The 55,354-nt window shown below is 66.0% G+C and carries 57 protein-coding genes and 1 tRNA gene (2 of these 58 cut by a window edge); 30 read left to right on the forward strand and 28 right to left on the reverse strand.

What is annotated here, in order from left to right; translation table 11 throughout:
- Positions 1-45: the start of a TetR/AcrR family transcriptional regulator gene (locus IEX24_RS06980; RefSeq protein ID WP_188675706.1), read on the reverse strand. 561 nt of this gene lie to the left of the window's left edge; 45 of the gene's 606 nt are visible here — the first part of the coding sequence; it begins with the start codon at positions 43-45; its stop codon lies off the left edge, out of view.
- 88 nt (positions 46-133) lie between these two features.
- On the opposite strand from IEX24_RS06980, the gene IEX24_RS06985 reads away from it, so the two are divergent.
- The 6 genes from IEX24_RS06985 (at position 134) to IEX24_RS07015 (ending at position 7,903) form a co-directional block, all read left to right on the forward strand.
- Positions 134-1,303 carry an ABC transporter permease gene (locus tag IEX24_RS06985; protein ID WP_188675709.1) on the forward strand — a complete coding sequence of 390 codons (1,170 nt, stop codon included), beginning with the start codon at positions 134-136 and terminating at the stop codon, positions 1,301-1,303.
- A 68-nt stretch (positions 1,304-1,371) separates the two neighbouring features.
- Positions 1,372-3,201 carry an L-serine ammonia-lyase, iron-sulfur-dependent, subunit alpha gene (locus tag IEX24_RS19530; RefSeq protein WP_229715147.1) on the forward strand — a complete coding sequence of 610 codons (1,830 nt, stop codon included), beginning with the start codon at positions 1,372-1,374 and terminating at the stop codon, positions 3,199-3,201.
- Between the two features lie 273 nt (positions 3,202-3,474).
- Complete coding sequence (locus IEX24_RS07000) at positions 3,475-4,662, forward strand: low temperature requirement protein A (protein ID WP_188675712.1); 1,188 nt, start codon at positions 3,475-3,477, stop codon at positions 4,660-4,662.
- 227 nt (positions 4,663-4,889) lie between these two features.
- Positions 4,890-5,756, forward strand: a complete 867-nt coding sequence (locus IEX24_RS07005) for an SDR family NAD(P)-dependent oxidoreductase (RefSeq protein WP_188675715.1) — start codon at positions 4,890-4,892, stop codon at positions 5,754-5,756.
- A 187-nt stretch (positions 5,757-5,943) separates the two neighbouring features.
- A complete protein-coding gene (locus tag IEX24_RS07010; protein ID WP_203585873.1) occupies positions 5,944-6,795 on the forward strand; it encodes a helix-turn-helix transcriptional regulator in 852 nt (283 codons plus the stop codon).
- A gap of 154 nt (positions 6,796-6,949) precedes the next feature.
- Entirely contained in the window at positions 6,950-7,903 is a 954-nt protein-coding gene (locus IEX24_RS07015; protein WP_188675718.1) for a 2-deoxy-5-keto-D-gluconate 6-phosphate aldolase domain-containing protein, read from the forward strand.
- 137 nt (positions 7,904-8,040) lie between these two features.
- Here the strand turns inward: IEX24_RS07015 and IEX24_RS07020 are convergent, their stop codons facing one another.
- Together IEX24_RS07020 and IEX24_RS07025 are read right to left on the reverse strand one after the other, a co-directional pair.
- Positions 8,041-8,454: a hypothetical protein gene (locus IEX24_RS07020; RefSeq protein WP_188675720.1), complete on the reverse strand. Its 414-nt coding sequence runs from the start codon at positions 8,452-8,454 to the stop codon at positions 8,041-8,043.
- 17 nt (positions 8,455-8,471) lie between these two features.
- Positions 8,472-9,113 carry a nucleotidyltransferase family protein gene (locus IEX24_RS07025; protein WP_188675721.1) on the reverse strand — a complete coding sequence of 214 codons (642 nt, stop codon included), beginning with the start codon at positions 9,111-9,113 and terminating at the stop codon, positions 8,472-8,474.
- A gap of 159 nt (positions 9,114-9,272) precedes the next feature.
- Here IEX24_RS07025 and IEX24_RS07030 point away from each other — a divergent pair, with 159 nt between their 5' ends.
- On the forward strand, positions 9,273-10,274 hold the full coding sequence (locus tag IEX24_RS07030; RefSeq protein ID WP_188675739.1) for a Gfo/Idh/MocA family protein: 1,002 nt from the start codon (positions 9,273-9,275) through the stop codon (positions 10,272-10,274).
- A 97-nt stretch (positions 10,275-10,371) separates the two neighbouring features.
- Here the strand turns inward: IEX24_RS07030 and IEX24_RS07035 are convergent, their stop codons facing one another.
- From IEX24_RS07035 to IEX24_RS07055, 5 genes are all read right to left on the reverse strand, one after another.
- Entirely contained in the window at positions 10,372-11,385 is a 1,014-nt protein-coding gene (locus IEX24_RS07035) for an NAD(P)-dependent oxidoreductase (RefSeq protein ID WP_188675742.1), read from the reverse strand.
- 4 nt (positions 11,386-11,389) lie between these two features.
- On the reverse strand, positions 11,390-12,640 hold the full coding sequence (locus IEX24_RS07040; RefSeq protein ID WP_188675744.1) for a beta-ketoacyl-[acyl-carrier-protein] synthase family protein: 1,251 nt from the start codon (positions 12,638-12,640) through the stop codon (positions 11,390-11,392).
- 194 nt (positions 12,641-12,834) lie between these two features.
- Positions 12,835-13,473 carry a hypothetical protein gene (locus tag IEX24_RS07045; protein ID WP_188675747.1) on the reverse strand — a complete coding sequence of 213 codons (639 nt, stop codon included), beginning with the start codon at positions 13,471-13,473 and terminating at the stop codon, positions 12,835-12,837.
- A 149-nt stretch (positions 13,474-13,622) separates the two neighbouring features.
- Positions 13,623-13,775 carry a hypothetical protein gene (locus IEX24_RS07050; RefSeq protein ID WP_188675751.1) on the reverse strand — a complete coding sequence of 51 codons (153 nt, stop codon included), beginning with the start codon at positions 13,773-13,775 and terminating at the stop codon, positions 13,623-13,625.
- Between the two features lie 126 nt (positions 13,776-13,901).
- Complete coding sequence (locus tag IEX24_RS07055; protein ID WP_188675761.1) at positions 13,902-14,345, reverse strand: MarR family winged helix-turn-helix transcriptional regulator; 444 nt, start codon at positions 14,343-14,345, stop codon at positions 13,902-13,904.
- A 22-nt stretch (positions 14,346-14,367) separates the two neighbouring features.
- On the opposite strand from IEX24_RS07055, the gene IEX24_RS19535 reads away from it, so the two are divergent.
- The 4 genes from IEX24_RS19535 to IEX24_RS07075 all read left to right on the forward strand — a co-directional run bounded on the left by IEX24_RS19535 (position 14,368) and on the right by IEX24_RS07075 (position 19,507).
- Positions 14,368-14,727, forward strand: coding sequence for a hypothetical protein (locus tag IEX24_RS19535; RefSeq protein ID WP_229715148.1), 360 nt, complete (start codon positions 14,368-14,370; stop codon positions 14,725-14,727).
- A gap of 193 nt (positions 14,728-14,920) precedes the next feature.
- On the forward strand, positions 14,921-15,652 hold the full coding sequence (locus IEX24_RS07065) for a TetR/AcrR family transcriptional regulator (RefSeq protein WP_188675762.1): 732 nt from the start codon (positions 14,921-14,923) through the stop codon (positions 15,650-15,652).
- Between the two features lie 238 nt (positions 15,653-15,890).
- On the forward strand, positions 15,891-18,224 hold the full coding sequence (locus IEX24_RS07070; RefSeq protein ID WP_188675763.1) for a 3-hydroxyacyl-CoA dehydrogenase NAD-binding domain-containing protein: 2,334 nt from the start codon (positions 15,891-15,893) through the stop codon (positions 18,222-18,224).
- 65 nt (positions 18,225-18,289) lie between these two features.
- On the forward strand, positions 18,290-19,507 hold the full coding sequence (locus IEX24_RS07075; RefSeq protein WP_188675765.1) for an acyl-CoA dehydrogenase family protein: 1,218 nt from the start codon (positions 18,290-18,292) through the stop codon (positions 19,505-19,507).
- Positions 19,508-19,741: 234 nt separating this feature from the next.
- Here IEX24_RS07075 and kce read toward each other — a convergent pair whose 3' ends face one another.
- From kce to IEX24_RS07090, 3 genes are all read right to left on the reverse strand, one after another.
- Positions 19,742-20,677 carry a 3,5-dioxohexanoate:acetyl-CoA acetone transferase gene (gene kce / locus IEX24_RS07080; protein ID WP_188675766.1) on the reverse strand — a complete coding sequence of 312 codons (936 nt, stop codon included), beginning with the start codon at positions 20,675-20,677 and terminating at the stop codon, positions 19,742-19,744.
- A gap of 62 nt (positions 20,678-20,739) precedes the next feature.
- Positions 20,740-21,594: a fumarylacetoacetate hydrolase family protein gene (locus IEX24_RS07085; protein ID WP_188675767.1), complete on the reverse strand. Its 855-nt coding sequence runs from the start codon at positions 21,592-21,594 to the stop codon at positions 20,740-20,742.
- Positions 21,594-22,289, reverse strand: coding sequence for a VOC family protein (locus IEX24_RS07090; RefSeq protein WP_188675768.1), 696 nt, complete (start codon positions 22,287-22,289; stop codon positions 21,594-21,596). Before IEX24_RS07090 ends, IEX24_RS07085 begins: the two co-directional genes overlap by 1 nt.
- Before the next feature lie 144 nt (positions 22,290-22,433).
- On the opposite strand from IEX24_RS07090, the gene IEX24_RS07095 reads away from it, so the two are divergent.
- From IEX24_RS07095 to IEX24_RS07125, 7 genes are all read left to right on the forward strand, one after another.
- The gene (locus IEX24_RS07095; protein WP_188675769.1) at positions 22,434-24,269 is read left to right on the forward strand and encodes an FAD-dependent monooxygenase; all 1,836 of its coding nucleotides are present in this window, start codon (positions 22,434-22,436) and stop codon (positions 24,267-24,269) included.
- Positions 24,266-24,949, forward strand: a complete 684-nt coding sequence (locus tag IEX24_RS07100; RefSeq protein WP_188675770.1) for a GntR family transcriptional regulator — start codon at positions 24,266-24,268, stop codon at positions 24,947-24,949. Before IEX24_RS07095 ends, IEX24_RS07100 begins: the two co-directional genes overlap by 4 nt.
- Positions 24,950-25,178: 229 nt before the next feature.
- Positions 25,179-26,240, forward strand: a complete 1,062-nt coding sequence (locus IEX24_RS07105) for an NYN domain-containing protein (RefSeq protein WP_188675771.1) — start codon at positions 25,179-25,181, stop codon at positions 26,238-26,240.
- Between the two features lie 132 nt (positions 26,241-26,372).
- The gene (gene msrB, locus IEX24_RS07110) at positions 26,373-26,828 is read left to right on the forward strand and encodes a peptide-methionine (R)-S-oxide reductase MsrB (protein WP_188675777.1); all 456 of its coding nucleotides are present in this window, start codon (positions 26,373-26,375) and stop codon (positions 26,826-26,828) included.
- Positions 26,829-26,830: 2 nt separating this feature from the next.
- Positions 26,831-27,349, forward strand: coding sequence for a peptide-methionine (S)-S-oxide reductase MsrA (msrA, locus tag IEX24_RS07115; protein ID WP_188675780.1), 519 nt, complete (start codon positions 26,831-26,833; stop codon positions 27,347-27,349).
- Positions 27,350-28,018, forward strand: coding sequence for an LOG family protein (locus tag IEX24_RS07120; RefSeq protein ID WP_188675783.1), 669 nt, complete (start codon positions 27,350-27,352; stop codon positions 28,016-28,018).
- Entirely contained in the window at positions 28,015-28,242 is a 228-nt protein-coding gene (locus IEX24_RS07125; protein ID WP_188675787.1) for a hypothetical protein, read from the forward strand. Before IEX24_RS07120 ends, IEX24_RS07125 begins: the two co-directional genes overlap by 4 nt.
- A 90-nt stretch (positions 28,243-28,332) precedes the next feature.
- Here IEX24_RS07125 and IEX24_RS07130 read toward each other — a convergent pair whose 3' ends face one another.
- The 5 genes from IEX24_RS07130 to IEX24_RS07150 form a co-directional block, all read right to left on the reverse strand.
- On the reverse strand, positions 28,333-29,529 hold the full coding sequence (locus IEX24_RS07130) for an acetyl-CoA C-acyltransferase (protein WP_188675790.1): 1,197 nt from the start codon (positions 29,527-29,529) through the stop codon (positions 28,333-28,335).
- An 86-nt stretch (positions 29,530-29,615) separates the two neighbouring features.
- Positions 29,616-30,239 (reverse strand): TetR/AcrR family transcriptional regulator, encoded by a 624-nt coding sequence (locus IEX24_RS07135; RefSeq protein WP_188675793.1) that lies wholly within the window; start codon positions 30,237-30,239, stop codon positions 29,616-29,618.
- Positions 30,240-30,241: 2 nt separating this feature from the next.
- On the reverse strand, positions 30,242-31,087 hold the full coding sequence (locus tag IEX24_RS07140) for an IclR family transcriptional regulator (protein WP_188675796.1): 846 nt from the start codon (positions 31,085-31,087) through the stop codon (positions 30,242-30,244).
- Between the two features lie 86 nt (positions 31,088-31,173).
- Positions 31,174-32,499: an MFS transporter gene (locus IEX24_RS07145; protein ID WP_188675799.1), complete on the reverse strand. Its 1,326-nt coding sequence runs from the start codon at positions 32,497-32,499 to the stop codon at positions 31,174-31,176.
- Positions 32,500-32,507: 8 nt separating this feature from the next.
- Positions 32,508-34,208, reverse strand: coding sequence for a bifunctional 3-(3-hydroxy-phenyl)propionate/3-hydroxycinnamic acid hydroxylase (locus IEX24_RS07150; RefSeq protein WP_188675802.1), 1,701 nt, complete (start codon positions 34,206-34,208; stop codon positions 32,508-32,510).
- A 99-nt stretch (positions 34,209-34,307) separates the two neighbouring features.
- Between IEX24_RS07150 and IEX24_RS07155 the strand changes: the two genes are divergently transcribed.
- Positions 34,308-35,270, forward strand: coding sequence for an amidohydrolase family protein (locus IEX24_RS07155; protein ID WP_188675805.1), 963 nt, complete (start codon positions 34,308-34,310; stop codon positions 35,268-35,270).
- 67 nt (positions 35,271-35,337) lie between these two features.
- Here IEX24_RS07155 and IEX24_RS07160 read toward each other — a convergent pair whose 3' ends face one another.
- Complete coding sequence (locus IEX24_RS07160) at positions 35,338-36,798, reverse strand: aldehyde dehydrogenase family protein (protein ID WP_188675808.1); 1,461 nt, start codon at positions 36,796-36,798, stop codon at positions 35,338-35,340.
- A 182-nt stretch (positions 36,799-36,980) separates the two neighbouring features.
- Here IEX24_RS07160 and IEX24_RS07165 point away from each other — a divergent pair, with 182 nt between their 5' ends.
- From IEX24_RS07165 to IEX24_RS07175, 3 genes are all read left to right on the forward strand, one after another.
- Positions 36,981-37,301: a hypothetical protein gene (locus IEX24_RS07165; protein ID WP_188675810.1), complete on the forward strand. Its 321-nt coding sequence runs from the start codon at positions 36,981-36,983 to the stop codon at positions 37,299-37,301.
- Between the two features lie 25 nt (positions 37,302-37,326).
- Positions 37,327-37,995 (forward strand): enoyl-CoA hydratase/isomerase family protein, encoded by a 669-nt coding sequence (locus tag IEX24_RS07170; RefSeq protein ID WP_229715149.1) that lies wholly within the window; start codon positions 37,327-37,329, stop codon positions 37,993-37,995.
- A gap of 81 nt (positions 37,996-38,076) precedes the next feature.
- The gene (locus IEX24_RS07175) at positions 38,077-39,033 is read left to right on the forward strand and encodes a DMT family transporter (protein ID WP_188675815.1); all 957 of its coding nucleotides are present in this window, start codon (positions 38,077-38,079) and stop codon (positions 39,031-39,033) included.
- Here IEX24_RS07175 and IEX24_RS07180 read toward each other — a convergent pair.
- From IEX24_RS07180 to IEX24_RS07195, 4 genes are all read right to left on the reverse strand, one after another.
- Complete coding sequence (locus tag IEX24_RS07180; protein ID WP_188675818.1) at positions 39,030-39,488, reverse strand: MaoC family dehydratase; 459 nt, start codon at positions 39,486-39,488, stop codon at positions 39,030-39,032. The genes IEX24_RS07175 and IEX24_RS07180 overlap by 4 nt on opposite strands.
- Positions 39,485-40,249: an SDR family oxidoreductase gene (locus tag IEX24_RS07185; RefSeq protein ID WP_188675822.1), complete on the reverse strand. Its 765-nt coding sequence runs from the start codon at positions 40,247-40,249 to the stop codon at positions 39,485-39,487. The genes IEX24_RS07180 and IEX24_RS07185 overlap by 4 nt, the downstream gene beginning before the upstream one ends.
- Before the next feature lie 10 nt (positions 40,250-40,259).
- Positions 40,260-41,384: a zinc-binding dehydrogenase gene (locus IEX24_RS07190; protein WP_188676570.1), complete on the reverse strand. Its 1,125-nt coding sequence runs from the start codon at positions 41,382-41,384 to the stop codon at positions 40,260-40,262.
- A gap of 115 nt (positions 41,385-41,499) precedes the next feature.
- Entirely contained in the window at positions 41,500-42,675 is a 1,176-nt protein-coding gene (locus IEX24_RS07195) for an acyl-CoA dehydrogenase family protein (protein ID WP_188675825.1), read from the reverse strand.
- A gap of 108 nt (positions 42,676-42,783) precedes the next feature.
- Here IEX24_RS07195 and IEX24_RS07200 point away from each other — a divergent pair, with 108 nt between their 5' ends.
- The 3 genes from IEX24_RS07200 to IEX24_RS07210 all read left to right on the forward strand — a co-directional run bounded on the left by IEX24_RS07200 (position 42,784) and on the right by IEX24_RS07210 (position 44,333).
- Entirely contained in the window at positions 42,784-43,440 is a 657-nt protein-coding gene (locus IEX24_RS07200) for a QsdR family transcriptional regulator (protein WP_188675828.1), read from the forward strand.
- Between the two features lies 1 nt (position 43,441).
- Positions 43,442-43,846 carry an acyl-CoA thioesterase gene (locus IEX24_RS07205; protein WP_188675831.1) on the forward strand — a complete coding sequence of 135 codons (405 nt, stop codon included), beginning with the start codon at positions 43,442-43,444 and terminating at the stop codon, positions 43,844-43,846.
- Positions 43,847-43,937: 91 nt separating this feature from the next.
- Positions 43,938-44,333 carry a hypothetical protein gene (locus IEX24_RS07210; RefSeq protein ID WP_188675836.1) on the forward strand — a complete coding sequence of 132 codons (396 nt, stop codon included), beginning with the start codon at positions 43,938-43,940 and terminating at the stop codon, positions 44,331-44,333.
- A gap of 59 nt (positions 44,334-44,392) precedes the next feature.
- On the opposite strand, the gene mqo is transcribed toward IEX24_RS07210, so the two are convergent.
- On the reverse strand, positions 44,393-45,913 hold the full coding sequence (mqo, locus tag IEX24_RS07215) for a malate dehydrogenase (quinone) (RefSeq protein WP_188675839.1): 1,521 nt from the start codon (positions 45,911-45,913) through the stop codon (positions 44,393-44,395).
- Between the two features lie 90 nt (positions 45,914-46,003).
- Between mqo and IEX24_RS07220 the strand changes: the two genes are divergently transcribed.
- Together IEX24_RS07220 and IEX24_RS07225 are read left to right on the forward strand one after the other, a co-directional pair.
- Complete coding sequence (locus IEX24_RS07220) at positions 46,004-46,924, forward strand: LysR family transcriptional regulator (RefSeq protein WP_203585872.1); 921 nt, start codon at positions 46,004-46,006, stop codon at positions 46,922-46,924.
- Positions 46,925-47,280: 356 nt separating this feature from the next.
- Entirely contained in the window at positions 47,281-47,772 is a 492-nt protein-coding gene (locus IEX24_RS07225; RefSeq protein WP_188675842.1) for a beta-class carbonic anhydrase, read from the forward strand.
- 190 nt (positions 47,773-47,962) lie between these two features.
- Here IEX24_RS07225 and IEX24_RS07230 read toward each other — a convergent pair whose 3' ends face one another.
- Both IEX24_RS07230 and IEX24_RS07235 read right to left on the reverse strand, forming a co-directional pair.
- Complete coding sequence (locus IEX24_RS07230) at positions 47,963-49,381, reverse strand: O-acetylhomoserine aminocarboxypropyltransferase/cysteine synthase family protein (RefSeq protein WP_188675844.1); 1,419 nt, start codon at positions 49,379-49,381, stop codon at positions 47,963-47,965.
- A complete protein-coding gene (locus tag IEX24_RS07235; RefSeq protein WP_188675852.1) occupies positions 49,378-50,874 on the reverse strand; it encodes an NtaA/DmoA family FMN-dependent monooxygenase in 1,497 nt (498 codons plus the stop codon). Before IEX24_RS07235 ends, IEX24_RS07230 begins: the two co-directional genes overlap by 4 nt.
- Positions 50,875-51,100: 226 nt before the next feature.
- Here IEX24_RS07235 and IEX24_RS07240 point away from each other — a divergent pair.
- Both IEX24_RS07240 and IEX24_RS07245 read left to right on the forward strand, forming a co-directional pair.
- A tRNA-Cys gene (locus IEX24_RS07240) sits at positions 51,101-51,171 on the forward strand.
- Positions 51,172-51,207: 36 nt separating this feature from the next.
- Positions 51,208-51,834, forward strand: coding sequence for a winged helix-turn-helix domain-containing protein (locus tag IEX24_RS07245; RefSeq protein ID WP_188675855.1), 627 nt, complete (start codon positions 51,208-51,210; stop codon positions 51,832-51,834).
- A gap of 158 nt (positions 51,835-51,992) precedes the next feature.
- Here IEX24_RS07245 and IEX24_RS07250 read toward each other — a convergent pair whose 3' ends face one another.
- Entirely contained in the window at positions 51,993-52,205 is a 213-nt protein-coding gene (locus IEX24_RS07250) for a hypothetical protein (RefSeq protein WP_188675858.1), read from the reverse strand.
- Positions 52,195-53,112 (reverse strand): LLM class flavin-dependent oxidoreductase, encoded by a 918-nt coding sequence (locus tag IEX24_RS07255; RefSeq protein ID WP_188675863.1) that lies wholly within the window; start codon positions 53,110-53,112, stop codon positions 52,195-52,197. The genes IEX24_RS07250 and IEX24_RS07255 overlap by 11 nt, the downstream gene beginning before the upstream one ends.
- A 170-nt stretch (positions 53,113-53,282) precedes the next feature.
- On the opposite strand from IEX24_RS07255, the gene IEX24_RS07260 reads away from it, so the two are divergent.
- Positions 53,283-54,296 carry an Abi family protein gene (locus IEX24_RS07260; RefSeq protein WP_188675866.1) on the forward strand — a complete coding sequence of 338 codons (1,014 nt, stop codon included), beginning with the start codon at positions 53,283-53,285 and terminating at the stop codon, positions 54,294-54,296.
- A gap of 29 nt (positions 54,297-54,325) precedes the next feature.
- Here the strand turns inward: IEX24_RS07260 and IEX24_RS07265 are convergent, their stop codons facing one another.
- Positions 54,326-54,676 (reverse strand): carboxymuconolactone decarboxylase family protein, encoded by a 351-nt coding sequence (locus tag IEX24_RS07265; RefSeq protein ID WP_188675869.1) that lies wholly within the window; start codon positions 54,674-54,676, stop codon positions 54,326-54,328.
- Positions 54,676-55,354, reverse strand: partial view of an ATP-grasp domain-containing protein gene (locus tag IEX24_RS07270; RefSeq protein WP_229715150.1) — the 3' portion only. 302 nt of this gene lie beyond the right edge of the window; the window shows 679 of its 981 coding nt (coding positions 303-981); its start codon lies beyond the right edge, outside the window; it ends in the stop codon at positions 54,676-54,678. Before IEX24_RS07270 ends, IEX24_RS07265 begins: the two co-directional genes overlap by 1 nt.

Raw genomic sequence — 55,354 nt, forward strand, 5'->3', positions numbered from 1 at the left:
TTCGTGCTTTCGCGACTCACGGTGTTCGGCGGTGACTTTGGGCATGTACTCACTCTAAAAAGAACGATCGTTCTTGACAAGCGCTCCAGGTGAGTTCACAATAAAAAACGAACATTCTTTTTAGGAGCGAATTATGACGTCGACCATCGACCTGCCCGACACCGCGGCGCACGGCGAGGCGGCACGCGCCCACCCGGCGCACGCGGCCAACACCCACACCCCCAGGCCCACAAAGCCAGCACCCACCCTCAAGCCGCACACCCGCTGGGGCCGCGCCATCGGCATCGCCCTGGGCGCAGCTGTCGTGGTCGCCCTGATCGTTGTGGCCTTCGTCTGGCCCACCATCACGTCGAGTGTCAAAGACATTCCGATTGCGATCGTCGGCACCTCTGAGCAAGTCACTGCCGTCACCGATTCGCTCAACAAGCAGGCCGAGGGAGCGTTCGCCGTGACGGCTGTCGGCGACCGGCAAGACGCCGTCGACCTCATCAACACCCGCACCGTCTACGGAGCGATCGTGCTGGGCCAGAGCCCAGAGATTCTCACCGCCTCGGCGAATGGAGCGGCTGTCAGCCAGATTCTCGACCAGCTGGCCGCGCCCATCCAGGCCCAGGCGAACGCGGCAGCACAGGCCGCCGTGACTCAGGCCATCGCCGCAGGTCAGGCCCCGGCGGGCACAACCGCACCGGCCATCACGGTCGCCGTCACCGATGTGGTGCCGCTGGCCTCGACAGACGCGCGTGGGGTCGGGCTCACAGCAGCGGCATTTCCCCTGGTGCTCGGCGGAATTCTCGGCGGCGTACTTGTCTCGCTGCTGATCACCGGCGTCTGGCGCCGTCTGACGAGCGTCATCGTCTACGCCGTGGTCACCGGTGTCGGCGTCACGCTCATCATGCAACCGTGGTTCGGCATTTTGCAGGGTTCGTTCGCGCTCAACGCGGCCGCCATCACGCTCGCCATGGCGGCCACCGCCTCGTTCGTGGTCGGCGCCAACGCGTTGCTCGGCCGGGGCGGAATCGCCGTTGGCTCCGTTCTGACCATGCTCATCGGCAACCCGCTCTCGTCAGCTACTCAGCCGCTGCAATTCGACGTCGCCCCATGGGGCGCGGTGGGCCAGTGGTTCGTTCCGGGCGCGTCTTCGACCCTCATTCGCGATCTGTCGTACTTTCCTGACGCGAGCACCATCTTCCCGTGGCTGGTGCTCGCCGGCTGGACTGCCCTCGGCATCGTGGCCATGTTCGTGGGCCACTTCAGAAACCAGCAGGTCATCTCGAGCCTTGCTGTGAGCGAAGACCCTGCCTAGAGTGTTCAGGTAGGTCGGGGGGCCGGCCGCGGCAGATCGTCGCGGTTTCACCCGATCGGAGCACCCACGTGACCCAGCCGCTCAGCGTTTTCGATCTCTTCAGCATCGGAATCGGGCCGTCGAGCTCACACACGGTAGGCCCCATGCGGGCTGCGGCGTCGTTCGCCAGGTCTCTGCAGGCTCCGGATGCCCGCTCCCCCGTTCTCGAGTCGGTCGCCGCTCTGCGCGTCGAACTCTTCGGCTCGCTCGCGGCCACCGGTGTGGGGCACGGCACCCTTCGTGCGGTGCTGCTGGGGCTCGGATGCGCCGACCCCGCGTCGGTGCTGCCGGAGTTCGTCGCCGAACGCGCAGCCGACATCGATGCGAGCGGCGTGCTGCTGCTCGGCGGCAGCCACGCGGTGCCTTTTGCCAGCAACGAGATCGTACTGAAGCCGCTCACCACGTTGCCGCGGCACCCCAATGCGCTGCGGTTCACGGCGTTCGACGCCGCGCGGGCGGTGCTGGCCGAGGAGACGTATTACTCGGTGGGCGGTGGGTTCGTGGTGCACGAGGGTGACGCGTTAGGCAGCGACGAATCGCTCGGCGGCGAGGGGTCGCGCGGCCCGAGTGCAGACGAACGCGGCACCGAGGGCGACGTGGCAGCGACAGCGGCAGGTACCGCGGGCGGCGGCGAGGGGCGGGTCGCGCCTCGAGTCGAGCCCGAGCATCCATTCGCCTTCGACACGTCAGCACGCCTGGTGGAGCTCTGCGACGAGAACGGCTGGGCCTTCAGCGACGTGATGCTGGCGAACGAGAAGCTGCCGGCCGAGGAGGTGCGGCGCGGTCTGCTGCGCATTAGAGATGTGATGAACGAGTGTGTGGAGTCGAGCATCCACCGCGCCGGAGTCTTGCCGGGCGGGCTCGACGTGCGACGGCGCGCGCCCGCGTGGTTTCGGCAGCTTTCGGAGGCGGGGCCGGAGCGTGGCAAAGAGTTCTGGCAAGAATGGGTGGGTTTGATCGCACTCGCTGTGAACGAAGAGAACGCCTCGGGCGGGCGGGTCGTGACGGCGCCGACGAACGGGGCCGCGGGCATCATTCCGGCGGTGCTGTACTACGCCACGCACTTCGCCGATCGGTCGGCGCCCGGCACCCCCACACGCGGTGCCACCTCCGCCGCCGACGATGGCGGCACCGCGCACCACGACCCCGGAGACCGGGGCGACACCGCCATCGCACCCACGTCAGCCATCACCGGCACCGCCAGCGCACCCCCGTCAGCCATCACCGGCACCGCCAGCGCACCCCCGTCAGCCATCACCGGCACCGCCATCGCACCCCCGTCAGCCATCACCGGCACCGCCATCGCACCCCCTTCAGCCATCACCGGCACCGCCATCGCACCCACGTCAGCCATCACCGGCACCGCCATCGCACCCCCGTCAGCCATCACCGACTCACCCGACGACATCGCCGTGCGCTTTCTGCTCACTGCGGGCGCCATCGGCACCCTCTACAAGAACAACGCCTCTATCTCGGGCGCGGAGGTGGGCTGCCAGGGCGAGGTGGGCTCCGCGTGCTCGATGGCGGCCGGCGCTCTCGCCGAAATTCTCGGCGCAACGCCCGCGCAGGTCGAGAACGCCGCCGAAATCGCCATGGAACACAACCTCGGCCTCACGTGCGACCCCATCGGCGGGCTGGTGCAGATTCCGTGCATCGAACGCAACGCCATGGGCGCCACGAAGGCCATCACTGCGGCGAAAATGGCCATGCTGGGCGACGGGATGCACCACGTCTCGCTCGACGAAGTCATCACCACGATGCGCCTGACGGGCCTCGACATGCAGAGCAAGTACAAAGAAACCGCCCTCGGCGGCCTCGCCACGAGTACCCGCATCTCGGTGAACCTCACCGAGTGCTGACGCGCGGTCTGGCGGGCTCCTTCCGAACCAATCCGCGCTCCGCCCGTACGCCCCCGCGCACGCCGTCGTGAGTCCGTTAGGTGTTTTGAGCCCACTACACCGGCCTCAAAACGACCTAACGGGCTCACCAGCGGAGGCGGAGGCCGAAATGGGTGCGGCGGCGGGCCGAACGGGGGCCAGACCGCGACGGCCGCCCGCCAGAACGGCGTGGGCCAGAACAAGACGACCCGCTAGTAGCGCGTGGGCCGGAGCGGCGTGGGCCAGAATGTACCTATGCCGAGCATCCTGGATCGACTCGACCTGCGGCCCATTCGCCCGCGCGACAAGCACGAACCCGGCCGCGTCGCCTCGAGCCTCGAGTTGTTCTTCGACCTCGTGTTCGTCATCGCCGTGGGTCTCGCCGCCACCAACCTGCACGAGCTCGAGAGCGAACAGCACCTCTGGGCCGGCGTGGGCGCCTACCTCATGGTGTTCTTCGCCATCTGGTGGGCCTGGATGAACTTCACCTGGTTCGCGACCGCCTTCGACAACGACGACTGGCTGTACCGGGTCACCACCATCGTGCAGATGGGCGGCGTGCTCGTCTTGGCCGCGGGGGTTCCGGGTGCCATGCAGCACGGCAACTTCACCGCTGTCACGTTCGGATACGTCATCATGCGCCTGGCAATGGTGAGCCAATGGGTGCGTGTCGCCGTGAATTCGCCCGAATACCGAGCTACCGCCCTCCGCTATGCCGGCGGAATCACCGTGGTGCAGCTCGCCTGGGTGTTACGCCTGCTGCTGCCCGACTCGCTCGGGGTGATGAGCTTCATCGTGCTCGCCCTCGCCGAAATCACGGTTCCCATCTGGGCCGAACAGAAGAACGTCACCCCGTGGCACGACCACCACATCGCCGAACGCTACGGCCTCTTCACCCTCGTGGTGCTCGGCGAGGGCCTGCTCGGCTCAGCGAACGCCATCATCGACGGGCTGCAGGATGCCGACCACGTCTTCACGCTGACCTTACTGGCGGCGTGCGGCCTGATCATCACCGCGGCCATGTGGTGGATCTACTTCGCCGTCTCGCAGCACGACAACTTCGCCAATCTGCGGCAGTCACTGACCACCGGATACACCCACTACATCATCTTCGCGGCAGCCGGAGCGGTATCGGCGGGAATCGAGGTCGCCGTGGCGGTGCATTCGGGCGCCACCCAACTGCCGACGGTCGAGGCCGGGGCGACGCTCACCATTCCGGTGGCGGTGTTCGTGCTCGCGGTGTGGGCGCTGGCGATCAGGCCCGGGGTCGGCCGGGTGGCGAACACGGTCATTCCGATCGCCGGTGTGCTCATCGGGCTCTGCGCGCTCGCGCCCTGGCCCGAGGTGGTTACCTCGGTGCTGCTCATCGCTGTCGTGGTGACGCTGGTGGTGACGAAACGGCCCTCGCCGATCAATCGGCTGACCCAAGCGGCGGGGCGCTGAGCAGGCTGGGCGCTGACCTGACGGGGTGCTGACGCTGACCCGACAGGGCGCTGGCCCGACAGGGCGCTGACCGAGTCGGCGCCCCGCCGACCTCGCGGGGCGAGCGCGCGCACCCCGGGCATCCACTGACCGATGAACAGTGGATAACCGCGCCCTGTTTGCTGGGCGCCATTCGCGATCAACTGATTTCAGCAGCCTTCGGGGCTGCGAGAAACCGGAGCTGAGCGATGACCAAGTGGACTGCCGCCGACCTACCCGACCTGACCGGCAGAACGATTGTGGTCACGGGCGCCACCAGCGGAATCGGCCTCATCACCGCGCGAGAGCTGGCGAGAGTCGGCGCCCACGTGGTGCTCGCGGTGCGAGACATCGCCAAGGGTGCGGCCGCCAAAGCGGGCATGACGGGTGTGACGGGCGACGTCGAGGTGCGCGAACTCGACGTGTCGAGTCTGGCGAGCGTGCGCGCCTTCGCCGCCGACTGGAGGGGGCCGCTCGACGTTCTGGTGAACAACGCGGGGGTGATGGATGTTCCGCTGACGCGAACGGCCGAGGGCCTCGACACGCAGACCGCCACGAACTCGCTCGGCCCGTTTCTGCTGACCAACCTGCTGTTGCCGCACATCACCGATCGCGTGGTGTGGGTCACCAGTCAGCTGCACCGCATGGGGCACCTGAACGTCGACGACCTGAATTGGAAGGCGCGGCCCTACAAGCCGATGGATGCCTACAACGACTCGAAGCTGCAGGTCATACTCTTCTCGCTCGAGCTGCAGCGGCGGCTCGACTCCGCGCATTCACCGATTCGCTCGCTGATAGCGCACCCGGGCATCGCCACCACACCGCTGGCGGCGCACTCGTCATCCAACGCGATCAACCGCTTCTCGGTGTTCTTGAACGACGCCGAACACGGCGCGCTGCCCACGCTCTTCGCCGCAACTCAAGACCTGCCGGGAAACGCGTACGTCGGACCGAACGGTCTCGGCAGCATCAAGGGCTACCCCACCGTGCGAAAGCCGGGCAAAGCCGGTCTCGACGCTGCGGCGGCGAGCCGTCTGTGGGCAGCGGCAAGCACCACGGTCGCTTTCGCCGTCTGAGCCCGAAAGCGCGAACGCGCGAACACCCGATGGTGCGGCACAAGCAGGCGCGGGCATCCACTGACCGGCGGTGCCTGGATATGAGGTTCAGGAGGGTGCAGAGTTGAGGTGTAGGCAGACAGGCCGCGAGCCGCCAGTCCGGCCGCGAACAGCCAGACAGGCCGCGAACAGATGGAGGAGGGCGAAGGTGGTGAACCAGCCCGAACTCGCCGACTTCTTGCGAAAGCGGCGGGAGGCGCTGCAACCCGAAGACGTGGGGCTGACCCGCGGCCCCAGGCGCCGTACCAGTGGGTTGCGGCGCGAAGAAGTGGCCGAACTCGCCGGAATGTCGACCGACTACTACGCCCGGCTCGAGCGCGGCAATGGGCCGCAGCCGTCTGAACAGATGGCGGCGGCAATCGCTCGCGGGCTACGGCTGAGCTTGGCCGAGCGCGATCACCTTTTCATGTTGACCGGGCACGGGGCCCCGCAGCGGGTTCGGCGCACCGATCACATCAGCCCCGGGCTCATGCGGGTGCTCGACAGGCTCGACGACACTCCGGCCCAGATCATGTCGAACCTCGGCGAGACGCTGGTGCAGACGCCGCTGGCGGTCGCCCTGCTCGGTGAGCAGACGCACTTCGCGGGCGCATCCCGAATCAACGTGTACCGCTGGTTCACCGACCCATCGTCGCGCGAAATGTACGAGCCTGACGACTTCGAACTGCATGGGCGCGTCTTCGCGGCACAGTTTCGGCAGGTCGTGGCCCAGCAGGGGCCCGGTTCGCAGGCGGCCGCCCTCGCCGAGAGCCTGCTGCAGCAGAGCGACGAATTCGCGGCCGTCTGGCATGACCACGAGATCGGGCTCGTCTACACCGAGCAGAAACGCTTCGTGAACCCGGAGGTGGGGCCGATGCTGCTGCACTGCCAGTTGCTGCTCGACCCCGACCAGCAGCAGTCGTTGCTCGTCATCACGGCGACTCCGGGCACCGAGAGTTACGAGCGGTTGCAGCTGCTCTCAGTCATCGGCAGCCAGAAGCTCGGGCTCCCCGCGCGGTAGGCGGGGCGTCTGCCGCTGGCCGCTCCCCGCACGTCGTCGGGGTACGGATGCCCGTAGCCGCCCACCAGCGCACGAGTTGTTCACCCGCTCTCGTTAGGTATTTCGCCGCCCACCGTCGTACGGTCGAAGCAGACCTATTCGGCGGGAGAAAACCATGAGCGAAACCACCACCCCGACACCCGGCCCGGCCGCTGCCGCCCCGCCCCTTTTCTTGCTCGCGATGGATCACCGCGCTTCACTGCAGAAGCAGGTCTACGGCATCGAGGGCGAGCCCACACCCGCGCAGATCGAGCAGATCTCGGCCGGCAAGACGCTCATCTTCGAAGGCCTGCTCGAGGCCGTGAACCGCGGGGTCGACCCGGCGACCGTGGGCGTTCTGGTCGACGAACGCTACGGAACAGCTGTGGCCGAGAAGGCACTGGCGGTGGGCATCGACCTCGCCATGCCCATCGAGGCGAGCGGCCACGACTTCTTCGTGCTCGAGTACGGCGACTTCACCAGCACCGATTGGTTCAGTCACGTCGAGACCTTCAACCCCGCCCAGGTGAAAGTGCTCGTGCGCGACAACCCGGCGTTCGACGAAGCCGACCGCGAGGCGCAGTTCAGACATCTCGCCGCGGTAGGTCAGGTGTTGCGTGAGTCGGGTCGAGTCTTTCTGATCGAACTGCTGATTCCGGCCACCGAATCCCAGCTGGCGTCGGTCGATCAGGATGCCCTGCGGTACGACCGCGACGTGCGCCCCGACCTCACCACCCAGGTCATCTCTGAACTGCAGCACGCCCACGTCGAACCTGACATCTGGAAGATCGAGGGCCTCGAAACCCGTGAAGCTGCCGAGTCGATCGTGGCTGCGGCGAGACAGGATGCCCGGGCATCCGTCACCTGCATCGTGCTCGGTCGCGATGCACCCGAAGAGCGGCTCGACCACTGGCTGAGCGTCGCAGCACCCGTCGACGGCTTTCGCGGCTTCGCCATCGGCCGAAGCATCTGGGAGCAGCCGCTCACCGACCACCTCACCGGACTCAACGGCCCGCACGACCTCGTCGACCGCGTGGCCACCAACTTCACCCACTTCGCCGCCGCCTACCAGGCCGCCGCCTCGGCCTGAACCCGCCCCATCCCCACCCGACCCCGACCCAACTCGCTGCTGCCCGTAGCTGCCACCACCTACAGCAGCCACCGCTTAAAGTAGCCACGACGTGAACCCGACCTCAACTCACCACGAACTCGCGGGCAGCCAGGGTCTCACAATCCGTGCGTCGACGCGAGCGCTACGACGAGTTCGTACGCCTGTCTCGTCATTTCGGCTGCCTTCGTGCTCGTGCAATAGCCGCCGTAGTGAAGTAGTGATTTGTCTTTCACGAGCCTCATCAGCCGCTTGCTGAGGGCCACCCCGTCTGGCTCGACCGTCGCGAGCTGCGCGGCCGCCGCACGATGGTCGGCGTCGTTCGCGCGAACGCCGAGTTCTTTGCCACAGATGGCGTCTGCCGTGGCAATGCCTGCCATGATGGCATTCGAAGCCGCTACTTGCGCGCCAGCCGATAGACCAGCCGCGCCATCAATCAGGGCAAGCTGATCTTCGGCCACCCGAAGAAATTCGCGTGCGGTTGTGGCGCGTTCTTTCGCATCGGCGCGCGTCATCAGGGCTTGGCGACTCATCCAACCAGTCTACGGCTTTAACGAGCTTTACTCATTCTCTGTCGCAGATCTGGGCCGTGAATCGTTCGAGCGTCTTCGCGCCATGACGCGATGAGAGGGTCTTGCGCCGCGACCATGCTGGTCAGCCGCGAATCGGAGACAGCGTAGACGTTGCATGCGTTGCCCGTGCATGCGGCGATTTCGGAGACCAGGGCATCGACCAGTGTTTCTCGAACGTGTTCGTCGAACCCATCAGAGAAAACCACGGCGACGTCGATATCGCTCGCCTTCGTACTTTCACCGCGCACGACTGAGCCGAAAAGCGCGAGTGTTACGTCAGAAACGTGAGGTCGATCGATGCATTCTTCGACAAGGTCGATCATTCGCCGTTCGACGTCGGCAAGAGCCCGATCGGCCACGCTGATGAGGGCTTGCACTGCCGGCCAAAGCACGTGACGCTGGTTAACCGCGTAAAGAATTGAACCTCCGGCCGGCGTGGCGGTGACCAAACCCTGCACGACCAGTCGCTCGAGCGACTTGCGCATTCCAGCCTCCGAGCCGACGCCGGCGAGTCGGGCGACACTCGCCCCAGTGAGGCTCCCGCTCGTTCGGGAAAGCGTGCGAAGCGAAACACCCTCGAGAGAAGGGATGATCGAGAGCATCGGATTACTGAGATCCATCAGACTCCCACATCTCGAAAAGCAACTATTGTACGCATATCCCTACTTTAGTAGGCACTGCCCTACAATTGTGCTGTGCGGCACCGATGATGTCGGGTCACCACCGCCGCCTCGACGTGTGAGCATAGCCACCGCCGACTGATCTGCAACGATGGGGAGATGCTCAGCATCGGAATACTCGGCGCGGCCGGCATTGCGCCCGCCGCGATTGTGCGCCCGGCGCGACGGCGGAACGATGTGGTGGTCGTGGCGGTGGCGTCACGACGGGCATCCGCTGCCGCCGACTACGCCGACACCCACGGCATCGACCGCGGGTACGGCAGCTACCGCGAGCTGCTCGACGACCCCGAGATCGACCTGATATACAACGCGCTGCCGCCGTCGGAGCACATGCGGTGGTCGATTGCCGCGCTCGAAGCCGGCAAGCACGTTCTCTGCGAGAAGCCGTTCGCCATGAACGCAGCCGAAGCCGAACGTATGACCGATGCGTCGGCGGCGTCGGGCAAGCGCATCGTCGAGGCGTTTCACGACCGCTATCACCCGTTGAGCGCCGAAATCGATCACATCGTCGGCAGCGGGCGGCTCGGTGGCATCGTCGACATACACGCCGACTTTTCGGGCTCGAACCCGTTCGACCCGCGCTCGATTCGGCACGATCCGGCGGTGGGCGGCGGTTCGCTGATGGATCTCGGCTGCTACCCGGTGCACTGGGTTCGCGCGTTGATGGGCTCCGAGCCGACCGTCGTTTCTGCGACGGCCACGCTGAATCCCCTCGGAGCCGATCTGAGCATGGATGCCGCACTCACCTTCGACTCGGGCGTCACCGCTCGCGTAACGTGCTCAATGGTCGAGGGCACGGCGCTGAACTCTTCGCTCGACGTGATCGGCACACACGGGCGCCTTCACGTGAACAACCTCGTCTTCCCGTCGGCCGGCCACAGCATCACAGTCACGACCGACGGGCACTACGGCGACGTCGACTACGTCTCCACCGTGGCCGGACTCACCACCTACGACCATCAACTCACTGGCGTCATCACCGGGCTAGCGACAGGCGAACGGATACTCACCGAGGGTCACGACGCGGTGGCGAACATGCGCGTGATCGACGCCATCTACGCCTCGGCCGGTTTCGACCGTCTCGGCCGAGACGACCAGTGACTTCATCGAAGACACCGAACTTCTCGGCCGCCTGTCAAAGCGGGTGCGTCGTGGCCTGCCGGTCATTCGCGCCGACCCGTTGACACGGCGATGCGAGTCATCTCTCGTCGGCAATGCGCAAGGTCGTAGCGGCGCGCTGCTCGAGAAGCTTCGCCGCCAGTAATTCGCCACCGACCGCGCCGAAACGCGCAAGGGCCTCGCGGTGCATCCGCAACACCTGAGCCGACAGCTCGAACGGCGTGCCGGTCTCGCCGGCGAGCGCCACGACGGTTTGCAGCTCTTCGACGACGCGGCCGATGCCGAAGTCTTCGAGATAGTCGCCCCGCAGCAGGTAGCCGAGATGCCGGTCGATGAACTGGCTGCCACCCGCGCTCACCGCCAGCGTGTCGCGCAGCGTCGCGAGATCAAGGCCCAGCGCCTGGCCGAGCAGCAGGGCCTCGGTGACCGCGATGCTCTGCCCGAACCACAGTAGGTTCGCGAGCAGTTTTGCCGTCTGGCCCGCTCCCGGCTGTTCGCCCAGGTACCGGATGCTCGCCGGCTCGCTCGCGCCGACGTTCGCCCCGAGCGCGGCCAACACCGGCCGCACCCGCGCGACAGCGGCCTCGGCGCCCGCCACGCAGAACGACAGCGCGGCATCTCGGGCCGCGGTCACACCCCCACCCATCGGCGCTTCGACGTAGCCGATGCCGCGCGCCGCAGCGACCGTGGCGAGCTCTGCGGCCATCCGCGGGTCACCACTGGTCAAGTCGAGCCATATCGCGCCCGGTCTCATGGCCGCGAGCGCTCCACCGCCGCGCGAAGGGGGTGCCCCTGCGTCGTACGAGAGCAGAGCATCCGGTGCCATCGCCTGACCGAGTTCTGGCGCGCCAGGCAGCACGGTGATCAGCAGATCGCTGTCGCGGCAGAGTGCACGGATGCCCGGTGAACGGCGTATTGCGGCAGCGTCGAGTGCGGCATCCCGAGCCGAATTGACGTCGAACGCCGTCACCTCGTAGCCGGCCGCGGCGAGGTTCACCGCAATCGGCAGCCCCATGCGCCCGGCGCCGAGCACCCCGATGCTACCGATGGAGGCAGCGTCGGGTGCGCCGCCAGGCCGGCCGACGGCTGCCACCGCGTCAGGAAGCCGAGGCCGAGGCAGGCACGAACACGATGCTGCCGTTGTGCCCGCCGAAGCCGAAGCTGTTCGAGAGCACCGGCCCCGGAACCCACGGCCGCGGCTCGCGAGCAATGTCGAGCGTGATCGCCTCGTCTTGGTTCACCAGCCCCGCGGTCGGCGGCACCGTCTCATTCGCGATGGTCAACGCCACGGCCACGGCCTCAATCGCCCCAGCAGCCCCGAACGAATGCCCGGTCACACCCTTGATGCTGGTGAGCACGGGCGCGTCGGCGCCGAACAACCGCGACACGGCTTCGCTTTCGGCAGCGTCGTTCAGGCCGGTCGAGGTTCCGTGCGCGTTGATGTGCGTGATGTCTTCGGGGCGTAAGCCGGCGTCTTCTAGGGCCAACCGCATGGTGCGCTCGGCGCCCCTGCCATTGGGCGCCGGCGCGGTGACGTGGTAGGCATCCGCCGTCGACGCTGCACCCTCGATGGTCATGTACACGTGCGCGCCCCGTGCCACGGCGCGCTCGAGCGGCTCGAGAACCAGCATTCCGCATCCTTCAGACGCAGCGAGGCCGTCGCGGTCGCGGTCGAAGGGGCGCGAGATGCCGCTCTTCGAGAGTGCGCGCATGTTGCCGAAGCCCGCGATGCACACCGGAGTGAGGCTCGAATCGGTGCCGCCCGCCAGCACGACGTCGGCGAAGCCCTGCGCAATGAGCCGGGCGCCGGCTGCGATGGCGTCTGTTCCTGCGGCGCAGGCGGTGGTGACAGTGGATGCCGTACCCCTCATGCCGAACCGAATACTCAGAGCGCCCGCCGCAGCGTTCGGCATCACCATGGGCACCGTGTGGGGTGAGACGAGGCGTTCCCCACGGTCACGCAGCACGTCGGCCTGGGCCGCGAACGTCTGGATTCCGCCGATTCCGGTGCCCATCGACACCGCCGCGCGATCGAGGTCGACCGTGTCGACAAGCGCCTGAGTGTCGCTTTCTGCGGGGGCGTCGGAACGGGCATCCGCCAGCAGGCCCGCATCACGCAGTGCCTCGTCGGCCGCCACCACCGCGAAGTGCACATTGATGTCAGAGTTCTTCGCGGTTTTGTGCGTCATCACCCGGCGCGCATTGAGCTTTTCTTCGTCGACCCGTCGAACGTTGCCGTCGACGGCGGGGGCCAGCAGGCTCTGCCAGAACGCGTCGACCCCGACTCCTGCCGGCGTCACAACGCCGATTCCGGTGACGGCGACGGTACGGTTCTGCAGCGGCTTCATGCGTGGTTCTCCTAGTGAGGTCGATACTCGTTCAACTGAAACATTCGAACGGGCTTCGCGTCGGGCGAGATGGGTCTAAACATCGTGCTGAGGATTTGTAGCAATCCCACCAACGATTGCGACGGTGAGGGTCGCGAGCTACCAGGCTCGGGTTACCACGTGGCGGCTACCAGACTCGGGTCACCACGTGCCTGCTACCAGGTACCGGCCGGCGACGAGTATTCGGGTACAGGCGTGTACGACCAGTGTGCTCCGTTCGCGTAATGGCTGGTGGCCCATGGCGAGGCCCAAATGGCCTGCTCGATCTGGGCAGTGGGCGCACTGGCCGCGAATCCGGCGACGATTCCCGAATAGCCGCTGTTGCTGTGCAATGCCTCTGCCGCGTTCTCGGCCGCCGTCACGAGGTTGTCGTAGCTGCCGAACCCGCTGCCCCCGCCCGAACCCCAGCCGTTGTTCAGCGGATTGTTGCGATTCCACCAATCGTTCGGCCCGTTCTCTTGCCGCATCCAGCGCATCATGACGGTGACGTTCGAATCGCTCACCGGAAATCCGGCCAGAAACATCACCAGTTTCGCCCAGTCGCGGTTGGTGGTGCCGGCTTCGAAAGTCTGGAGGCCTGAAGTTGCCGAGTAGTCGTCGCGGGTCACTCTGATGCCGGTCGCCGTGCCCGGCACACTGATCACCTGCAATGTGCCCTGCACGCTCGACCCCGCATACGCCTGGTGCACAGGCAGCGCGGGCGGCGCCAGCGCTGTGATCGCCAGCAGGGCGAATGCGGCGACACCGGCCGCTATGGCGACGACGCGGCTCACTTGTCGGCGGCGTGGTTGCACGCTTCCACGGTATCAGCCCCGCCCTAGGCGCCCTCGGGGCGAGCCGCCCGCGGGGGTTCCGGTCAGCGGGTCGCGCGTTCGCCGCTCGGTGCAGCGTGCGGGTGAGTGCGGCCGGGCATCCAGGCCGTCAGAATCTGGGCGCGACCGGGTCAGCGCGACATCGCCGACGCAATCACCGGCACAGCCCACTCGGCGGCAACCGACACGTCGCGACGAGTAAGCCCGCGTCTGGCCTGAGCATTCTCTTCGTGTTTCGGCGCGGAGTCGGCGGGATGTTCGGCAGCAGATTCGGGTGAACTCATAGAAGCGAAAGCCTTGTCTCGTATCGAGAGCGATCGCAACGATCGCCGCAATTGCTAGCGTACGAGTGCCGATTCGCCCGTTTCGCGCCCCAGTGCGAGGGCCCCTCGTTGGTGGGGGGGGTGGCTCTATTTGGCGGCGGCGATGAGGCCGTTCTGCGTCGCCACGCGTTCGAGGGTGCGCTGGAGGGCGGCGCGGGCATCCATATCGAGGCTGCCGAGTAGTTCTGCATCGACTTCGTCGCCCAGGCGCGCCGCGTCATTCAGCAGTTCGCGCCCCACAGCGGTGAGTTCGATGACGAAACTGCGACGACTTGTAGGGTCGGCGACGCGCGCCACTGCGTTTCGCTCTTCGAGGTCGTCGAGCATGGTCACTATGGCGCTCGGCACGACACCGAGCGCCTGGCCGAGCGCGGTTTGCGGGCCGGGCGGCATCGAGTTCACCGCCAGGAGCAGGCCGAAGTGCTTCGGCCTGATGCCGAGCGTTTCGAGGCGCTCGGCGAAGCGGGCGGAGGTGAGCTGGCCGATCTTCGTCAGCAGGTAACCCGAGGCGTAGTGGGTTGACGGATCCATCGGGCAATTCTACAGTGAGAGTATGATTCATATAGAGAACAGTTCTTTTACAGAACTGAATGTCTGGTTCTGGCTGTGTTTCGCCCTGACTGCCGCGAGTGCACTGACGAGTCTGGGTTTCTCGCTGGCGGCACTGCGCGGGCCGAACCGAGATGTGTACGCAAAATACTCGCTCAGTCGAAGCATCGCTCTCGTGGGAGGGGTAATCGTGGTGCTCGCCGTGCACACAGTGAGTGCCTTGTTCGTGATGGCGCTGGCGATGACCGTGGTTCAGGCCCTCGATGCGGTTGTCGGCATCACCATCTCCGACCGCATGAAGACGTTCGGGCCCGCGGCTCTCGCGGTACTCACGCTCGCTGCCGCGCTGCTGCTCGGCCCCTGACCGCCTCAGCGCGCGCCCTCGTTATCGATCGGGCGATCCGCGACTCCTGCGCGACCCGCATCCGCCTCGGCGCGCGCACTCGCTGTCGATCGGGCGATCCGCGACTCCAGCCCGACCCGCCTCCGCCTCCGCCTGAGCCCGCAAACCCCTACGCGCACACCCGCGCACCGCTACGCCGTGTAAGTTGACCGTCATGCCTGATGCAGCTGCCACCCCGAGCTCCGCAAGCACGCCGCCCACGAGGCCAGCCGCCAGCGCCTCCAGTGCCGCCGCCGCTGACCCATCCGGCGCCGCCATCGCCCTGCTGGCGCGAAACGGCTACGACAACACCACGGTCGAAGAGATCGCCGCCGCCGCCGGAATGAGTCGCACCACCTTCTTTCGCCGCTTCAAATCGAAAGACGACATCGTCTTCGCCGACCACGAAACCCTGCTCAGCCGCGTGAACCTGAGCCTCGCCGAGGCCACCGGAAACCCGCTCATAGCCGTTGCCGAAGCCGGACAACTCGTGTTCGATCACCACGTCAGACGCCGCGAAACGTCGCTCGCCCGATTCTCCCTGCTGCATAACGTCGCCTCGCTGCGCGACCGCGAATTCATCACCACCCGACGCTACGAACGCGAGTTCGCCCGATACCTGCTGACCGCCCTGCCCGACTCACCTCGCCGCGAATACGGCGCCGTAGCGTTTGCTTCGAGCATCGTGGCCGTGCACAATCAGGTGTTACGTCAGTGGCTGAGCGACCCCGACACCGAACGCACCGCCCTTCTGCGGCGCGAGCTGCGCAGCATCGTCGCTGTCTTCACCCCGATGCTGCTGCCGGATGCCCGGCCCTCCGCCCCCGCCGTGCTGGTCTCCGTCTTCGATCCCACCACCGACCCTGCCGCCATTCTCGAGGCCATCACGAACGCCCTCGACGCGTAGCTCGTCGCGCGTGCCCCGCGACCAGTGGCATGCGCAAGTGGCGCCCTGCACGCGAGGCGCGGCCATCTCAGCACGCGGCACGCGGCACGCGGCACGCGGCACGCGGCACGCGGCACGCGGCACGCGGCACGCGGCACGCGGCACGCGGCACGCGGCACGCGGCACGCGGCACGCGGCACGCGGCTGATGGTACCGCGTACCTTGACAAGGCACTGAGTACCAGGCTTTACTGAGAGCCATGCCCGAATTGCGCCCCACCACGCTCACTGTCACCACACGAACCGAGGTGCTGCCCGGCCGGCAGCTGCCCTCCTACCTGATCGACCTGCAACCGGCCAGCCCCTCCCGCCCCGTCATCTGGGGCGAGTCTGAGCTCGCCGCCCTCATTGCTGCCGTGCCTACGACGGGCGAGTTCGACGCCGTCGTTCTCATCGGTTCGCCCGGCACGTTCGCCGCCGGCGCCGATCTGAGCTCCATGTCGGGCATTGGTGACCACGCCGAGGCGGTTCGGGTTGCCGGGCGCGGGTTCGATGCCATCGAGGCGATCACGGGCATCCCGAGCCCGACCTTCACCGTGCTGACCGGCGCGGCGCGCGGCGGCGGGCTCGAGCTCGCCCTGAGCGCAGCGACCGTCTTCGCGCGACCAGACGCCGGCCCGTTCGCGCTGCCCGAAGTCGGGCTCGGGCTGCTGCCCGGCTGGGGCGGATCAGCAGCCGTCGCTCGCCGCGCGGGCCAGGCCGCCGCGCTCGACATCGCCGTGCGCCAGCCCCTTCGTGGCGGCGCGGGCACTCCGATTGCTCGGGCCGTTGAGCTCGGGCTGATCGACGCCGTGATTCCTGCCCCTGCCGACGACCCGGCCGGGTGGGATGCGGCCTGGCGCCAGTGGGTGGGCGCCGCCCTGGCCGCCGCAGACGATTCCGACACAACCACCGGCACCGGCACCGGCACCGGCACCGGCACAGCAGCATCCACTTCTGACAACACCCCCGAAACCTCGCGAGCCGCAGCGGCCACGACCACCGCACCCACCACCGGCACAGCCACCACACCGTCTGCAACCGACCCGGCCTTCGCGACCGCACTCGCCGACCCGCGGCCTGCCGTGCGCCTCGCCGCGCAACTCGTACTCGACGTCCCCACCTCCACGCCCGCCGAGGTTCGCGCGGCCACCACCGCTGCCTTCGCCGACGCGCTGATGACGAACGAAGCCCGCGCGAGCATGTACTCCCGCGAGCTCGTTCGCAGCCGGTCGAAGAAGCCGAAAGCCGGAGCTGAGGCAACCGCGGCCGGCGGCACCGCAGTACGCACCGCAGGCGTCGTAGGCGCAGGCCTTATGGCATCGCAGCTCGCGACCCTGCTCATTCAGTTCGGGCGCATTCCGGTCACCATCACCGACCTCGACGACGCCCGCGTCGAAAAGGGCATCGCAGCGGTGCGCGACCGCCTCGACCGTCTCTCCTCGCGCGGCAAGATCGCCGCCGACGATCTGCCCGAGCTGAAAGCCCTGATCAGCGGCACCACCGACGTCTCCGCCCTCGCCGACGCCGACTTCGTCATCGAAGCCGTCTTCGAGAATCTCCAGGTCAAGCGCGGCGTGTTCGCCAACCTCGAGAAGCACCTGTCGCCCACGGCACTGCTCGCCACTAACACCAGCTCGCTTTCGATCGACCAACTCGCCGAAGGGCTCGCGCACCCCGAGCGCGTTGTCGGTTTTCACGTGTTCAACCCCGTGGGCACCGTTCCGCTGCTCGAGGTGGTGCGCGGCACGCGTACCTCTGACGAGACCGTCGAGACCGCGACATCCCTCGCCCGACGCCTCGACCGCGTGCCGGTGCTCGTGGCCGACAAACCCGGATTCGTCGTGAACCGCCTGCTCACCCGCATGTACAGCGTGGTGCTCGGCGCGGTAGATGACGGCCTGCCCATCGAGGCCGCCGACGCCGCCCTTGCCCCGCTCGCGCTGCCGATGACGCCCATCGCGCTGCTGCAGTTCGTCGGCCCGGCGGTGCAACTGCACGTCTGCGAGACCATGGCCGAGGCCTACCCCGACCGCTTCCGCGTTCCCCAGTGCCTCGCGAACCTGGTCGAGCACGACGTGCGCGAGCTGCTGACTCGGGATGCCCGGCTCACCGACTCCGCCCGCGAGTACTTCGTGGCTGCCACGGCACCAGCGGTCACCTCGACCTCGGCCTCGGCCTCGGCCGCCGCCGCATCGACCGCCACGCCTGCCGCCACCACCTCCACCCTTACCGAGGGCGCGCCCGCCGCAGCCGTGACTCCGAGCGCTGCGTCGGCCACCGTCAGCACTCCCGAGTTCGCACCCGAGAATTCGCCCGAACCTCCGGCCGACCTGCTCACCGCCGTGCTCGACGCGTGGGCCGAAGAGGCCGCCATCATGCTCGACGAGGGCGCCGCGCACTCGGCCGAAGACATCGACCTCTGCATGATTCTCGGCGCCAATTACCCGCCACACCTCGGCGGCCTCACTCCCCTGCTCGACCGCACGGGTGCCGCCGAACGCATGACGGGCCTGCGCTTTCACCCGGCAGGAGTAGCCAGCCTGCCGGCCTGACCCGCTGCGCCCCTCGCCACACCGGCATCAATAGCCCCCACACGACCCAGAACAGGACACACCTCATGGCCCCCGCCCCCACCCCCGTCGGCACCGACGAACCCACCTACGAACTCGTCGAGCCGCTGAACCCCGACCCCGCCGGCCTCTTCGAGTCGATCAACGACGACGACCGCGCCCACTGGAACCGCGCCCGAGGCTTCGTTCAAGACGAGGTACTGCCCGTCATCGCCGACTACTGGGACCGCTCGGAGTACCCCCTGCACCTCGTGCGCCGCCTGGGCGAACTCGACCTGCTGCGCGACGGCATCAACATCGACGGCTTCTCAGCGCAGAGCAAGCTCGCCGCCGGCCTCGTCATGATGGAGGTCAGCCGCGGCGACGGCTCGATGGCCACCGTCATCGCCGTTCAGGGTGGCCTCGCCCTGCGCAGCATCGACCTGCTGGGCTCTGACGAGCAGAAGGCCCGCTGGATGGCGAGCCTCGCACGCGCCGACGAGTACGGCGCCTTCGGTCTCACCGAGCCCACCCACGGTTCCGACTCGGTGAGCCTCGAGACCACCGCCCGCACCGAGGGCGACACCTTCGTGCTGAACGGCCACAAGAAGTGGATCGGCAACGGCTCCATCGGCGGCGTCACCGTCATCTGGGCACGCGGCGACGACGGCCAGGTGCACGGCTACCTCGTCGAGCAGAACACCCCCGGCTACACGGGCCGCGTCATCGAGCGCAAGTCGGCCCTGCGGGCCATCTGGCAGGCGCACATCGAGCTGATCGACGCCGTGATTCCGGCCGAGAACAAGCTGCCGGGCGGCAACTCGTTCAAAGACACCTCACGCGTGCTGCTCGCCACCCGCCTCGGCGTCGCCTGGTCCGCGCTCGGTCACGCCATCGCCTGTTATGAGACGGCTGTGCACTACGCGAAGCAGCGCATCCAATTCGGCCGCCCGCTCGCCGCCTCGCAGATCGTGCAGGAGCGTCTGGCCCGCATGCTGAGCGAACTGACGTCAATGCAGCTCATCTGCTTTCAAATGACAGCTCGGGATGAAGCGGGCACCCTCACCTCAGAACAAGCCAGCCTGGCGAAGTACACCTGCACCCGCACGGCTCGCGTCATCGCGGCGAACGCCCGCGACCTCATGGGCGGCAACGGCATCCTGCTCGACAACCGCGTTGCGCGGCACATGGCCGACATCGAGGCGATCCACACCTACGAGGGCACCGAGACCATGCAGGCGCTCATCATCGGCCGCTCCATCACGGGCGTCTCCGCCTTCGTCTAACCCCGGCTTTCGTCTAACCCCGGGCCTTCGCCTAGCTCCGGGCCTTCGTAACCCGGGCCCGACTCACCTCTGGCCTCGCGACGCTTTCGATTTGACGCAAAAGCACGCTAAACCGCGCTGTGGGGTGCTTGTGCGTCAAGTCGATCGCGTTGCGGCGCGGGCACGCGCGCGAAAGGGGCCTGTGCCGAGTGGATGCTCGGCACAGACCCCTGACGCACGTCATCTGTTCGGGTGTCAGATGTTGGTGGCGGCTTTGCCTTTCAAGCCAAGCATGTCGCGGGCCTCGTCAGGGGTCGCGATGTCACGGCCGAGGTCTTCGAGCACCCCGACCATCTTCGTGACCTGCTCCGCATTCGACGACGACTTCACACCCTTGCGAATGTACAAATTGTCTTCGAGCCCGACCCGCACATGCCCACCCAACCACGCACTGTGCGTGGCGAACTGAAACTGGGTGCGCCCAGCAGCGAACGCCGAGAAATGATAATCGTTGCCGAACAGCTTGTCGGCGATGGTCACCATGTGACTGAGGTTCGCGTGATCAGCGCCGATACCGCCCAGCACCCCGAACACACCCTGAATCAGAAACGGCGCCTTCACCAACCCGCGGTCGACGAAATGCGCCAACGAGTACAAGTGACCGATGTCGTAACACTCGAACTCGAACCGGGTACCCTGACCCTCGCCCAACTCTTTGAGCGTGTACTCGATCTGATCGAACGTGTTCTTGAACGGGTTCTTATACGTGTTCTCGAGAAACTGCTTCTCCCACTCGAACCGCCAATCCGTGATGCGTGCTGCAGCACCCGCGGCCACGAAGTTCATCGTGCCCATGTTCAACGACGCCAACTCCGGGCTGAACGTCGTCGCCGCAGCGAGCCGCTCCTGCACCGTCATCGACGACGCACCACCAGTAGAGATGTTCACCACCGCATCAGTCTCGGCCGCGATCCGCGGCAAGAACTCACCGAACACCTCCGGCTCGAACGCCGGGCTACCATCCACCGCATGCCGGGCATGCAAATGAATGATCGCAGCCCCAGCCTGAGCCGACTCCACCGCCGCCTGACCAATCTGATCAGGCGTGATAGGCAAAAACTCACTCATCGACGGAACATGAACCGACCCCGTCACGGCAGTCGAAATAATCACTTTCTTAGCGGAGATCATCAGCGATCCCCCCTTTCATTCGTGTCGCGCGTGGCGGCAGGTGGGCCATACATAACGTTGGATCAGACGAAGCGGTTTGTGATCGATCCCAGGCCAGAGATCGTGCTGGTCAGCGTGTCTCCGGCTTTCAGAAAGATGCCGCGGCCCATTCCGACGCCGGCGGGTGTGCCGGTGAAGATCAGGTCGCCCGGGCGCAGTGTGACGACCTGTGAGAGGTCGGCGATGATCTGCGCTACGGGAAAGATCAGATCGGCGGTGGTGCCGTTCTGCACCTGCCACGAGCCGCCGTGGTCTTCTGCCGTGGGGCCCTCGAGCACGGCTTCGACCCGCAGAGCATCCGGATCGTCGAGTTCGTCGAGGGTCACGATGGCGGGGCCGAACGGCGCGAAGTTGGGGTACGACTTGCCCAGGCTGAACTGCGGGGCTGGGCCTCGCCGTTGAACCATACGCTCGCTGTAATCTTGCCCGATCGCATAGCCGGCAATGGATGCTCGTGCCTCATCGACGTCGACCTTGTAGGTCTCGGCACCGATGACCACCACAAGCTCGGTCTCGTAGTCGACGAACTCGCTCGGCAGCTCGACGGTCACGTTCGGCCCAGCGAGAGATGAAGCGAACTTCGTGAAAACCACGAGGTCGTCTGGGTAGGCGAGCTTCGACTCGTCGGCGTGGTCTTTGTAGTTCAGACCGATAGCGAACACCTGCGACGGGTTCGGCACGGGGGCAAGCAGGTCGCTCTCGTCGAACGGGGCGCCTGCGGGCAGCTGCGCATCCTGAGCCCACGTCGTAAAGTCAGCCCACTGCTCGAACACGGCGAGCGGTGCGGGGCCGAACTGGCCGTCTGACGCCTCGGCAATGTCGACCGCCGTGCCGTCAGTGACGAGCACTGCGCGGCCGGCGAGGTTGGCGACGCGCATCAGTTGCCTTCCTGGGGAGGGAACGGAACGCCGTCGGCCAGGGCGGGGTCTTCGGCGATTCGTGCGGGCCACGGGTCGTCGAACACCATCTGCTGGCGGGGTTCGGCGGGCGTGTACTCGCCACGGCGGGCGGCGGCGTGAATCTCGTCGCCGCTCAGGCCGGATTCACGTGCGGCGACGAGCTGCTCGGGGTCGAACTGCGCGCCGATCTGGTCTTCGGAGAATTCGACAGACGCCCACATCCACTCTTTCGACAGCTCCCAGTCGTGGAAGGCGTCGACCTGAATCTCGACACCGTTGCCGTCGGGGTCTGCGTAGTACATCGACATGGTCATGCCGTGGTCGAGACAGATGGTGGGCAGAATGCCCAGGTCACGCAGGCGAATGAAGTTGTCGAGCCACTGGTCGAAGGTGCCGTACTCGAAGGCGGTGTGGTGCAGGCCCGCGCTGTGCGGCTTATCGACGGGCGGGTGCACGCCGGGCAGGCGCAGCAGCGCGATGCGGTGGTTGGCATCATCGTTGCTCAGCCAGGCCGCGTGAGCCGCGTAGTAGACCGGCTGCAAACCGCAGACCAGCTCGTAGAAGTGCACCATCGCGTCGACATCCATCGTCATGAAAGTTGCGTGGTGCAGCTTCGGAACAATGATGGGGCGTGGCTTGGGCGTGCGGAAATACGCACTGTGGTCGATAGCCATGGGGCTGTCCTCTCCGTCGAGTAGTGACTCCATCACACCGAAAAATTCACGACATGTCAAATGATTTTCGATAATCCTTGAATTGACAAGTTATTTTTAGTTAGGGTCAGACAATCGACCGCGAAGAAGCGAGTGAGGATTTTCATGTCAGACACCCCCCAGACAACACCCGTCGTGATCGTCGGCGGCGGCCCCGTCGGCCTCACCCTCGGTCTTGAGCTCGCCTGGCACGGCATCGCGTCGACCATCATCGAGCCGCGCACCGAGGTCGATCACACCAGGCCCCGCGCCAAAACCGTGAACGTTCGCAGCATGGAGCACTTTCGCCGGCTCGGCATTGCCGAGATCATCCGCGATCGGGCACCCGTCTCACGCTTCTGGAGTCGACGCGCCATCTTCTGCACGGCCGTGAATGGCACCGAACTCGCGACGTTCGAGGGCATCTTCAACATTTCGCCCGACCGCGAAGACCTGTTCTCTGAAGGCGGTCAGGCACTCGCCCAGCCGCTGCTCGAGCAGATCTTGCGCGAGCAGGTGGAGGCCGCGCCACTCATCACGTTCATCGTGGGCGCAGCGGTTACCTCGGTAGACGAGGGGCCAGACAGCGTTCTCGTGACGTACACGCTCGACGGTCACGAAGAACAGGTTTCGGGCGCGTACGCGGTCGGGGCCGACGGAGCCAGCGGCGTCACCCGCAGAAGCGCCGGCATCGCGCTCGAGCGTGGCGTCGACCTGCCGCCTAACGTGAGCGTCACCTTTCGGGTGAAAGAAGATCTGCCGACGCCCCTCGAGTTCGCGCTGCACTACTGGGTCGTCAACGCCCAGACGCAAGGCGTTCTGATGCGCCTCGACGAGCACGGCACCTGGTCGGCGACCGTCGGCAATGTGCCAGACGCCGAAACCGCAGACCCTCTCGAGCTCGTTTCTCGGCTCACTGGGTACCCGGTCGACGTCGAGATCGTGGCCAAAGACAGCTGGGCGGCGCGGATGGCCGTGGCCGAGTCGTACGCCACGATCCGCATCTTCTTGGTGGGCGATGCAGCTCACCTCAACCCGCCGTGGGGCGGCCACGGCTTCAACACCGGCCTCGGCGATGCAGTCAACCTGGGCTGGAAGCTCGCGGCAACCATCAACGGCTGGGGCGGCGCAGAGCTGCTGGCGAGCTACGAGCCCGAGCGCCGGCCGGTGGCTGAGCACACCGTCGCCGTCGCCACCGCGAACATGCGGGCGATTCCGCTCTCGGTCATTGAGACTCTGCGCGACGATCCGCTTCTCGAGGGGCCGCGCGCCGCCGAGACCCGCGCCGTGGTGCAGCAGGCCAAAGACAGCGAGTTTCACAGCCTCGGGCTGGTTCTGGGCTTCGCCTACACCGACTCGCCGATCATCTGGGCCGACTCGGCCGAGAACGCCGAAGCCGGCCCCGAATTCGATGCCGTCGTCTACACACCCACAACCCAGCCGGGTGCCCGGCTGCCGCACCGCTGGCTCGCCGACGGCCGCTCGGTCTACGACCTGATCGGTGACGGGTTCACCCTCTTCGCCGACCCCGACAGCGAGCTAGCTCGTGCGTTCGTTGCGGCCGCGGCCGAGCGGAGCGTGCCCCTCGCGGTCTTCGACGCGCTCAGCGAGGCCACTCCGGCCACCACGGCCACCCCGGCGAACGCGGCCACCCCGGCTAGCGCGGCCACCCCGGCCACCCCGGCCAGCGCGGCCACCCCGGCCAGCGCGGCCACTCCGGCCACCGCGGCCGACGGGATCGGGCATCGCGGTGCCGAAGCTCTGCTTGTGCGCTCTGACGGCCACATCGCGTGGCGCGGCGGCGCAGCTGACGCAGCTGTCGCTGGGGCCGTGCTCGACCGCGCCCGCGGGGTCGCCACCTCCGCCGCCGGTCGACTCGAGCACGACGCCGCCGGCCGACTCGAGCACGACGATACCGAGCGCCTCGATCGTGCGCCCGGTGCTCCAGGGCTCGTTCGGTGAGCAGCGTGCCGGCCACTCAGAGCCGCGCGGCACTGGTGCACGACAGCATCAGGGCCGACATCGTTTCGGGCGCCTTGATGCCCGGCACCCCGCTGCGTCTGGCTCCGCTCGCCGCGAAGCACGACGTCAGCATGTCGGTGCTGCGTGAGGCGCTCACCCGCCTGGCCGAGCACAATCTCGCCACACTCTCCCCCAACCAGGGTTTTCGCGTCGTCGAGATCTCACGCAGCGATCTGATCGAGCTGACCGAACTGCGCACGAACCTCGAGGGGCTTGCGCTCACCCAGTCCATAACGGCAGGAGACGTGGCGTGGGAGGCCCGAGTCGTCTCTGCCCACCACGTGCTCGCCAAGGTCACCATTCCGCGCCAAGACGGCTTCGGCAGCACCGACGAGTGGAGCGAGGCGCACACCGCGTTTCACGAAGCCCTCGTCTCGGCCTGCGAGAACCGCCGCCTGCTCGCCATCACTGCGTCACTTCGCAACAGCTCTGAGCTCTACCGCCAGCTCTCCGCCCTGCCGGCCGACGAAGAACAACGCGACCTGGTCACCGAGCACGAGCAGCTCATGGTGCTCGCCACCTCCCGCCGGGTAGCGGATGCCCATGCCGCCCTCGTGCAGCACATCACCCGCACCACCGAGGTCGTTCTCGCCACCACCCTGCGCACCACCCCGCTCTAGCCCCCTCCACCCCACACGACCCCCGCAGCGACGAGAGAACCCGTTTGCGACGAGAGCACCCGTCGCGCACCCTTCTCTCGTCGCAAACTGCTTCTCTCGCCGAGGCATGACGGTCGTGTGACGCGTGCCGGGAGTTGCTCTGCCGCATCCGGCGCAGCAGACTGAAACAAGCGCACCAGGAGCGACCTCGCCACGGGGCGTTCGCCCGGCGCTGCTAAGGAGTTCAGCTATGACCGAACCGAACGATTCGCGCGTCGGCCTCTACATCGACTTCGACAACATCGTCATCTCGCGGTACCAGCAGTTGCACGGCCGCAACGCGTTTCAGCGCGACGGCATTCGCAACTTCAACAAGTCGAACGAAGACGCCGACCCTGAGGTCGCAGCGCGGCTCGCAGCGGCCACGGTCGACTTCGACGCCATCATCGACTTCGCCGCCTCATTCGGCACGCTCGTGGTGAACCGCGCTTACGCCGACTGGTCGGTTCCGGTGAACGCGAGCTACCAGCGGCAGCTGATGTCGCGCGCCGTCGACCTCACCCAGCTCTTCACCACCACCACACGGGGAACGAAGAACGGCGCCGACATCAGGCTCGCCGTCGACGTGGTCGAAGACCTCTTTCGGTTGCCCGACCTCACCCACGTCATCATCATCGCCGGCGACTCCGACTACATCGCCCTCGCCCAGAAGTCGAAACGGCTCGGGCGGTTCGTCGTGGGCATCGGTGTGGCAGGTTCGACGAGCACCTCCCTGGCCGCCGCGTGCGACGAGTTCGAAGACTACGACTCGCTGCCGGGCGTCGAGAAGGTCGCGGCCGGCTCAGCAGAGGCCGAATCGGCTGCTGCGCCCGCAACGACAAGGCGCGCTCCGGCCCGTAAAGGGGCGGCCGCCGACAGCCCCGCGACGGCAATCGAACCCACGCCCACTGAGGCCCCCAAGAAGGCTGGCAGCCGCGCGCGTCGGGCATCGACCATCCCGACGTTCTCGCACATCGACGACACCCAGTTCGACGAACCAGAACCCGCAGACGACATCGACCCGCAGCAAGTCGCCACCGAGCTTCTGGTGCGGGCCTTGCAGATCGGCCACGCCAAGGGCGACGCCGACGAATGGCTCAACACCGGCACGGTAAAGAACCAGATGCGCCGAATGGACCCGTCATTCAACGAAAAGCCCCTCGGTTTTCGCTCGTTCACCGACTTTCTGGCCTCCCGGAGCGATGTTGCCGAGCTGAACGATGAGGGTTCGCAACGGGTCATTAGGTTGCGGCCAGAGGCCGAGCTTCGGTAGCGAAGCGGATGCCCGTGGAGAGCTCACAGCGAATGCACAGCCGGGGCGCCCCAACTCGGGAACTAATCACGCCGAACCACTGTTTCACCCAGTGATGCCGCAGCCAGCGGCACAACTCAAGGAGCACTACTCATGACAATCGAGTACCGCAAAGACCCCACCGCCGTCTCGCAGCTGACGCCTGAACAATTCGCCGTCACCCAGCAGAGCGCCACCGAACCGGCCTTCACCGGTGAGTTCTGGGACAACCACGACGACGGCATCTACGTCGACATCGTTTCGGGCGAGCCGCTCTTCGCCTCTACAGACAAGTACGACAGCCGATCTGGCTGGCCGAGCTTCACCCGGCCCATCGACCCCGCGAACGTCGTGCGTCACGACGACAAGAGCTACGGCATGGTTCGCACCGAGGTTCGCTCGGCGAATGGCGACAGCCACCTCGGCCACCTGTTCGACGACGGCCCCATCGAAGACGGTGGTCTGCGTTACTGCATCAACTCGGCTGCGCTGCGGTTCATCCCGCTGGCCGATCTCGAAACTCAGGGCTACGGTGACTATCGCAGCCTGTTCACAACCAAGGAGGCCTAATCATGGCAACGACTGAGACCGCAATTCTGGCCGGCGGATGTTTCTGGGGTGCGCAGCAGCTGCTGCGCCGTCGCCCCGGAGTGATTTCGTCGCGCGTGGGCTACTCGGGCGGCGACACGCCCAACGCCACGTACCGCAACCACGGTGACCACGCCGAGGCCGTCGAGATCGTCTTCGACCCTTCGGTGATCTCGTACCGCGACCTGCTCGAGTTCTTCTTTCAGATTCACGACCCGTCGACCAAGAACCGTCAGGGCAACGACGTAGGCCGCAGCTACCGCTCGGCCATCTACTACACGAACGATGAGCAAAAGCGTGTTGCGCTCGACACCATCGCCGACGTCGACGCGTCAGGCCTCTGGCCCGGCAAGGTCGTCACCGAGGTCGAGCCCGCGGGTGCGTTCTGGGAGGCCGAAGACGAGCACCAGGATTACCTGGAGAAGCTGCCCAATGGCTACACCTGCCACTACGTGCGCCCGGGCTGGAAGCTCCCACGCCGCGAGGAGCAGCTCACCAGCTAGATGAGCGCCAACGAACGCAACACAGCTGATGGTCGCCCGTACACGATTGCCGTCTTCTGCGGGTCGAGTACGGGCAACGACCCGGTGTACCTCGAGGCCGCACGGCAGGTAGGGGCTACGCTTGCCCGCGCGGGCATCGGGGTCGTGTACGGCGGAGGGCACGTGGGACTGATGGGCGCGGTCGCTGACTCGGCACTCGCGGCTGGCGGCCACGTCATCGGGGTGATTCCGAGAGCGCTCCACGGCCGGGAGGTCATGCACGACACCGTCACCGAACTCATCGTGGTCGAAACCATGCACGAGCGAAAGATGCTGATGGCGGAGAAGTCAGATGCGTTTCTAGCGCTGCCGGGAGGCCCGGGCACGTTAGAAGAAATCACTGAGCAGTGGACATGGGCGCAGCTGGGCATCCACGAGAAACCATGTGGTTTCTTGAACGTCGCCGGCTACTACGACCCGCTCATCACGCTCGTCGAGACGATGCGCGAGCGCGGCTTCACCCACCCGCGGTACACCGAGATGCTGCGCTTCTCCGACTCGATCGACGAGCTCATCGAGGCGTTCAGAACGTACCAGGCGCCGGCCCGCGTCGCGGCCTCGCCGGGCCTCGAGATGAGCACCGTGCTCGGCACGTCTGATGCCGACGAACCCGTGAGCGTGCAGCCGTGAGCGACGGCAGAACCCCGGCCCCGCCCGCCCGCGGCAGCGAATCGTTCTGGCGAAACCTGCTGCTCGGCGAGGGCGTGGCCGTCATCGTGATTCTCGCCATCTTCAGCACCGACTACTCCCCCGTGGTCTGGCTGGCGGTGGCCATCGTCGTCATCACGACGCCCCTCGTCATCCGCGGCTTCCTGCGAGCTCGCGACCGCGACCGCGACCGCTCCGGCCGGTGAGAGAAGCCGTTTCAGACGAGAGAACCTGGCGTGCCGGCGTCTCTCGTCTGAAACGGCTTCTCTCGCGGGCGGCGTAACTGCGAGAGCTGGTCAGCAGACCTCGAAGAGGCCCGCCGCGCCCATGCCGCCGCCGATGCACATGGTGACGACGACGTATTTGGCGCCGCGGCGCTTGCCCTCGATGAGAGAGTGGCCCACGAGGCGCGCGCCCGTCATGCCGTAGGGATGCCCGACCGAGATGCCACCGCCGTTGACGTTGTAGATCGCGGGGTCGATGCCCAGGGCATCCCGGCAGTACAGAGCTTGTGACGCGAAGGCCTCGTTGAGTTCCCAGAGCCCGATGTCGTCGATGGTCAGCCCGTGCTGCTTCAGCAGCTTCGGCACTGCGTAGATGGGGCCGATGCCCATTTCGTCGGGCGCGACGCCGGCCACGGCCATACCGCGGTAGACACCGAGAGGTGCGAGGCCACGGGCATCCGCTTCGCCCCGCTCCATCAGCACAGAGGCAGAACCGCCGTCAGAGAGCTGCGACGAGTTGCCCGCAGTGACACTCGAGACGGTGCTCGCAGTGCCGTCGGCAAGCACGGTACGAAGCGACGAGAGGCCTTCGAGCGTGGTCGACGGCCGGTTGCCTTCGTCTTTGGCGAGCGTGACCGTTTCGAAGCCGATGGTTCCGTCGGCCGCAGCCACGCCCATCTCGGTGGTGAACGCCACGATCTCGTCGTCGAACAGCCCGGCAGCCTGTGCTGCAGCGGTGCGCTGCTGCGAGAGCAGGGCGAACTCGTCTTGCGCGTCACGGCTCACGCCGTATCGCTCTGCCACGATCTCGGCCGTGTAGAGCATCGGCAGGTAGATGTCGGCGTGTTCTGCCTCGAGTCGCGGGTCACGAGCCCGGTAGGTGTTCATGTGCTCGTTCTGCACGAGCGAAATAGATTCGACGCCGCCGCCCACCACGATCTGCATGCCGTCGACCATGATCTGCTTCGCGGCCGTGGCGATAGCCATCAGCCCTGATGAACACTGGCGATCGATGGTCATTCCAGGCACGGTGACGGGCAAACCGGCGCGCAAAGCGGCCTGACGGGCGATGTTTTGGCCCGAGGAGCCCTCTTGCATCGCGGTGCCGAGAACCACGTCATCGATCGAGGCGGGGTCTACTCCCGCGCGCGCAACCGCATTCTCAATGGCGTGAGAGGCGAGCGCCTGAGCCTGCGTGTTGTTGAACGCACCTCGGTACGCCCGACCGATCGGTGTGCGTGCGGTCGAAACGATTACTGCTTCTCTCACGATGCTCCCTAACTAGCTGTCAGCTGTGACAGACAATAGTGCCAGTGCGACAGTAGCAGAGGTCAATAGGCCCACCAAACTCAGCCTCAGACTCGTACCTTTTGCACCATCATCACGGCGTTTTCGGCGATCTCGTCGGCGATATCGTCAATCGAGACGGGAATGCCGGTCTCGTACCACCAGGCCACCGAATCGCACATACCGGCCAGCGACTGAGCAGCGACCTCGGGATGCACGGGGCGAAACTCTCCGGCCGCAATACCGCTCTCGAGAATCTCTGTGATCATCGCGAGCGCCTCTAACCGGGCATTGGTATAGACGACAGTGAGCGCCTCGGGCAGCTCTGACTCCGAGCGCAACATCATCTGAAACCGGGCCCTGTTGTTGGCGCGGTCGGTGACGAGAAGGCGCACCAGATTGCGCAGCTTCTGGCCGTTATTCGGGTTGTCATGGATGACCGCACGAATGCGGCCCTCTGTTTTCATGGTCAGGTCACTGACAACGGTGAGCAGAATCTCTTCTTTACTGTGCACGTAGTAGTACAGCGCCTGGCGCGTGATGCCGGCCGCATCGGCTATGTCTTGCGGCGAGGTTGCGGCATAGCCCTTCTCGGCGAACAACCCGAAGGCCGTGTCGAAAATGCGCATCTTGATCTCGTCGCGCCGGGTCGCGCGAGGCGTTTTCGTTTCGGGGCTGACGACTGGCGACATGCCTAGACCTTAGCCGACCTGCCAGATACGCCAGGTTCGCCCGGCTCGCGCCGTTTGCCAGACTCGCCCGGTTCGCCGAGGTCGGCCGACACCAGCCGCGCCATTTCGATGAGTTTCGCCCGGTTGTGGGCCCGCTCGGCCGGCTTCACGTTTTCGTGCGGCAGCACAAGCGTCGCCACCACGGGCATCGGGTCGCCGGCCGAGAAGATGGGTACCGAAATCGACGAGATGCCGCGGATGACCGCACCCGACGTTTCGGCGTACCCCAACGACCGAACGCTCTGTCGAATCTCTTGCAGATCTTTGCGCGACCCGGGCAGGCTCGGTGCCGACTCCCGATTGATCCCGACAGCCTTCTCGGTCATTTTCTCGGGCAGGTAGGCCAGATAGACGTGACCGGCTGACGACGCCAGAATCGGCAGAATCGCTCCGAGCCGAGCAGTCAATGGCAAAGCGTGGGTGCCGTAATCCCACCGCACGATCACCGGGCCCTCGTCGCTCCACACCGCGAGGTTGATGGAGTGACCGGTCTCATCGCGAAGTTTCGGCGTGTGCTCTGAAATGAGCGCGACGTCGTTCGTGCGCCGCAGCGATTCGCCGCCCAGCCGCCGCATGGCGGGGCCCAAGTCGTACAGATTCGTGGTGGGCGACTGCGCCGTCAAGCCGACGCGGCCGAGCGACACGAGGTACCGGTGAATCTTGCTGGGCTGAGAATCGCAGGCACGAGCGATGTCATTGAGCGACATCGGGGCGCCACCCGTCTCGAGCGCGAACAACACTCGAGCCGCGATTTCAACCGACTGGATGCCCTGCCTGGGCTCCCCCGCGCCTCGTTGTTGCTCTGACATCGCACCCTTGTTCATCGCGCTCTGCGGGCAGCTGCCCACTCACGATGCTACTCATGCCCGGTGCTTCTGATGCGCTGCGACGCCGTTCACGCAAGGTTCTGTTCACGCGCGACCGCCTGCTCGGTGCTGAGCGGCGCGATGCGCGGAACGAGCAGCGCCACTAGAGCGCCGAACACCCCGATGATGGCGAACACGTAGAAATTCCACTGCGTAGCAAGCCCCGACGTGAGCACCCAGGCACCGAGAAGGGGGCCGACCATGGCTCCCGGGCGACCCGCGGCGAGTGCCCACGACAGCCCGCTGCCTCGCAGCGCATCCGGATACCGGCTGACGATGAGCCCGTTGACGAGCGACTGCGAACCGATCAGCCCGAATCCGCTGACGAACATGAGCACGATGAGCACCCCGAGGTTGGGGCGCATGGCGAGCAGCGTCAGGCTGAGGGCACCGATAGCGAACGCAATGACGACCATGCGTTTGGCGCCGAACCGGTCGGCCAGACGGCCGCCCAGAACCATGCCCACGCCGGCGCCGACCCACAGCACGGCGGTCTGCAGTAGTGCCGAGCCGAGCGAGAAGCCCGCCGCCTGCATGATGGAGGGCAACCAGGTACTGATGCCGAAGACCAGCAGAAGCCCAGCGAACGACATGAGCCAGAACAAGATGGTGCTGGTTCGCACTGAATGCGCGAAGAGCGGGCCGAGGCCGAGCTTCGAACCACGAGCCTGCGCAGCCGGAAGCACGGGCATCGGCAGGTTCATGGTGCGAGAGAGCGCCTGGGCCTCAGCCGTGCGACCTGTGCGCAGCAGAAACACCGGGCTGTCGGGAAAGAGGCGCAGGGCGAACGGAAAGATGATGATGGCCGGTATGAGGCCGGCCACGTAGATCCACCGAAACGATTGGGCCGGCAGAAGGGCCGCGCCGAGCAACGGCGCCGCGAGGCCGCCGAGCGCGTAGCCCGCCATCGTCAGGCCGATGTTGCGGTTGCGTCGCCCGGGGGCAGAGAGGTCGGCGACGTAGGCGAGCAGCGTCGGCAGCACGATGCCCAACCCGATACCTACCAAGAATCGCCCGATGCCGAACACGGCGCTCGACGGAGCCACCGCGGTCAGAGCCATGCCCAGCGAGAACACGACAATGCTGACCAGAATGAGTCGCCGCGCGCCCAGTCGGTTGACGGCGGCTCCCGAGGCGGCCGCGCCGAGCAGCATGCCGAACGCCGTAACCGATCCGAGCAGCCCCGCCAGCCCGGCGTTGATGCCGAGCGACTGGTCGTGCAGCAGCGAGGGAACTGTGGTGCCGAAACACGCGAGGTCGAATCCCTCGAGCAGCGAGATGACGGCGGCGATGGTGATGAGGGCGGGTTCTTTGATGGCAACGCTGGCGCGTCGTTGCGCCGTGAGGGTGGTCATTTCAGCTCCTAGATGATTGGTGAAACCAGGTGGATGTTCAACTGCGCGTGCACGTCGGCGATAAGCCCTGACAGCTCGGCTGAGTCACCGGCCGTTCCAAACACGTAGTGGTCGGGCCGCACGATGACTGCGGCGGCATCATTCGCGGCGAACCAGCGGGCGTACGTGCCGGTGACGTCAGTCAGCGACGTGGCGGCGCCGGGAGTGGGCGCAGACGCCGAGGCGGTAGCCGACGCAGACGTCGCCGCAACTCCGCCGGCCGGCCCAGAGGCCGCGTCGCCGAAGTCGACAAGAACGTCGAACAGCTCGCTCGCGAGCGAAGCGGTCTCGTCGTCGAGCAGGTCGCGGCGTTGCAGAATCAGGGTGAGGCCCCGCCCCGCAACGTCGTCGAAGAGACCGGCAACGCTTCTGCCGGTAGCGCGAACCTCCGCCTGCGGCATGATCGTGCCCCGCGCGGCGCCTGGGCTTGGGCTGAGAAAACCACTCTCGAGCGAGGGCATGCGTACCTTCGACGGTTTCACCTGGGCGGCGCGCTCGGCGAGCAGCCGGGCATCCCGAACAGACGCGGCCTCGGGGTCGCGCATGGTCTGAATGCGGCCGAGCTCGATTCCCTGGCGCACCACCGACTCGACGTGCGGCGCCCGTTCGGCCTGGTAGGTCGCCAGCAGGTCGTCAGCTGCCCGCCCGGTGAGCACAAGGTCGAGTTTGAAGGCGAGATTCTGGGCGTCACGGATGCCCGAGCACATGCCCTGGCCGAGAAACGGTGGCATCTGATGAGCCGAGTCGCCGGCCAGAAAGATGCGCCCCTGGCTCCACGTGTCGACCAGAATCGAGCGGAACGTGTACGTCGCCACTCGAATCAGCTCTGCCTTGTCGGGCGTGAGGTAGTCGGCGACACGCGCCCAGACCTTCGAGGGGGCACTCTCGACGCCGAACTGCTCTACGTTCTCGAGCATGAAGCTGAAACGGTGATGAGTGGGGCCGATGCCCATGCTCGTGGCGGGTTGTGCGGGGTTGCACACCTGGCGGGCCATCGGAATGTCGACGGGGGCGGTCAGTTCGAAGTCGCAGACCATCCAGGGTTCGCTGAAGCCGAGGTCGGTGATCTGGCCGCCGATGGCGTCGCGGGTGAAGCTGTTGCCTCCGTCGGCCGCGATGACGTACGAGGCGGTGACGAGTTCCTCGCCGCCGGCACTCGCGTCGCTCAGATCCGCGCCGACAGCACCCGCGCCACCCGCGGCCGCGGCGCCCGCACCGCGCGCGGCGACACCGCCGATGACCACATCGACCCCGTCTGCACGGTGCCGGTACGCCGTCACCGCCGTGCTGAACCGAATCTCCACGTTGCCGGTCGCGATACACGCCTCGTAGAGCGCCTGCTCCAGCTCGGGCTGGTACATCTGAAACCACTCGGGCCAGCCGCTGACGCCGTCGAGTGCGAACGAGTGCTCGATGAGCACCTCGTTCGCCCCGTTGACCCAGTCGTAGGTCTCTTGCACGTGCAGCAGCGGCAGCAGCGCATCGGCGATGCCGAGCTGCTGAAACGTGCGCATGGTCTCGTCGTCGAACGTGGCCGCGCGGGGCAGTCCGAACAGGCCGCCGTACCGCTCGAACAGCACAACACGGTGCCCGGCCTGGCCGAGCAGGGCCGCCGCCACCATTCCGACCGGGCCGCATCCGACAACCGCTACGTCATATTCGTTCGCCATGTATGTTTCTGCACCCCTTCGTGAGTTGATCTGCATTGACGGTATATTTCACATTGAGTAAAGTCAATAAACAATAGTGAAATGCCTCGAAGGAGAAGCATGAAGAAAATCGCCCTGGAAGAACACTTCGTCACGACCGAACTCGTGGGTTACGGTGCCGGCTCGAGCGCCATCGCCCAACCCGACGCCTGGGCCGAGGCGAGCCGGCGCCTGCTCGACTTCACCGCCGAACGTCTGCCCGAAATGGATGCCCACGGCCTCGACATGCAGGCGCTCTCCCTCAACGCCCCCGGTATTCAGGCCGAGACCGAGGCGCCGGTAGCGGTGGCGAAGGCCATCACGGTGAACGACTTTCTCGCCGGGGTCATCGCCGAGCATCCCACCAGGTTTCGCGGATTCGCCGCGCTGCCTCTGCAAGACGCGAACGCCGCGGCCGATGAACTCGAGCGTGCCGTGACGCAACTCGGTTTCTGCGGCGGACTCGTGAACGCGCACACGAACGGCATGTACCTCGACGACCCGAGCCTGCGCGTGGTGTGGGAGCGCGCCGAGGCGCTCGATGTGCCGCTGTACCTGCACCCGGCGAACGGGGTCGATACCGCACACGTGCTCTCTGGGCATCCGGAGCTGCTCGGGCCGATGTGGAGCTGGGGAATCGACACCTCGACCCACGCCCTTCGGCTGGTGTTCGGGGGTGTGTTCGACGACTTTCCGAAGGCGAAACTGCTGCTCGGTCACATGGGCGAGGGGCTGCCGTACGTACTGTGGCGGCTCGATTCGCGCTGGGGTTTTCAGAACCGGCACGGGGTGGAGTTGGCGCTCGGCAAGCCCTCGGCGTACCTCAAGCGCAACCTCTACGTGACCACGAGCGGGGTCGACTCGGCCTCACCGCTGCAGTGCGCACTCGATGAGCTCGGGGCCGATCACGTGCTGTTCGCCACCGACTACCCCTTCGAGACCATCAGCGAGGCGTGCACTTTCATCGACACGGTCGAGCTCGACGAGGGGCTGCGGGCGAAGGTGGCGCACGAGAACGCGGAGGCGTTGCTGGGCATCCACTAGCCCAGATCTCGAACAAACGGCCATGCCCCCGCACTCCTCGAGAGGCGGGGGCATTCAGCTTCGTGCGTCAGTGCACCTCGGGCACGAACGGGTGACTGATCTGCTTGTACTCGAGAAAGTCTTCGAGGCTGGCCACGCCGCCGAGACGGCCGATGCCGCTCGACTTGAAGCCGCCCTCTTCGAACTCCACCGCGAGGTTCGCCCAGCTGTTAATCGAGATCAGGCCGGCTTCGAGCTCGCGGGCAACACGCACGGGGCGGTCAACGTCACGGCTCCAAATGCACGCGCTGAGGCCGTATTCCGTGTCGTTCGCCAGGGCGATGGCCTCTTCTTCGGTATCGAAGACCTGAATCGTCTGCACCGGGCCGAACGTCTCGGCCTGCACGATGGTGCGGTCTGAGTCGCTGACCTTGAGCAGGGTCGGGTGATAGAAGGCGCCGCCCGCGAGGTGCTCGAGCTGCGACGCTCCACCGCGCACCACGACCTCGGCGCCCTTCGCGATGGCGTCGTCGACCGCAGCATCGACGCGGGCGACGGATGCGAGGTTGATCATCGGGCCGATCTGGCTGTCGGGGCTCGATGCCGGCCCCGGGCGAACCGCCGAGAGTGCCTCGGCAAGTGCCTCGGTGAGGCGGTCGGCGATGCCCCGTTGCGCCAGAATGCGGCTGCCCGTCATACAGAACTGCCCCGCGAAGACCGTCGTCGATGCGACGATGGTGGGCACGACCACCGCGAGGTCGGCCTCGTCGAAGACCAGATGCGGGGTCTTGCCGCCGAGCTCGAGGCTGACCCTCTTCAGCCCGTCGGCAGCCGCCCGCGCGATGAGGCGACCGGTGTGGGTGCTGCCGGTGAAGCTGATCACCGGCACGGCGGGCGATTCGACGAGATGCTGAGCGCCAGCACTGCCCGACTCGATGAAGAAGTTCACAGCGCCCGTGGGCACGTCTTCGACCGAATCGAAGATCTCGGCCAGCAGGGCGGAGGTCTGAGCGGCCTGAGCAGGCATCTTGACCGCAGCCGTGCATCCGGCAGCAAGCGCCGGGGCCAGCGCGCGAATGCAGAGGTAGGCGGGCGAGTTCCAGGGCACGATGATGCCGGCCACGCCCACGGCCTGGCGAATCGACATCGACTGCACACCCGGCTGGGTGTCGGCGACCTTGCCCTGGTTCAGCAGAGCGAGGCCGGCGGCGAACCGCAACGCCCGCGGAATGAAGTGCACCTCGAACCCCGCCTCGCCCTGCAGCTTGCCGTTTTCAGAGCAGAGCGTGGCGATCAGGTCGCTCGTGCGAGCCTCGAATGCGTCGGCGAGGTGGCTGAGAGCGATAGAGCGGCTCATGGCGTCTTTGCGCCAGCCGGTCTCTCGAAACGCTCGGGATGCGGCCGCGATGGCGAGTTCGGCCGTGTCAGCGCCGCCGTCGGAGTACGTGCCGATGGCTGAGCCTGTGGCGGGGTCGAAACTGCTCTGTTCAGAGCCAGAGTCGATGAACTCGCCGTTGATGTAGTGCTGGGCATGCAATTGGTCGGTCATTCGGGTCGTGCTCCATCTGTCTCGTCGTTGAGCCGCTCATCCTCGCGGAATTCACCTTTGCGGGCGCTATTTACTAATAGTGAATTGCTTGCACGCGAGTGTCAAGCAACTGCGGTCGAGTTCAGCTGACTGGCCGGCGCGATATGAAAGAGTGGAATCGGAATCAAGCCGTGAGGATCACCATGTCGACCACCGACGTCATCGAACTGACCCAACTCGTTCAACACGAACGCCAGGCCCGCGACCGCGGCTGGTGGCAGGTCATGCGAGACAGCTACGCAGCAGACTCCGCTGTGCGGCTGAGCTGGTTTCGGGGCGGTGGCCAGCAGTTCGTCGACGAATCAGCCGACGGCGCACTCGACGGTTTTCGAGAGCCCTACCGAATGCTCGCCTATGTGCTCGGCAGCCGCGGCTACACGATCGGCGACGATCTCTATGGCGACGACCGCACCGACGACGTGAGCGCGCTCTATGCGGCGGCATTCGAGTGGCTGGGAGCCTGACGTGCGCCTCGAAAAATCTGGATCTGTGTTCGTTCTGCACCTCGACGAGACCGAGAATCGTTTCAACCCCGACTGGGTCGCGCAGTACATCGCCCTCATCGACGAGGTCGAGGCAGCCACCGGCCCGAAGGCGCTGGTCACCGCCGGCACCGGAAAGTTCTTCTCCAACGGTCTCGACCTCGAGTGGATCATTGCCCACCAGAGCGAAGCGCCCGCCTTGCTCGACGCCGTGCACGAGATGTTCGCGCGCGTGCTCTCCGCCGCCCTGCCGACGCTTGCGGCGATTCAGGGGCACGCCTACGCGGCCGGCGCCATGCTCGCGACGGCCCACGACTACCGGGTGATGCGCGAAGACCGCGGGTTCTTCTGCTTTCCCGAGGTCGACATTCGCATTCCGTTCACCCGCGGCATGACCGCGCTCGTCAGCTCGAAAGTCTCGCCGCAGACCGCCACGAACGCCATGGTGTTCGGGCAGCGTTTCGGTGCTCCGGATGCCCTGCGAGCCGGTCTCGTCGACGAGACCGTTGCGGCCTACGAGGTTCTGCCGGCAGCCATCGCTCAGGCCGAACGCCTCGCCGGCAAAGACTCCGCCACCGTCGGAGCCATCAAGCGCGGCCTCTACGCCGAGACCCTCGCCGCTCTGCGCGGCGCCGACGGCAACACTCTCACCGAATCGACTTTCGTTACGGGCTGACCGCGCGCTGCACCAGGCGTAACGACCGAAGTGCCGTAAGCTGCTCAGACGAACGACCGATCTGCGAGAGAATGAGCACTAATGACTAGTGAACTTGTCTCGTTGAGCCCCATGCAGAGTCTCGGTATTCCGATCGCCCTCGTCGGCGCCATTTTTCTGGCCCTCGGAGCCGAGCTGCAGCACCGCGGCGTCAACAAGGTCGATGCAGCAACATCGGGCAATGCCAAGTCGGGGCTCAGCATTCGTCAGCTCATCGCTCTGTTGCGCCGCCCCTCGTGGGTCATCGGCTCGCTCATGCTGACGCTCGCCATCATCTTTCAGCTGGTGAGTCTCTACTTGGCGCCGCTGACCGTGGTTCAGCCGCTCGGCGCCATTGCGCTGGTGATCACCGCGATCGTGAACGCGCGGGTGACGAAGACCAAGCTCACGGCCCCGACGATTCGGGCGATCGCGTTCTGCGTCGGCGGCATCGGGTTGTTCGTGACCGCTGCCGCACTAACGACCTCGACCCTGCCGATCAGTGACAAACAGCTCGTGATCGTGCTGATCATTCTCGCGGTGGTGCTGCTCATCGTCACCACCGTTTTCATCAGGTTTCGCACCCGCGCAACGGCCATCTTCTACATCATCGGCGCGGGCGTTCTCTTCGGCTTCGTCGCCACCCTCGCAAAGGTCGTCATCGAGCGCGTGCAGACCCTCTTCATCGGCGGCTTTCACATCGCTCAGGGCGACTGGCTGACGCTGCTGTGCTTCGGCGGACTCATCACCGCGGGGCTCGCCGGCACCTACTTCGTGCAGACGGCGTACTCGTCGGGCCCGCCCGACCTCGTGGTCGCCGGGCTCACCGTGATCGACCCGATGGTGGGCGTCACCATCGGCATCGTGGTGCTCGGCGAAGCCGCGAGCGCACCCTGGTGGGCGACCATCGTGTTCGTGGTGGCCGGCGGCCTCGCCGTGTACGGGGTCTTTCAGCTGTCGAGGCGCACGACGCCGCCAGCGGCCGACGCTGTCGGCGACGCAACCCCCTCGCCTGCCTAGCCCGGGTACAGCACGATGAACTCGGCCACCAGTGCCGGCTTCGTCTGGCCTTCGATCTCCACCGCGAGCTGAAGCCCCACCCGAACTCCCGAGCCGGTACGAGTCGCACTCGCCACCGAACCCGACGCGCGCACCCGCGAGCCCGACCGAACCGGCTGCAAGAACCGCACGTGCTCAAGACCGTAGTTGATTCCCATGGCCACGTTCTCGACGCGGTACAGACCGCCGATCATGGCGGTCAGAAGCGAGAGCGTCAGAAATCCGTGAGCGATGGTGCCGCCGAACGGACCGGCGGCCGCGCGCTCGGCGTCCACGTGAATCCACTGCGGGTCGTTGGTGGCGTGGGCGAATTCGTCGATGCGGGCCTGGTCGACGAGCATCCACTCGCCAGGGCCGAGCTCGGTACCGGATGCCCTAAGCAGCGCCTCTGCGTCAGCGAACGTCTGCACGGTCATGCCTTCGGCCCACCCGCGACATAGAGCACCTGGCCCGAAACGAAGCTCGCCGCCTCTGAGCAGAAGAACGAGGCGGCTGCGGCGATGTCGGCCGGCTGCCCCACGCGGCGTACTGCGATTTCGTTCTTGGCTCCCTCGAGAAACTGTTCAAACGTGATGCCCATACGCTCGGCGGTCGCCCGCAGCATGTCGGTCGCGATGAACCCCGGCGCAATGGCGTTGGCCGTCACGCCGAACGGGCCGAGCTCGATGGCGAGCGTCTTCGTGAAGCCCTGCAGCCCGGCCTTCGCTGCCGCATAATTCGCCTGCCCGCGGTTGCCGAGGGCCGAGGTGCTCGAGAGGTTCACGATGCGGCCCCATTTGGCGGCGACCTGGTGCTTCTGAACTTCGCGGGTCATCAAGAAGGCTCCGCGCAGGTGCACGGCCATCACCGCGTCCCAATCGCCCTCGGTCATCTTGAAGAGCAGGTTGTCGCGGAGGATGCCGGCGTTGTTGACCAGTACGGTGGGGGCGCCGAGGTCATCGGCGACCTGAGCGACCGCGCGCGTCACGTCGTCGGCGTTCGAGACGTCGGCGCCGACGCCGAGCGCACGGCCACCCGCATCGACGATGGCAGCGACGGTGCCGGCGGTGTCTTCTTCACGCAGGTCGATCACGGCGACGGCATAGCCATCGACAGCGAGCTGCGTCGAAACGGCGGCGCCGATGCCGCGGGCGCCGCCGGTGACGATGGCGACGCGCTGGGTGGGTGAGTCGGTCATGGGTACTCCTTTATGGGTGGGTGGTCGGCGGTTCGTCGAACACGATCAACTGGCGTAGCGCCCGGCCTTCGGCCAGAGCATCCATCGCCTCGTTGATGTCGTCGAGCATGATGTGGTCGGAGATCAGCCGCTCGACCGGCAGGCGCCCTTCGCGCCAGAGCTGGGCGAAGAGCGGAATGTCGCGGCTCGGAACGGCCGACCCGAGGTAGCTGCCGATAATGGTACGGGCTTCTGCGGTCAGCACGAGCGGCGAGATGCTCGAGCGTGCGTCAGGTGACGGCAGGCCGACCGTGACGGTTCGGCCGCCCGGGGCCGTCGCCTGCACGGCCGTCTCGAACGCTCGCGCGTTGCCTGCCGCCTCGATGACCACGGGCGCTTTCACCCCTGCAGCGAGCAGTTCGGCGGGTGTGTACGTTTCGTCGACCCCGCTCTCACGGGCGCTGGCGAGCTTCGCCTCGACGCCGTCGACGCCGATGACGTGATGCCCGCGCGCCCGGGCGACCAGTGCGGCCGCCATGCCCACTCCGCCGAGGCCGACGACCATGACGGTGTCGCCGGGCTCGGGTTTGGCCGAGTTGATCACCGCTCCCCCGCCGGTCAGCACCGCGCAGCCGAGCAGCGCGGCCACATCGGCCGGAACGTCAGGGTCGACCCGAACCACCGACGCGCGGTTGACCACGGCGTGCGTCGCGAACGCCGAGACACCGAGGTGATGTGCCACCGGATGCCCGTCACGCTGCAGCCGCGCCTGGGCACCGAGCAGCGTGCCCGCGTTATTGGCCGCGCTGCCAGGCTCGCAGGGCAGCCGCCCGTTCGTGGCGCAGCCGTCGCAGTCGCCACAGCGCGGCAAGAACGTCATCACGACCCGGTCGCCCACCGCAAGCTCGCCGCCCGCGTCACCCAGCTGCACCACGATGCCCGCGGCCTCGTGCCCGAGCAGCATGGGCGTCGGCCGCACCCGGTTGCCGTCGACTACCGACAGGTCGGAGTGGCAGACCCCCGCCACCTCGATGCGCACGAGAATCTCGCCCGGCCCCGGCGGCTCGAGTTCGAGCGTCGACACGCTGAGCGGGCGCGACACCGCGAACGGCGGCTCGGCACCCACGTATTCGAGTACCGCTCCCCTGATCTGCATCATTGCACCTCTTTCGCCTCGTTGCGTCTCACGTGCCGATCACGCGCGTCTTGTGGGCCCTCTGTGCGACCACGCTCAGCGATAACCGCACATACGGCCCACGAGATGAGCACTGCTATACGAACGCCGCGTGGCCGGTGATGGAGCGACCCACGATGAGCGTGTTCATCTGGTACGTGCCCTCGAAGGAGTAGATCGCCTCGGCATCGGCGAATGGCTTCGCCACCCCGTAGTCGAGCACGATGCCGTTGCCGCCCACCACCTCGCGCGCCCAGGCCACGGTCTCCCGCGCCTTCGCACTCACGAACGCCTTGGCGAGCGCCGAGTGCTGATCGTCTTGGCGCCCTTGGTCGAGCAGCTGCGACACGCGAACGCAGAGCGCGATGCTCGCCGTGATGTTAGCCAGGCAGCCGGCCAGCTTGTCTTGCACAAGCTGGTGTGCCGCAATGGGCTTGCCGAACTGTATGCGATTTTTGGCATATTCAACCGCAGCTTCATATGCCGCAATCGAGTTGCCCACCGCATGCCAGGCCACGCCGGCCCGAGTCAGCTTCAGAATCACCGCCAGATCGCGAAACGAGTTGATCTTCTGCAATCTGTTGCTCTCGTCTACTTCGACGTTGACGAGCGTGATGTCGGCGTTCTGCACGATGCGCAAGCTCTGCTTGTTCTCGATCTTGGTGGCCGTGAACCCTGGCGAGTCGGTCGGCACAATGAAGCCCTTGACCTGGCCGTCGCCCGCATCCCGAGCCCAGATGATGACGATGTCGGCGAACGTCGCGTTGCCGATCCAGCGCTTCGCCCCGTTCAGCACCCAGGTGTCGCCGGTTCGCGTAGCCACCGTCTGAAGCCCGCGTGCCGTATCGCTGCCCGAGAGCGGTTCGGTCAGCCCGAAGGCGCCGATGACCTCGGCCGTTGCCAGCCGCGGCAGCCAGTATTTGCGCTGCTCCTCTGAACCGCCCACTCCGAGTGACCCCATGGCCAGGCCGCTCTGCACACCGATGAATGTGGTCAGCGAGCCATCGACACGCGCGAACTCGAGGTTCAGCCAGCCGCGGTACACCGCACTGCTCTCGAACTGGCGCGACTCTTCCCACTCGGGCCCGAGCACCCCGAGCCCGGCGATGCCGGGAATGAGTTGATACGGAAATTCGGCCCGAGCCCAGTAGTCATTGGCAATCGGCCGCACTTCGCTTTCGAAATAGCTCCGGATGCTCGCGATCGACTCGTTCTCACGATCCGTCAGCTCGTCTTGAAAGTAATAGAAGTCGCTCGTCAGGTTCTCGGTCACGTGACCATCTCCATTGCTTGGTCTGCGGGCCGGTTCGGCCGTCGTATTCCACTATGCATCATTTTTCAAAACGTTGCACGAGTTTTTTTGCACCGCTAGAGTTCGATCATGACAAGTGAGCTCGGGCGCGATCACGGCCACGGCTCGCTCGGGGCGGTGGGCACCACACTCGTACCCACCGAACTTTCGCGCCGCATCGACCCCGAGACCGGCACCCACGCCGACGCACGCCGCGCCTTTCTGCTCGCCCGCAAGACCTTCATCGCCGGCGAACGCATCGACATGGCCGAACTTGCGGCCGCCCTCGGAGTCGACCGCACCTCGCTCTTTCGCTGGGTGGGTAACCGCGACGCGCTGCTCTCTGAGGTGCTGTGGTCGCTGGCCGTGCCTACCTTCGACCAGTCAGAACTCGCGGCCGGCAGCGCCACGGGAGCCACCCGCATCTGCGCCCTGCTCAGCACCTTCGTCGACAACCTCATTTCGGCCGACTACTTTCGCGTGTTTCTGCGCCGCGAACCCGCAAGGGCGCTGCGCCTGCAGACCACTACCGACAGCGAGGTTCAGCGGCGGTTCGTGGCCGTGGTCGAGACTCTGCTCAGCGAAGAGACCGACGCCGGCACCGTGAGCTACGCACTGCCGAACCACGACCTCGCCTACCTGCTCGTGCGAATCTCTGAATCATTCACCTACGCCGACCTGATCACAGGCGAAACCCCCTCAAGCGAACGCGCTCAGGCCGCATTCGCCTTCGTTCTGAGAGCGTGACATGACCTACAGCCAGCAATTCGCCACCCGATGGGCCGACAACGACATCTACGGGCACCTCAACAACACCATCTATTACGCCGCGATGGACACCACGATCAACACCTGGCTGATCGGCGAAGCCGGTTTCAACCCGATCACGTCTGACCCGATTGCCTACTGCGTGTCATCGTCGTGCAATTGGGTTGCCTCAGGTGCTTTTCCCGACACGTTGCGAGTCGAGCTCGGCGTCGGCAGGCTCGGCACCTCGAGCATCACCTGGAAGCTCGCGATTCTCCGTGACGCCGACGACACTCTGCTCGCGAACGGCGAGTTCGTGCATGTGTTCGTCGACCGCGCGAATCGTCGCCCGGTGCCGATTCCTGACGCGCTACGCACGCAGATCGCCGCCGATCTCAGCAGCTGACCCGGCCGGTTCGGTTGCCTGAACGCCGGTACGATTAAGGGGTTGCGTCTGTCATGAAAGACACGATCGCACTTTCGAAAGGATCTCTATCGTGACTGACACGAACCGCACCGCAGCTGAGCTCTCCGACTCGGCCGGCGCTCCGCCGCTGCACGAGTTGATGAGCCCCGAGAAGAACGTTCAGCGCATCATGTGGACGGGCACGTTCTGGTTCATGGCAGCCGTCGGCGCCGTCGCCGTGGTCACCGGGCTGCTGCTCGCGTCGGGCTGGCGCCCGTCACACCTCGCCGGTGGCGCGCAGGTCATCTGGTGGATCGGCGCGGCCTTTGTCACCCTCAGCATCGGGCTGATCGGATGGTCGGGCTGCCCCATTCTCGAAGTCGACGTTCCTACGGCAGACCGCAACAAGACCCGCACCATGCAGCTGGGCACGCTGCTGTTCATCGTGGGCGGCGCCGTCACCCTCTTCGCGGTGATGATCGGTTAGCCTCGCCGCTCTGCACGGCACGCCACAGCACGGGACGGGACGGGACGGCGCAGCTCAGTTCAGCTGAGGTGCAGCAGCTCGCCGGTGCGCTTCAGGTTCTCGTCGACCTCGGCCTGACCGTCGGCGGCACTCGGGTCAAGCCCGGGTACGAGGGTATCGACGATGGCCGACCACGATGCATCCCACTCGTCTGTGAAGCAGGTCTTCAGCAGATTCAGCATGATGGGCACGGCAGTGGATGCGCCGGGCGAAGCCCCGAGCAGACCGGCAATCGTGCCCTTGCCACCCGTCACCAATTCGGTGCCGAAGGTCAGCTCGCCCACCTTCGTGGCGTGCGGCTTGATGAGTTGCGCCCGCTGGCCGGCCTGGATGGGGTACCAGTCTGCGGGGTTCGCCTCAGGGTAGAACGCGGTGATCTCGCTGAACTTCTTCGTGCGTGAGGCGAGCAACTGACTCACGAGGTACTTGACCAGCGAGAGGTTGTGCAGGCCTGCGGCGGCCAGCACCAGAGCGTTGTCTGGCTTGACCGTGCTGAAGAGGTCGGTGAGCTTGCCGTGCTTCAGCAGCTTCGTGCTGAACGTGGCATACGGGCCGAAGAGCAGCGAGGCCTTACCGTCGATGACGCGCTTGTCGAGGTGCGGAACCGACATGGGCGGGGCGCCGTTCGCGGCCTGGCCGTAGATCTTCGCGTCGTGCTGCGCCACGATCTCGGGGTTGTCGCAGCGCAGAAACTCGGCTCCGATGGGAAAGACACCATAGCCGCGCACCTCGGGCAGGTGCGCCTTCTGCAGCAGCTTGAGCGCGTAACCGCCGGCACCGACGAAGACGAAGCGCGCGCGAACGGTGAAGCGGCGACCTTCGTCACCCGACTGCCCGTTCGTGTGGCGTCCGGAGCCCCGCTGGCCCGAGACGAGCCAGGTGTTGTCTTTCTGGCGGGTGAGAATGTCGACGTTGTGGTTGAGTTCGACCTCGCCGCCCGCTTGACGGCTGGTCTCGAGCAGGGCGCGCGTGAGGGCGCCGAAGTTCACGTCGGTCGCTTCGACGTAGCGCGTGGCTGCGACGGGCTCGGAGCTCGTGCGGCCGGCCATGGTGAGCGGGGCCCACTCGGCGATTTTCGCGGGGTCGTCGCTGAACTCCATTGCAGAGAAGAGCGGCAGTGTGCTGAGCGTCTCGTGGCGCTTCTTCAGGTAAGTGACGTCGCGCTCGCCGAAGACGAGATCCATGTGCGGGGTGGGGTTGATCACTTCGGAAGGCTCGGGCAGGTCGCCGCTCGCCGCGAGCGCGGCCCAGAATTGCCGGGAGAGATGAAACTGCTGCGCGATCTCTTCAGTCTTCTTCGAGACGGCGGGGTCGGGCATGTAGTTGAGTTCGCAGAGGCCGGAGTGGCCGGTGCCGGCGTTATTCCACGGGTCTGAACTCTCACGCGCGATGTCGTCGAGGCGCTCATAGACACGCACCGACCAGTCGGGCTGCAGCTTCGCAAAAAGGGCCGCAAGCGTGGCCGACATGATGCCACCGCCGATGAGAACCACATCGAGCGTTTCCACTCCGCTGACGCGCGAGGAGGTGTTGGTGGGCATGTCGAGCCTTCTTCCGTTTTGCTGTCTCATCTAGACTGCGCTCGAATATCTCATCCGTCCAATGAAATTGTGCTGAGTTATCATGCAAACATGGATGAATACATGTCGCCCGAGGGTGAGGCTCTCGTGCCTCTGCTCGCGGCCTTCGAGGCTGCCGCGAACGAGAGCCACATCACCCGCGCAGCGGAGCTTCTGAATCTGCCGCAGTCGACCGTGAGCAGGCGACTTCAGGCCCTCGAGAAGGTCGTGGGCGTGCCGCTCTTCCACTCCGCTGGGCGGGGCGTGCAGCTCACGGCACAGGGGCGCGATCTGCTGGCGCGCATCCGCACACCCCTGCGTGCGATCGACGAGGCACTCGCTGATGTGAAGGCGAATGCCGACCCCGAGAGCGGGCTCGTTCGCTTCGGGTTTCCGTTCACCCTGGGGCCCGTGAGCGTTCCGTCACTGCTGGCCGATTTTCACGTCACAGCTCCGCATATTCGGTTGCGCCTCGTGCAGGGGCACGCCGAAGCACTCACGGCGCAGCTGCAGGGTGGCAGCCTCGACCTGGCGATCGTGATTCCTGCGCCGCTCGAACTGAGGTCGTTCGCGCTCGGGGAGCAGCCGATTGCGCTGTACGTTTCGCGCGAGCATCCACTCGCCGGCCGGTCACACGTCGACGTGGCCGAGCTCGCCGACGAGACCTTCATTGCCAACCCGCCCGACTACAACCTGCGGAGCCTGCTCGAAACCTGGTGCGCCGAGGCCGGATTCGCGCCACGCATCGCCTTCGAAATCACCGAATTCGAGACGATGCGCTCGCTGATCGCCCACGGCCTGGGTGTGGCGCTCTTGCCCGCGCCCGAAACCACGCACCCGGGGCTGGTCGGCATTCCGCTCGGCGGCCCGTCGTTGCACACGCGCACGATCGGCCTCGTTGCGGCGACCACGCGCCCCACCCCGGCCGCCGAACGTCTGCGCGCCTACCTCGCCGAGCACGCCGGGCGGGTCATCGCGGCGAGCGCCCGCTGAGCCCTTGACCCGCTCGCTCCGCCATTGACCCGCTCGCTTCCACCCGTCACCCGTCATCCGTCGAGGTGAGCCCATTACCGCAATTCGAGGCCACTGTAACGGCCTCACATTGCCGTACCGGTCTCACTCAGCGTGAATCGCGCCCACACGGGGTCGATGGCAGTGCACGTGCGGCCGCGAGACGGCCAGACGCGATGCGAGCGCGTGTTCGGCGCCCGCACCGAAACGGATTGGCGGGGGCGTCACCCGCCGAAACGAAGTGACACGTTCGGTAACACTCGGGCCGCCCGAAGGCCACGCGCGCAGGCTGAGGGAGTCAGCCACTCGGCTTTCGCTCCTAACGATGGGACACACTTATGACCGTCACCGACGACCTCCTCCGCAACAACGAAGCGTACGCTGCGCAGTTCTCGGGCCCGCTGCCCCTGCCGCCCAGCAAACACCTCGCCGTCGTCGCGTGTATGGATGCCCGCCTCGACGTTTACCGCATCCTCGGCCTCAACGAGGGCGAGGCGCACGTCATCCGCAACGCAGGCGGCGTCATCACCGAAGACGAAATCCGCTCGCTCGCCATCAGTCAGCGTCTGCTCGGCACTGAGGAGATCATCCTCATCCACCACACCGACTGCGGCATGGTGACCTTCACCGATGACGGATTCAAACAGAGCGTTCAAGACGACACCGGAATCCGCCCCGACTGGGCCGCCGAGGCCTTTCCCGACGCCCACGCAGATGTTGCGCAGTCGATTCGCCGCATCAAGGCGAACCCGTGCATTCCGAAGAAAGACTCGATTCGCGGGTTCGTCTTCGACGTGGCCACGGGCAAGCTCGAAGAGGTCACGGCGTAGCGGTTCGGTACGGTTTCAGTTCGTTTTCAGTTCGTTTTCAGTTCGTTTTCAGTGCGTTTTCAGTGCGTTTTCAGTGCGTTTTCAGTGCGGGGTGACGGATGCCCGGGCATCCGTCACCCCGCACGAAACGCCCCTGCGGCGCCCGCCCCGCCAGCTTCGGCACCCGACCACCGTGGCCCCGCGGCAGCCCTCAGCGCAGCGCCCACTCCAGATCGGCGATGAGGTCGCCCGCGTCTTCGATGCCCACCGACAGCCGCACGAGCCCCGGCGCAATGCCGAGGCGCTCGCGCAGCTCGGCGCTGAATGAGCTGTGCGTCGTGGTCGCAGGATGCAGTGCCATCGACCGCACATCGCCGATGTTCGTCATGTGGCTGAACACCCGCAGCCGGTTCAAGAACCGTCGCGCGCCGTTCTCACCACCCTTCACCGTGACCGCGAACACTGAACCGGGCCGGCCGTCGTAGAGGGTGCGGGCGAGCTCGTACCGTGGAGCATCCGGCAGGCCCGAGTAGTCGACGCTCTCGACATTCTCGTGCGTGGCCAGCCAGGCCGCGATGGTCTCCGCGTTCTCGAGGTGCTGCCGCATGCGCACCGAGAGCGTCTCGATGCCCTGGTGCAGCAGAAAAGAGTTGAACGGCGAAAGCGCAGGGCCGATGTCGTTGACGACGGCCTCGCGGGCGGCCCGCGCGTAGGCGGTCGGGCCGAAGCGGTCGAGGTACGAACGTGCGCCCGACGGCGCCGGCTCGGTGATCAGCGGGTAGGCACGATCTGCCCCGGCCCAGTCGAACGTTCCGCCGTCGACGATGGTGCCCGAGAGCGCGGCGCCGTGCCCGCTCAAGAACTTCGTCGACGAATGCACGACGATGTTCGCTCCGTGTTCGAGCGGACGAATCAGGTACGGCGAGGCGATGGTGTTGTCGACTACAAGCGGAATCTTGTGCCGAGCCGCGACCCGCGCCACGTAGTCGAGGTCGACGATGTCGTTCTTCGGGTTGGGAATGGTCTCGGTGAAAATCGCCTTCGTGCTGGGGCCGATCTGCCGCTCCCATTCGGCCTCGTCGGCGTCGTTCCAGACGTAGTCGACGCCCACTCCCATGCGCGCGAAGCTGCGGCCGAAAAGGATGCGCGTGCCGCTGTAGATGCTGGCCGTCGACACGAAGCGATCGCCCGACGACACCAGCGCGAACAGCGCGGCCGTGATCGCCGCCTGACCGCTGGCCACCACGATCGACTCGAGACCGCCCTCGAGCGAGGCGATGCGCCGCTCGGCGACCGCACCCGACGGGTTGCGCTGCCGCGAGTAGATGAGCCCGTCAGCCTCGCCCGAAAACCGGCCACGGGCGTCGTCGAACGAGTCGAAGCGGTACCCGGCAGTCATGGCGATGGGCGGGATGCGCGCGCCGCTCGTGTGCTGGTCGGTCTCGCCGGCGTGCACCTGGCGGGTGGCGAATCCGTATCCGGCCCAGTCGTACTCGGGCTCGTTCTGCCCGCGTTCGTTTTGCTCGGGCTCGTTCTGCCCGCGTTCGTTTTGCTCGGGCTCGTTCTGCTCGGGCGCGTTCTGCTCGGGCGCGTTCTGCTCGGGCTCTGGATGTTCGCGCTCGCCACTCACGACCGACGCCGCCCTTTCGCCGCACTCGAGTTCGCCCCACTCGAGCCCGCCCCACTCGAGCCCGCGCTGTGCGACGCGTCGTTCGCCGCGGGCGGCGCAGCCGACCCCAGATGATCGCGCAATGTCTCCCCTTCGTAGTGTGTGCGGAACAGCCCTCTGCGCCGCAGTTCAGGTATCACCAACTCGGCGAACGACTCGAACTGTTCGTGCAGAAACGCGCTCAAGATCGTGAACCCGTCGACTGCGCTCGAACGGTACCACGTCTCGATATGGTCGGCGAGATCCTGCGGCGAACCCACCACGATCGGCGCGTTCACGAGCTGAGCGACCAGCAGATGACGGTAGGTCGGGGCTCGACGAGTACCGACGACTCGGCCTGAGCGTTGCGCATCGACATCGAGCAAGCGGCGCCCGGCCGCGTTGAAGTGCTCGACATCGCCCGGCGAAACGGTCTCGTCGAGCTGTCGTTCGCGCAGCGCCAGACCCACGAGCTGGGTGATGCGTGCGGCCGATCGCTCGCCGCCCGGCGCGAGAGCACGGTCGTTGACACCGCGCCCACCCTCGGCGCCGTCACCCTCGACTACCACGAGCGACACCAGCTGATCGTAGAGCTCGAACGCCGCCTCGCGCGTCGACGCAACGATGGGCAACAACGGCGCCACGATCTTGAGGTCGCTGCGCGCGCGGCCGTACGCCTCGGTGAGCATGGCGAGTTCGCGATACGACTTGATGGCGTCACCGAGGGCCGATGGTGTGGTGAGGTACAGCTCAGCATTTCCAGCGGCGAGCGCCCTGGCGCGAGGTGCATTGCCGCTCAGGGCAAGTGGTACCTCACCTTGAACCGGCGGCAATGTGTTCAGCGGGCCGGCCGCCTGAAACGTCAGACCCGCATGATCGAGCGCCGCGATCTTGGTGGGGTCGATCAGAGCGCCAGTCACCGCGTCGCGCGTGAACAATTCGGGATGCACGGTACCCCACAACCCCCGCAGCACCTCGATGTACTCCGCCGCCACATCGAACCTGTTCGCGTCGTGCGGCCTGGTCGAGCTGCCGAAGTTCGCGGCCGAACGCTGGTCGCTGCCGATGAGCAGGTTCAGGCCGAATCGGCCGCCGCTCAGCAGATCGATCGACGCGGCGGTTCGCGCGGTGTCATATGGTTCGCTGTGCGAGACGCTCGCCGTGCCGACCAGCCCGATGCGCTCCGTGACCGCCGCGAGGTAGGCCGCTGTGCTCAGCGGGTCGGTTCGCACGAGCAGGTGTGGGTCGGTGAGTTCGAGCTCGGCTCCGGTAGAAAGCCAGTCGCCGAAGTACAGGTAGTCGAACGTAGCGGCCTCTGCCGCGAGCGCGATACGCCGCAACGCAGAGGTGTCGTCGGCCGGGTCGGAGTGCGCCCCGGGCATCCGCCAGCCCGAGGGAAACGCGCCCAGAGTGCGCACCATCACACCCAGGGTCAGGTGCCCCGAGCGTTCGTGCCAGGTCGGCGATTCGCTCATCTCGCCCCTGCTTTCGAAAGGGATGGGTGGTGCATGACAGATCCTTCGTTTCTTCGACGGTAGGCGGCGCCTGGGTGTTTGGCGAACGCCGCCGTAACAAAGCTGCACACGCCGAAAAGTAAAGGCCCCGCGTTACACACCGAGATAAACCGACACGGTGCGTCATGTTCGAGAACCCGACTTGCACCCCGGCGCACACTTCAGACGTACCGAGATTTTCGGTCGCCGCGGTGTGCCCGAGAGGCCAGGGAGCAGCCTGCAAAGCTGTCTACACGGGTTCGATTCCCGTCACCGCGTCGCTCAGCCAGAACGAACGATGCACGGAGGTGAACCATGACACAGCCTTCCCCCACAGGGCCGCCGAACGAGCACGCCGAAGCGCGAGGATTCGCCGTGTACATCGGGCTCGACGAATACCATGCCCTCGCCGACGGCACGACCCTCGGCGAGATGGCGGCTGCCCTCAAAGAGCTCGTGCAGACGATCGCGCCGAGCGCCCAGACGTATACGTCGATCGCGGTGGCTCCGCGCGATTCCGGGGGCCGCGACCTCGACGTGGTGAAGAACTCCACCTCGCGGCCCGACCTTGCCGCAGCTCGAGGGCCCGGCGACGGCAACGGTACGGATGCCCGGTCGGGAGCCAAGAACGTCGTCATCGACCTCTCCCGCCGCCGTATGCTCATCGGGCCCCAGGTGAGACTGCTGACGTACATGGAATTCGAGCTGTTGCAGTACCTCGTCGAACACGAGGGCACCACCGTGACCCGGCAGGAACTGATCGAGGTGCTCTGGTCGGGTGAACTCGCCGACCAGATGAGTTCACGAACGGTCGACGTTCACGTGCGGCGCCTGCGCGTGAAACTCGGCTCTGAGGCCGACCTCGTGCGCACCGTGCACGGCCTCGGCTACGTGTTCAACAAGGGTTGGAACGTGCAGGTCGTTTACCGCGGCCAGAGCTAGTGGCGGTCGCGCAGACCATCCGGTAGCGCATCCGGCGTCGCTTCGGCGGCTGTTTCTGCCGCTCAGCGGTCTTCTCGTTTCTCAATTCATCGCCGCGCTCAGCGGCACCATCGTGTCGGTCTCGCCGCAGCGTTCACGGCCGCAGCTAGTCGTCACGGCTACGCCGCCACCCGAGCCTCGGCGCCCACCGATACCTCCGGCAGACCGAGCCGGCTCCGGAACGTCGTGAGCTCAGGCCGCGCATCGAAGATGCCCTTCCGCTCGAGCCAAGGCACGATCTCGCCGAGAAACTGCTGCAGCGAATTGGTTCCCATCAGTACGAAGCCGTCTGCGGCATCCGTCTGATGCCAGCGTTCGAGTTCATCGGCCACCTCGTCGAAGCTGCCGACGATGTTCGTGTGACCAGTACCCGTGACGACCTCGGTGAGAAACGAGCGCAGGGTCGCCCCGGGGCGCACGGCGAATTCGCGGTACAAGAGCGCTCGGCTGCGACGGCGGCCCGACCTGTTGATGTCGTCGATGCTCGGCAGAAGCGACCTGGCGTCGGCCGTGCTCGAGGGTGGGCGCGGCCGCATAGATGAGTTCGCCGTATCGCCCCGCCAACTCCAGCCCGTTCTCTGACCCGCCCGCCTGAACCACCACGGGGTGGCCCTGGGCCGAGGGTGGGATATTCAGAGCCTGCTGCACATCGAAATACTGCCCATGGTGGCCGATGTCGCGAATCTTGTCGACGTTGTAATACAGTCCAGTAGCGGAATCTGGCTCGAGGTAGCCCGGCTTCCAGCTGTTCCAGAGCTGTAACACCACATCGACGAACTCTTCGGCGCGGCGGTAGCGCTCGGCGGCCGAGATGATGTCGGCGAACCCGAAGTTCTGTTCGCCGATGAATCCGGTCACCGCATTCCAGCCCGAGCGGCCCCCGCTCACCTGGTCGAGTGAGGCGAACCGACGGGCGACGTTGTACGGGTCGTTGCACTGCGTGGCGATCGTGCCGCTCAGCCCGAGGCGCGAGGTACGCGCGGCCAGCGCCGAGAGCAGGGTGAACGGCTCGTAGGGAAACGCGCCGGTGGCGGCGAGCGTCTCACGAATCAGGGCCGGAGCATCGCCGAAGAAGACCCCGTCGAACCCGGCCGCCTCCACCGCCTGCGCCCGGGTGACGATGCGTTCGAACGATCCCGACTGCGCGTCGCGCTCCCAGGGATGCCGGTACTCGGCGGTCTCGTACCCCAGCAGTATGGTGTGGGCCAACAACTTCAGCGATGACTTCGTTTCTGGCATTGTTCTCTCCTTCGCCGCGCCGATCGTTCGGCTGTGCAAGGCGACCGGCTCGTTTGGCTACGACGACGTGGCCGTGCTAGATTCGCTGAATCAGACATCGCCCCCCTCTGAGCCTCGGCTCAAGGGGGCGATTTTCATGTGTGTCCGACGTTGCTGGTATAAGTTGAGACATGCTCTATACCAAGCTATTCACCGAGCGCGAAGATCTACTCGATCAGCTTGAAGATCGTGGCCTCGCTGTTCCCGACCGCGCCGAGGCGCTCGCCTTTCTCACTCGCGTTGGATATTTTCGTTCCGGTGCCTACCGCTACGTGTTCCGCCTTCTCCTTCCGCCTGCCGAGGTCAGCGTCAAACCGAGGCAATACCGCAGCGATAACTACATTTCGGGCGCGAGTTTTTCGCACGTCTCGACACTGGAGTCTTTCGACTCTAAACTCACCCGCATTTGCTTGGAGGGCCTGCTCGATTGTGAAATCCGGCTTCGCGCAGCCATTGCGCACACATTGGCCGCAAGGAATGTGGCCGCCCACGCTTACGCCGAATGTTTGGATGACCAGAAATGTCGGCAATTCCGCGGGGCGACAACGAAGTTCGAGGCCTGGTTGCAGACGTGCGACGAGGCAATTCGTTCGGCAGCAGAAGATGAAGACTTCATCACTCACCATCTACTCAAATACCCTGAACAGCCCGTACCCATCTGGGCGGTGACCGAGGTGCTCAGCTTCGGAAAGCTGCCTTATCTTTTCGAGCTCATGAAGACCGAAGATGCGCGAGAGGTAGCGCGCCAATTCGGGTTCATCCATCCGCGGGCGTTCGGCGCGGTGCTGCGCATGATGGTCGACTTCAGGAACGTCTGCGCGCACGGATCGCGGCTCTTCAACCGGGCCTTCAAACGATCGCTCGCCATCAAGATGCACGAGACCGCCGGCGACTTGCTCGAGCATTTGACGGTGTTCGACTTCACTGAAACACCAAAGCCCCAGCAACGTCTTTACATCTACGCTGCGGTGTTGGGGTTCATGCTCCGCTCGCACTCTGCAGGCTCCACCTGGCACCTGACTTTCAAGACCCAGATCAGAAAGTTCGACATCGACGTGTTGGCTCCCGACGGCGCACTGCTTCTGACCCCCGCCGTGAGCATGGGGTTTCCTCGAGATTGGCAAGAGTTGCCGCTCTGGAAATGAGCCGCGGCAGCGCGGCGCCGACGCCCGCGTCAGTGCGTGTGCTCGGCTGCCGCACCCTCGGTGAACTTGAAGGCGAGACGACCGTGCGCGAAGCCGCCGCCTGCCCTGATGGCCGCCGCGACCCAGGCCGTCTCGGCGAGCTCTTTCTCGGTGGCGCCGGCCGCGGCCGCGTTCTTGGAGTGCGCCTCAATGCAGTACACGCACTGCGTGGTGATACCCACGGCAACCGCGATGAGCTCCCGCACCTTCAGCGAAAGCTCCGGCCCCTCGGGCGCGAAGACCGCCGCGTTGAACTCGTTGAACGCCTTCAAGATCTCGGGCGTCTCGCTCTTGTAGACACGGGTGTATTGCTTGTCAGTGGGGTCGAGGTAATGCGACATCAGATGAGTACTTTCTGTGAGATGGTTTCGGTTGCAGGATGTTCGGCGATCGTGATGACAGATGACGAAGCATCCGCACCGCCCGTCTGCCCGTAGCGCTCGGCCAGAAGCCCCTTGAGGTACCGCGCAATGGAGCGCGGCCCCGAACGATCAGACGACGCTTCGACGTCGGAATTGTAGTTCGTGTTCGTGTTGATGTCGTAGGTCACGCGGCGACCATCGGCCGTCTCGATGAACTCGATGCCTGCGATCTCGATGCCCTGAGCCTCGAGAAACTGTTCGTAGCGTGCGATGAGCGGGTCGTCGTCGAACCCCGCCCGCAGGGTGAACAGCGGCACCTCGCAGGCGTCGGCCGGGCAGAGCTCGAAGCTTCCCGCCGAAATATCGACCCGCACGGCGTATACGTACTTTCCGCCCACGAATTCGACCCTGGTGACAAACGGCTCGGCCGCCACGAGGTACTCCTGAATCAGCGTGATGCCATCGGGTGAGGCCTCGAACTCGGCCGAATCGACGTACGTCTCGAACGCCTCGTGCGTGTCGAACCGCCGCACCCCGAGCCCCTTGCCGCCCTGATTGTGCTTCGTGATGAAGGGAGTGTCGAAGGTGCGCGCCACGCCCTTCAGCTCTGCACGGCCGAAGACGGCGGATGTTCGGGGCACGTCGAACCCGGCCTGA

It is taken from the genome of Subtercola lobariae (assembly GCF_014640255.1).
GTDB classification, from domain to species: Bacteria; Actinomycetota; Actinomycetes; order Actinomycetales; family Microbacteriaceae; genus Subtercola; species Subtercola lobariae.

What these genes read in the sequence shown, in the direction of transcription:
- IEX24_RS07105 (WP_188675771.1), top strand. Translation starts at nt 25,179, where the DNA reads ATGACCGAACCGAACGATTCGCGCGTCGGCCTCTACATCGACTTCGAC.
- IEX24_RS07075 (WP_188675765.1), top strand. Translation starts at nt 18,290, where the DNA reads ATGGCCCCCGCCCCCACCCCCGTCGGCACCGACGAACCCACCTACGAA.
- IEX24_RS07050 (WP_188675751.1), bottom strand. Translation starts at nt 13,775, where the DNA reads ATGAGTTCACCCGAATCTGCTGCCGAACATCCCGCCGACTCCGCGCCG.
- IEX24_RS07180 (WP_188675818.1), bottom strand. Translation starts at nt 39,488, where the DNA reads ATGACCGTGCAGACGTTCGCTGACGCAGAGGCGCTGCTTAGGGCATCC.
- IEX24_RS07190 (WP_188676570.1), bottom strand. Translation starts at nt 41,384, where the DNA reads ATGCAGATCAGGGGAGCGGTACTCGAATACGTGGGTGCCGAGCCGCCG.
- IEX24_RS07245 (WP_188675855.1), top strand. Translation starts at nt 51,208, where the DNA reads ATGACACAGCCTTCCCCCACAGGGCCGCCGAACGAGCACGCCGAAGCG.
- IEX24_RS07025 (WP_188675721.1), bottom strand. Translation starts at nt 9,113, where the DNA reads ATGGATCTCAGTAATCCGATGCTCTCGATCATCCCTTCTCTCGAGGGT.
- IEX24_RS07085 (WP_188675767.1), bottom strand. Translation starts at nt 21,594, where the DNA reads ATGCGCGTCGCCAACCTCGCCGGCCGCGCAGTGCTCGTCACTGACGGC.
- IEX24_RS07015 (WP_188675718.1), top strand. Translation starts at nt 6,950, where the DNA reads ATGAGCGAAACCACCACCCCGACACCCGGCCCGGCCGCTGCCGCCCCG.
- IEX24_RS07155 (WP_188675805.1), top strand. Translation starts at nt 34,308, where the DNA reads ATGAAGAAAATCGCCCTGGAAGAACACTTCGTCACGACCGAACTCGTG.
- IEX24_RS07120 (WP_188675783.1), top strand. Translation starts at nt 27,350, where the DNA reads ATGAGCGCCAACGAACGCAACACAGCTGATGGTCGCCCGTACACGATT.
- IEX24_RS07165 (WP_188675810.1), top strand. Translation starts at nt 36,981, where the DNA reads ATGTCGACCACCGACGTCATCGAACTGACCCAACTCGTTCAACACGAA.
- IEX24_RS07150 (WP_188675802.1), bottom strand. Translation starts at nt 34,208, where the DNA reads ATGGCGAACGAATATGACGTAGCGGTTGTCGGATGCGGCCCGGTCGGA.
- msrB (WP_188675777.1), top strand. Translation starts at nt 26,373, where the DNA reads ATGACAATCGAGTACCGCAAAGACCCCACCGCCGTCTCGCAGCTGACG.
- mqo (WP_188675839.1), bottom strand. Translation starts at nt 45,913, where the DNA reads ATGCCCACCAACACCTCCTCGCGCGTCAGCGGAGTGGAAACGCTCGAT.
- IEX24_RS19535 (WP_229715148.1), top strand. Translation starts at nt 14,368, where the DNA reads ATGATTCATATAGAGAACAGTTCTTTTACAGAACTGAATGTCTGGTTC.
- IEX24_RS07235 (WP_188675852.1), bottom strand. Translation starts at nt 50,874, where the DNA reads ATGAGCGAATCGCCGACCTGGCACGAACGCTCGGGGCACCTGACCCTG.
- IEX24_RS07095 (WP_188675769.1), top strand. Translation starts at nt 22,434, where the DNA reads ATGTCAGACACCCCCCAGACAACACCCGTCGTGATCGTCGGCGGCGGC.
- IEX24_RS07000 (WP_188675712.1), top strand. Translation starts at nt 3,475, where the DNA reads ATGCCGAGCATCCTGGATCGACTCGACCTGCGGCCCATTCGCCCGCGC.
- IEX24_RS07090 (WP_188675768.1), bottom strand. Translation starts at nt 22,289, where the DNA reads ATGGCTATCGACCACAGTGCGTATTTCCGCACGCCCAAGCCACGCCCC.
- IEX24_RS07005 (WP_188675715.1), top strand. Translation starts at nt 4,890, where the DNA reads ATGACCAAGTGGACTGCCGCCGACCTACCCGACCTGACCGGCAGAACG.
- IEX24_RS07065 (WP_188675762.1), top strand. Translation starts at nt 14,921, where the DNA reads ATGCCTGATGCAGCTGCCACCCCGAGCTCCGCAAGCACGCCGCCCACG.
- IEX24_RS06985 (WP_188675709.1), top strand. Translation starts at nt 134, where the DNA reads ATGACGTCGACCATCGACCTGCCCGACACCGCGGCGCACGGCGAGGCG.
- IEX24_RS07260 (WP_188675866.1), top strand. Translation starts at nt 53,283, where the DNA reads ATGCTCTATACCAAGCTATTCACCGAGCGCGAAGATCTACTCGATCAG.
- IEX24_RS07175 (WP_188675815.1), top strand. Translation starts at nt 38,077, where the DNA reads ATGACTAGTGAACTTGTCTCGTTGAGCCCCATGCAGAGTCTCGGTATT.
- IEX24_RS07055 (WP_188675761.1), bottom strand. Translation starts at nt 14,345, where the DNA reads ATGGATCCGTCAACCCACTACGCCTCGGGTTACCTGCTGACGAAGATC.
- IEX24_RS07205 (WP_188675831.1), top strand. Translation starts at nt 43,442, where the DNA reads ATGACCTACAGCCAGCAATTCGCCACCCGATGGGCCGACAACGACATC.
- IEX24_RS07030 (WP_188675739.1), top strand. Translation starts at nt 9,273, where the DNA reads ATGCTCAGCATCGGAATACTCGGCGCGGCCGGCATTGCGCCCGCCGCG.
- IEX24_RS07070 (WP_188675763.1), top strand. Translation starts at nt 15,891, where the DNA reads ATGCCCGAATTGCGCCCCACCACGCTCACTGTCACCACACGAACCGAG.
- IEX24_RS07135 (WP_188675793.1), bottom strand. Translation starts at nt 30,239, where the DNA reads ATGTCGCCAGTCGTCAGCCCCGAAACGAAAACGCCTCGCGCGACCCGG.
- IEX24_RS07020 (WP_188675720.1), bottom strand. Translation starts at nt 8,454, where the DNA reads ATGAGTCGCCAAGCCCTGATGACGCGCGCCGATGCGAAAGAACGCGCC.
- IEX24_RS07140 (WP_188675796.1), bottom strand. Translation starts at nt 31,087, where the DNA reads ATGTCAGAGCAACAACGAGGCGCGGGGGAGCCCAGGCAGGGCATCCAG.
- IEX24_RS07220 (WP_203585872.1), top strand. Translation starts at nt 46,004, where the DNA reads ATGGATGAATACATGTCGCCCGAGGGTGAGGCTCTCGTGCCTCTGCTC.
- IEX24_RS07160 (WP_188675808.1), bottom strand. Translation starts at nt 36,798, where the DNA reads ATGACCGACCAATTGCATGCCCAGCACTACATCAACGGCGAGTTCATC.
- IEX24_RS07255 (WP_188675863.1), bottom strand. Translation starts at nt 53,112, where the DNA reads ATGCCAGAAACGAAGTCATCGCTGAAGTTGTTGGCCCACACCATACTG.
- IEX24_RS07225 (WP_188675842.1), top strand. Translation starts at nt 47,281, where the DNA reads ATGACCGTCACCGACGACCTCCTCCGCAACAACGAAGCGTACGCTGCG.
- IEX24_RS07200 (WP_188675828.1), top strand. Translation starts at nt 42,784, where the DNA reads ATGACAAGTGAGCTCGGGCGCGATCACGGCCACGGCTCGCTCGGGGCG.
- msrA (WP_188675780.1), top strand. Translation starts at nt 26,831, where the DNA reads ATGGCAACGACTGAGACCGCAATTCTGGCCGGCGGATGTTTCTGGGGT.
- IEX24_RS07185 (WP_188675822.1), bottom strand. Translation starts at nt 40,249, where the DNA reads ATGACCGACTCACCCACCCAGCGCGTCGCCATCGTCACCGGCGGCGCC.
- kce (WP_188675766.1), bottom strand. Translation starts at nt 20,677, where the DNA reads ATGATCTCCGCTAAGAAAGTGATTATTTCGACTGCCGTGACGGGGTCG.
- IEX24_RS07145 (WP_188675799.1), bottom strand. Translation starts at nt 32,499, where the DNA reads ATGACCACCCTCACGGCGCAACGACGCGCCAGCGTTGCCATCAAAGAA.
- IEX24_RS07265 (WP_188675869.1), bottom strand. Translation starts at nt 54,676, where the DNA reads ATGTCGCATTACCTCGACCCCACTGACAAGCAATACACCCGTGTCTAC.
- IEX24_RS07040 (WP_188675744.1), bottom strand. Translation starts at nt 12,640, where the DNA reads ATGAAGCCGCTGCAGAACCGTACCGTCGCCGTCACCGGAATCGGCGTT.